Origin of the sequence: Ectorhizobium quercum, from assembly GCF_026552795.1 — a bacterium.
In the GTDB taxonomy this organism is placed as follows: Bacteria; Pseudomonadota; Alphaproteobacteria; order Rhizobiales; family Rhizobiaceae; genus Ectorhizobium; species Ectorhizobium quercum.
Genome location: NZ_JANFPI010000003.1, coordinates 513,221 through 569,586 on the forward strand (window position 1 = coordinate 513,221; position 56,366 = coordinate 569,586).

At 62.8% G+C, this 56,366-nt stretch carries 52 protein-coding genes, 1 tRNA gene and 1 pseudogene (2 of these 54 running past the window's edge); 32 read left to right on the top strand and 22 right to left on the bottom strand.

The window, feature by feature from the left end:
* The 14 genes from NOF55_RS10955 to lpxB form a co-directional block, all read left to right on the top strand.
* Window positions 1-174: the 3' portion of a cell envelope integrity EipB family protein gene (locus NOF55_RS10955; RefSeq protein WP_306411403.1), read on the top strand. The gene continues 663 nt to the left of window position 1, outside the view; the window shows 174 of its 837 coding nt (coding positions 664-837); the start codon falls outside the window, past its left edge; it ends in the stop codon at window positions 172-174.
* Window positions 175-361: 187 nt separating this feature from the next.
* On the top strand, window positions 362-1,129 hold the full coding sequence (gene rpsB / locus NOF55_RS10960) for a 30S ribosomal protein S2 (RefSeq protein ID WP_306411404.1): 768 nt from the start codon (window positions 362-364) through the stop codon (window positions 1,127-1,129).
* Between the two features lie 257 nt (window positions 1,130-1,386).
* A complete protein-coding gene (gene tsf, locus NOF55_RS10965; RefSeq protein WP_306411405.1) occupies window positions 1,387-2,313 on the top strand; it encodes a translation elongation factor Ts in 927 nt (308 codons plus the stop codon).
* A gap of 162 nt (window positions 2,314-2,475) precedes the next feature.
* Window positions 2,476-3,198, top strand: coding sequence for a UMP kinase (gene pyrH / locus NOF55_RS10970; RefSeq protein ID WP_306411406.1), 723 nt, complete (start codon window positions 2,476-2,478; stop codon window positions 3,196-3,198).
* A gap of 48 nt (window positions 3,199-3,246) precedes the next feature.
* Window positions 3,247-3,807, top strand: coding sequence for a ribosome recycling factor (gene frr, locus NOF55_RS10975; RefSeq protein ID WP_306411407.1), 561 nt, complete (start codon window positions 3,247-3,249; stop codon window positions 3,805-3,807).
* 186 nt (window positions 3,808-3,993) lie between these two features.
* Complete coding sequence (locus tag NOF55_RS10980; RefSeq protein ID WP_306411408.1) at window positions 3,994-4,737, top strand: isoprenyl transferase; 744 nt, start codon at window positions 3,994-3,996, stop codon at window positions 4,735-4,737.
* Entirely contained in the window at window positions 4,737-5,564 is an 828-nt protein-coding gene (locus NOF55_RS10985) for a phosphatidate cytidylyltransferase (RefSeq protein WP_306411409.1), read from the top strand. The genes NOF55_RS10980 and NOF55_RS10985 overlap by 1 nt, the downstream gene beginning before the upstream one ends.
* Window positions 5,565-5,598: 34 nt before the next feature.
* On the top strand, window positions 5,599-6,720 hold the full coding sequence (gene rseP, locus NOF55_RS10990) for an RIP metalloprotease RseP (RefSeq protein WP_306411410.1): 1,122 nt from the start codon (window positions 5,599-5,601) through the stop codon (window positions 6,718-6,720).
* 198 nt (window positions 6,721-6,918) lie between these two features.
* Complete coding sequence (gene bamA, locus NOF55_RS10995) at window positions 6,919-9,297, top strand: outer membrane protein assembly factor BamA (RefSeq protein ID WP_306411411.1); 2,379 nt, start codon at window positions 6,919-6,921, stop codon at window positions 9,295-9,297.
* 50 nt (window positions 9,298-9,347) lie between these two features.
* The gene (lpxD, locus tag NOF55_RS11000) at window positions 9,348-10,412 is read left to right on the top strand and encodes a UDP-3-O-(3-hydroxymyristoyl)glucosamine N-acyltransferase (RefSeq protein WP_306411412.1); all 1,065 of its coding nucleotides are present in this window, start codon (window positions 9,348-9,350) and stop codon (window positions 10,410-10,412) included.
* Window positions 10,405-10,869 (top strand): 3-hydroxyacyl-ACP dehydratase FabZ, encoded by a 465-nt coding sequence (fabZ, locus tag NOF55_RS11005; RefSeq protein WP_306411413.1) that lies wholly within the window; start codon window positions 10,405-10,407, stop codon window positions 10,867-10,869. The genes lpxD and fabZ overlap by 8 nt, the downstream gene beginning before the upstream one ends.
* Entirely contained in the window at window positions 10,866-11,681 is an 816-nt protein-coding gene (lpxA, locus tag NOF55_RS11010) for an acyl-ACP--UDP-N-acetylglucosamine O-acyltransferase (protein ID WP_306411414.1), read from the top strand. Before fabZ ends, lpxA begins: the two co-directional genes overlap by 4 nt.
* A gap of 1 nt (window position 11,682) precedes the next feature.
* The gene (locus tag NOF55_RS11015) at window positions 11,683-12,561 is read left to right on the top strand and encodes an LpxI family protein (RefSeq protein ID WP_306411415.1); all 879 of its coding nucleotides are present in this window, start codon (window positions 11,683-11,685) and stop codon (window positions 12,559-12,561) included.
* Window positions 12,558-13,730: a lipid-A-disaccharide synthase gene (gene lpxB / locus NOF55_RS11020; RefSeq protein ID WP_306411416.1), complete on the top strand. Its 1,173-nt coding sequence runs from the start codon at window positions 12,558-12,560 to the stop codon at window positions 13,728-13,730. The genes NOF55_RS11015 and lpxB overlap by 4 nt, the downstream gene beginning before the upstream one ends.
* Before the next feature lie 58 nt (window positions 13,731-13,788).
* Here the strand turns inward: lpxB and hspQ are convergent, their stop codons facing one another.
* The 4 genes from hspQ to NOF55_RS11040 form a co-directional block, all read right to left on the bottom strand.
* Window positions 13,789-14,118 carry a heat shock protein HspQ gene (hspQ, locus tag NOF55_RS11025; RefSeq protein WP_306411417.1) on the bottom strand — a complete coding sequence of 110 codons (330 nt, stop codon included), beginning with the start codon at window positions 14,116-14,118 and terminating at the stop codon, window positions 13,789-13,791.
* A gap of 83 nt (window positions 14,119-14,201) precedes the next feature.
* Window positions 14,202-15,134 carry a DMT family transporter gene (locus tag NOF55_RS11030; protein WP_306411418.1) on the bottom strand — a complete coding sequence of 311 codons (933 nt, stop codon included), beginning with the start codon at window positions 15,132-15,134 and terminating at the stop codon, window positions 14,202-14,204.
* Between the two features lie 123 nt (window positions 15,135-15,257).
* Entirely contained in the window at window positions 15,258-16,667 is a 1,410-nt protein-coding gene (gene glnA, locus NOF55_RS11035; RefSeq protein WP_306411419.1) for a type I glutamate--ammonia ligase, read from the bottom strand.
* Between the two features lie 72 nt (window positions 16,668-16,739).
* A complete protein-coding gene (locus tag NOF55_RS11040) occupies window positions 16,740-17,078 on the bottom strand; it encodes a P-II family nitrogen regulator (RefSeq protein ID WP_239997598.1) in 339 nt (112 codons plus the stop codon).
* Between the two features lie 343 nt (window positions 17,079-17,421).
* On the opposite strand from NOF55_RS11040, the gene NOF55_RS11045 reads away from it, so the two are divergent.
* Entirely contained in the window at window positions 17,422-18,897 is a 1,476-nt protein-coding gene (locus NOF55_RS11045; protein ID WP_306411420.1) for an NAD(P)H-hydrate dehydratase, read from the top strand.
* A gap of 23 nt (window positions 18,898-18,920) precedes the next feature.
* On the opposite strand, the gene NOF55_RS11050 is transcribed toward NOF55_RS11045, so the two are convergent.
* Both NOF55_RS11050 and uvrA read right to left on the bottom strand, forming a co-directional pair.
* Window positions 18,921-19,724, bottom strand: coding sequence for a DUF72 domain-containing protein (locus NOF55_RS11050; protein WP_306411421.1), 804 nt, complete (start codon window positions 19,722-19,724; stop codon window positions 18,921-18,923).
* A gap of 38 nt (window positions 19,725-19,762) precedes the next feature.
* On the bottom strand, window positions 19,763-22,684 hold the full coding sequence (gene uvrA / locus NOF55_RS11055) for an excinuclease ABC subunit UvrA (RefSeq protein WP_306411422.1): 2,922 nt from the start codon (window positions 22,682-22,684) through the stop codon (window positions 19,763-19,765).
* A gap of 292 nt (window positions 22,685-22,976) precedes the next feature.
* Between uvrA and NOF55_RS11060 the strand changes: the two genes are divergently transcribed.
* Together NOF55_RS11060 and NOF55_RS11065 are read left to right on the top strand one after the other, a co-directional pair.
* Entirely contained in the window at window positions 22,977-23,504 is a 528-nt protein-coding gene (locus NOF55_RS11060; RefSeq protein WP_306411423.1) for a single-stranded DNA-binding protein, read from the top strand.
* A gap of 45 nt (window positions 23,505-23,549) precedes the next feature.
* A complete protein-coding gene (locus NOF55_RS11065; protein WP_306411424.1) occupies window positions 23,550-23,780 on the top strand; it encodes a hypothetical protein in 231 nt (76 codons plus the stop codon).
* On the opposite strand, the gene NOF55_RS11070 is transcribed toward NOF55_RS11065, so the two are convergent.
* Window positions 23,770-24,399: a MarC family protein gene (locus tag NOF55_RS11070; protein ID WP_306411425.1), complete on the bottom strand. Its 630-nt coding sequence runs from the start codon at window positions 24,397-24,399 to the stop codon at window positions 23,770-23,772. The two genes, NOF55_RS11065 and NOF55_RS11070, sit on opposite strands and share 11 nt — an antisense overlap.
* A gap of 194 nt (window positions 24,400-24,593) precedes the next feature.
* On the opposite strand from NOF55_RS11070, the gene gyrA reads away from it, so the two are divergent.
* The gene (gyrA, locus tag NOF55_RS11075) at window positions 24,594-27,374 is read left to right on the top strand and encodes a DNA gyrase subunit A (RefSeq protein ID WP_306411426.1); all 2,781 of its coding nucleotides are present in this window, start codon (window positions 24,594-24,596) and stop codon (window positions 27,372-27,374) included.
* Between the two features lie 346 nt (window positions 27,375-27,720).
* On the opposite strand, the gene NOF55_RS11080 is transcribed toward gyrA, so the two are convergent.
* The 3 genes from NOF55_RS11080 to NOF55_RS11090 all read right to left on the bottom strand — a co-directional run bounded on the left by NOF55_RS11080 (window position 27,721) and on the right by NOF55_RS11090 (window position 28,337).
* Window positions 27,721-27,855 carry a hypothetical protein gene (locus NOF55_RS11080; protein ID WP_306411427.1) on the bottom strand — a complete coding sequence of 45 codons (135 nt, stop codon included), beginning with the start codon at window positions 27,853-27,855 and terminating at the stop codon, window positions 27,721-27,723.
* 47 nt (window positions 27,856-27,902) lie between these two features.
* Window positions 27,903-28,049, bottom strand: a complete 147-nt coding sequence (locus NOF55_RS11085; protein WP_306411428.1) for a hypothetical protein — start codon at window positions 28,047-28,049, stop codon at window positions 27,903-27,905.
* Window positions 28,050-28,178: 129 nt separating this feature from the next.
* Window positions 28,179-28,337 (bottom strand): hypothetical protein, encoded by a 159-nt coding sequence (locus tag NOF55_RS11090; RefSeq protein WP_306411429.1) that lies wholly within the window; start codon window positions 28,335-28,337, stop codon window positions 28,179-28,181.
* Window positions 28,338-28,539: 202 nt separating this feature from the next.
* On the opposite strand from NOF55_RS11090, the gene coaD reads away from it, so the two are divergent.
* The 6 genes from coaD to NOF55_RS11120 all read left to right on the top strand — a co-directional run bounded on the left by coaD (window position 28,540) and on the right by NOF55_RS11120 (window position 33,838).
* Window positions 28,540-29,034, top strand: a complete 495-nt coding sequence (coaD, locus tag NOF55_RS11095; protein ID WP_306411687.1) for a pantetheine-phosphate adenylyltransferase — start codon at window positions 28,540-28,542, stop codon at window positions 29,032-29,034.
* Window positions 29,035-29,059: 25 nt separating this feature from the next.
* Window positions 29,060-29,623: a peptidylprolyl isomerase gene (locus tag NOF55_RS11100; protein ID WP_306411430.1), complete on the top strand. Its 564-nt coding sequence runs from the start codon at window positions 29,060-29,062 to the stop codon at window positions 29,621-29,623.
* A 73-nt stretch (window positions 29,624-29,696) separates the two neighbouring features.
* On the top strand, window positions 29,697-30,206 hold the full coding sequence (locus NOF55_RS11105; protein WP_306411431.1) for a peptidylprolyl isomerase: 510 nt from the start codon (window positions 29,697-29,699) through the stop codon (window positions 30,204-30,206).
* Window positions 30,207-30,278: 72 nt separating this feature from the next.
* The gene (gene queA, locus NOF55_RS11110) at window positions 30,279-31,352 is read left to right on the top strand and encodes a tRNA preQ1(34) S-adenosylmethionine ribosyltransferase-isomerase QueA (RefSeq protein WP_306411432.1); all 1,074 of its coding nucleotides are present in this window, start codon (window positions 30,279-30,281) and stop codon (window positions 31,350-31,352) included.
* Complete coding sequence (gene tgt, locus NOF55_RS11115) at window positions 31,353-32,483, top strand: tRNA guanosine(34) transglycosylase Tgt (RefSeq protein WP_306411433.1); 1,131 nt, start codon at window positions 31,353-31,355, stop codon at window positions 32,481-32,483. It abuts the gene before it with no gap.
* A gap of 209 nt (window positions 32,484-32,692) precedes the next feature.
* The gene (locus NOF55_RS11120; protein WP_306411434.1) at window positions 32,693-33,838 is read left to right on the top strand and encodes an MFS transporter; all 1,146 of its coding nucleotides are present in this window, start codon (window positions 32,693-32,695) and stop codon (window positions 33,836-33,838) included.
* On the opposite strand, the gene NOF55_RS11125 is transcribed toward NOF55_RS11120, so the two are convergent.
* Entirely contained in the window at window positions 33,835-35,046 is a 1,212-nt protein-coding gene (locus NOF55_RS11125) for a TIGR03862 family flavoprotein (RefSeq protein ID WP_306411435.1), read from the bottom strand. The two genes, NOF55_RS11120 and NOF55_RS11125, sit on opposite strands and share 4 nt — an antisense overlap.
* A 422-nt stretch (window positions 35,047-35,468) precedes the next feature.
* Between NOF55_RS11125 and NOF55_RS11130 the strand changes: the two genes are divergently transcribed.
* Complete coding sequence (locus tag NOF55_RS11130; protein ID WP_306411436.1) at window positions 35,469-35,612, top strand: hypothetical protein; 144 nt, start codon at window positions 35,469-35,471, stop codon at window positions 35,610-35,612.
* Window positions 35,613-35,781: 169 nt separating this feature from the next.
* Window positions 35,782-36,234, top strand: a complete 453-nt coding sequence (locus NOF55_RS11135) for an RrF2 family transcriptional regulator (protein WP_306411437.1) — start codon at window positions 35,782-35,784, stop codon at window positions 36,232-36,234.
* A gap of 252 nt (window positions 36,235-36,486) precedes the next feature.
* On the opposite strand, the gene NOF55_RS11140 is transcribed toward NOF55_RS11135, so the two are convergent.
* The 7 genes and pseudogenes from NOF55_RS11140 to NOF55_RS11170 form a co-directional block, all read right to left on the bottom strand.
* Window positions 36,487-37,326 (bottom strand): MBL fold metallo-hydrolase, encoded by an 840-nt coding sequence (locus tag NOF55_RS11140; protein ID WP_306411438.1) that lies wholly within the window; start codon window positions 37,324-37,326, stop codon window positions 36,487-36,489.
* Complete coding sequence (locus NOF55_RS11145; protein ID WP_306411439.1) at window positions 37,323-38,111, bottom strand: TatD family hydrolase; 789 nt, start codon at window positions 38,109-38,111, stop codon at window positions 37,323-37,325. Before NOF55_RS11145 ends, NOF55_RS11140 begins: the two co-directional genes overlap by 4 nt.
* A gap of 11 nt (window positions 38,112-38,122) precedes the next feature.
* Window positions 38,123-39,682: pseudogene (gene metG, locus NOF55_RS11150) on the bottom strand (methionine--tRNA ligase); the annotation flags it as partial.
* A gap of 93 nt (window positions 39,683-39,775) precedes the next feature.
* Entirely contained in the window at window positions 39,776-40,804 is a 1,029-nt protein-coding gene (locus NOF55_RS11155) for a DNA polymerase III subunit delta' (protein WP_306411441.1), read from the bottom strand.
* A complete protein-coding gene (gene tmk, locus NOF55_RS11160; protein ID WP_306411442.1) occupies window positions 40,801-41,490 on the bottom strand; it encodes a dTMP kinase in 690 nt (229 codons plus the stop codon). Before tmk ends, NOF55_RS11155 begins: the two co-directional genes overlap by 4 nt.
* An 85-nt stretch (window positions 41,491-41,575) precedes the next feature.
* Window positions 41,576-42,742 carry a D-alanyl-D-alanine carboxypeptidase family protein gene (locus NOF55_RS11165; RefSeq protein WP_306411443.1) on the bottom strand — a complete coding sequence of 389 codons (1,167 nt, stop codon included), beginning with the start codon at window positions 42,740-42,742 and terminating at the stop codon, window positions 41,576-41,578.
* 31 nt (window positions 42,743-42,773) lie between these two features.
* Window positions 42,774-43,751 carry a septal ring lytic transglycosylase RlpA family protein gene (locus NOF55_RS11170; protein WP_370868974.1) on the bottom strand — a complete coding sequence of 326 codons (978 nt, stop codon included), beginning with the start codon at window positions 43,749-43,751 and terminating at the stop codon, window positions 42,774-42,776.
* A gap of 364 nt (window positions 43,752-44,115) precedes the next feature.
* Here NOF55_RS11170 and NOF55_RS11175 point away from each other — a divergent pair.
* Window positions 44,116-44,205: transfer RNA gene (locus NOF55_RS11175), tRNA-Ser, on the top strand.
* A gap of 213 nt (window positions 44,206-44,418) precedes the next feature.
* Window positions 44,419-45,420, top strand: a complete 1,002-nt coding sequence (locus NOF55_RS11180) for a BsuBI/PstI family type II restriction endonuclease (RefSeq protein ID WP_306411445.1) — start codon at window positions 44,419-44,421, stop codon at window positions 45,418-45,420.
* A gap of 2 nt (window positions 45,421-45,422) precedes the next feature.
* On the opposite strand, the gene NOF55_RS11185 is transcribed toward NOF55_RS11180, so the two are convergent.
* From NOF55_RS11185 to NOF55_RS11195, 3 genes are all read right to left on the bottom strand, one after another.
* The gene (locus NOF55_RS11185; protein WP_306411446.1) at window positions 45,423-46,964 is read right to left on the bottom strand and encodes an Eco57I restriction-modification methylase domain-containing protein; all 1,542 of its coding nucleotides are present in this window, start codon (window positions 46,962-46,964) and stop codon (window positions 45,423-45,425) included.
* A 180-nt stretch (window positions 46,965-47,144) separates the two neighbouring features.
* Complete coding sequence (locus NOF55_RS11190) at window positions 47,145-47,537, bottom strand: hypothetical protein (RefSeq protein WP_306411447.1); 393 nt, start codon at window positions 47,535-47,537, stop codon at window positions 47,145-47,147.
* Between the two features lie 613 nt (window positions 47,538-48,150).
* On the bottom strand, window positions 48,151-49,374 hold the full coding sequence (locus NOF55_RS11195) for a tyrosine-type recombinase/integrase (RefSeq protein ID WP_306411688.1): 1,224 nt from the start codon (window positions 49,372-49,374) through the stop codon (window positions 48,151-48,153).
* Between the two features lie 452 nt (window positions 49,375-49,826).
* Between NOF55_RS11195 and NOF55_RS11200 the strand changes: the two genes are divergently transcribed.
* The 3 genes from NOF55_RS11200 (at window position 49,827) to NOF55_RS11210 (ending at window position 52,700) form a co-directional block, all read left to right on the top strand.
* Window positions 49,827-50,372: a hypothetical protein gene (locus NOF55_RS11200; RefSeq protein WP_306411448.1), complete on the top strand. Its 546-nt coding sequence runs from the start codon at window positions 49,827-49,829 to the stop codon at window positions 50,370-50,372.
* A gap of 253 nt (window positions 50,373-50,625) precedes the next feature.
* A complete protein-coding gene (locus NOF55_RS11205) occupies window positions 50,626-52,137 on the top strand; it encodes a sugar porter family MFS transporter (protein WP_306411449.1) in 1,512 nt (503 codons plus the stop codon).
* 224 nt (window positions 52,138-52,361) lie between these two features.
* Complete coding sequence (locus NOF55_RS11210; protein WP_306411450.1) at window positions 52,362-52,700, top strand: PilZ domain-containing protein; 339 nt, start codon at window positions 52,362-52,364, stop codon at window positions 52,698-52,700.
* A gap of 22 nt (window positions 52,701-52,722) precedes the next feature.
* Here the strand turns inward: NOF55_RS11210 and cckA are convergent, their stop codons facing one another.
* Window positions 52,723-55,356, bottom strand: coding sequence for a cell cycle histidine kinase CckA (cckA, locus tag NOF55_RS11215; protein ID WP_306411451.1), 2,634 nt, complete (start codon window positions 55,354-55,356; stop codon window positions 52,723-52,725).
* A gap of 310 nt (window positions 55,357-55,666) precedes the next feature.
* Here cckA and NOF55_RS11220 point away from each other — a divergent pair, with 310 nt between their 5' ends.
* Window positions 55,667-56,366, top strand: the 5' portion of a protein-coding gene (locus NOF55_RS11220; RefSeq protein ID WP_306411452.1) for a flagellar biosynthetic protein FliO. 209 nt of this gene lie beyond the right edge of the window; the window shows 700 of its 909 coding nt (coding positions 1-700); it begins with the start codon at window positions 55,667-55,669; its stop codon lies beyond the right edge, outside the window.

Here is a 56,366-nt window from a genome sequence, read left to right on the forward strand (position 1 = left end):
AACGAGGCCCCCGAAGGCGACGCCGAGCCGACCTACCGGCTGTCGTTCAAGCTTTACGACAACGGGGTCAGCCGCGACCTGGTGATGGACTACGGCGACTTCGCCCTGACGGGAAAGCTGGCGAAACTCGATCTCCTGCCGGAAGAGGCTTGCGAGCCGCCCGAAACGCCCTGATCGCCGCTGCCGGGCGCTTTTCCCGTCATTTCCCCTTGCTTTTGCGGGAAATGGCCTGTATGGGCACCACCATTCCACACGCAGGGTTTGGGATGAGCCGGGAGAAATCCGGTCCGTTCCGCCGGTGGCACCGTAAATCCGGTGCTGATTGCCTTGCGGGGGTTCAACCGGAAAAGGAGTAAAAGGCATGGCATTGCCCGATTTCAGCTTGCGCCAGCTTCTCGAAGCAGGCGTTCACTTCGGCCACCAGACGCATCGCTGGAACCCGAAGATGAAGCCGTACATCTTCGGCGACCGTAACAACATTCACATCATCGACCTGGCGCAGACGGTTCCGCTGTTCTCGCGCGCGCTTCAGCAGGTGTCCGACACCGTTGCCCGCGGCGGTCGCGTGCTGTTCGTCGGCACGAAGCGTCAGGCTTCCGAGATCATCGCCGACGCCGCCAAGCGTTCGGCCCAGTATTACGTCAACTCCCGCTGGCTCGGCGGCATGCTGACGAACTGGAAGACGATCTCGAACTCGATCCAGCGCCTGCGCAAGCTCGACGAAATTCTCGCCAGCGAAGCCCAGGGCTTCACCAAGAAGGAGCGCCTGAACCTCGAGCGCGAACGCGAGAAGCTCGACAAGGCTCTCGGCGGTATCCGCGACATGGGCGGCGTTCCGGACCTGATCTTCATCATCGACACCAACAAGGAGAAGATCGCCATCGAGGAAGCCAAGCGTCTCGGCATCCCGGTTGTCGCGATCATCGACTCGAACTGCGATCCGGACCCGATCGACTTCCCGATCCCGGGCAATGACGACGCCTCGCGCGCCATCGCTCTCTACTGCGATCTGATCGCCCGCGCCGCCATTGACGGCATTGCCCGCCAGCAGGGCGCCGCAGGCCGCGACATCGGCGCGTCCGAGGAGGTTCCGGTCGAGCCGGCCCTCGAAGGCGAAGCCGGCGCCTGAGAATGAGGTCGATGCGGCCCGAACCGGGCCGCATAACCCGTTCACCTGTTCGACGGGCCGCCGGATACCGCATGAGGGCCGGCGGCCCTTCGCTTTTCAAGTCCCCGCCCGGCCGCAGCCGCGGCCCCGGCGTTTCGTGATGAGCCATTCATCACGCTGTTACACTTGAAGGTACATTCCGTTCCCGGATCGAGGGCGCGGCGCTTGTTTTGCAAAGCCCGACGCTGCGCCGGATCGACAACACGAGAGGCAAGAAAATGGCAGAAATCACTGCTGCACTGGTTAAGGAACTGCGCGAAAAGAGCGGCGCGGGCATGATGGACTGCAAGAAGGCGCTGGCCGAAACGGACGGCGACATCGAAGCCGCCATCGACTGGCTGCGCGCCAAGGGGATTGCCAAGGCCGACAAGAAGTCCGGCCGCACCGCTGCCGAAGGCCTGATCGGCGTCGCCAGCAACGGCACCAAGGCGGTCGTCGTCGAGATCAACTCCGAAACCGACTTCGTGGCCCGCAACGACGCCTTCCAGAGCCTCGTGCGCGGCGTGGCCGACGTCGCCCTGTCGACGGACGGTTCCGTCGATGCCGTGGCCGCGGCCATCTACCCGGAGACCGGCAAATCCGTCGCCGACTCGATCAAGGACGCCATCGCCACGATCGGTGAAAACATGAACCTTCGCCGCGCCGCCGCCCTGTCGGTCGAAGACGGCGTGGTCGCGACCTACGTCCACAATGCCGCCGCCGACCGTCTCGGCAAGCTCGGCGTTCTGGTTGCGCTGAAGTCGACGGGCAACAAGGACGTTCTCAACGCCATCGGCCGCCAGGTCGCCATGCACGTTGCCGCGACCGCTCCGCTCGCCGTTCGTCCCGAAGACGTCGATCCGGCTGTCGCCGAGCGCGAACGTGCCGTGTTCGTCGAGCAGTCCCGCGCTTCCGGCAAGCCGGACAACATCATCGAGAAGATGGTCGAAGGCCGCATGCGCAAGTTCTTCGAGGAAGTCGCGCTTCTGTCGCAGGCTTTCGTCATCAATCCCGACCTGACGGTCGCTGCTGCGATCAAGGAAGCCGAGAAGGAAGCCGGCGCTCCGATCGAGGTGACGGGCATCGCCCGCCTGCTGCTCGGCGAAGGCGTGGAAAAGGAAGAGACGGACTTCGCCGCCGAAGTGGCTGCCGCCGCCAAGGGTTGATCCTTCCGGCTTCGACGTGTTTTCGGGAGCGCCGCGAAGCGGCTGTGCCTGCGGAAATACGGTGAACCGGGAGTGCGAACCGTTGAAAAATGAAGGGCATCGCGTGACAACGCGGTGCCCTTCGTGTATCCGGCTTTCAAACCGCGAAAAGGGGATTCCGACATGACCGCTCAGCCCATCTACAAGCGCGTTCTGCTCAAGGCTTCCGGCGAAGCTCTCATGGGCAGTCAAGGTTTCGGTATCGATGTGGCCGTGGCGGACAGGATCGCCGGCGATATCGCCGCAGCCCGCGCGATGGGCGTCGAAGTGGGCGTTGTGGTCGGCGGCGGCAACATCTTCCGCGGGGTGGCCGTCGCTTCGAAGGGCGGCGACCGCGTGACCGGCGACCACATGGGCATGCTGGCCACCGTGATCAACGCGCTGGCGCTGGCGACCTCGCTGCGCAAGCTGAATGTCGATACGGTGGTGCTGTCGGCAATCGCCATGCCGGAAATCTGCGAAAGCTTCTCGCAGCGCGCCACGCTCTATCACCTTTCGCTCGGCCGTGTCGTGATCTTTGCCGGCGGAACCGGCAATCCGTTCTTCACCACCGATTCCGCCGCAGCGCTTCGCGCCGCCGAAATGGGCGCGGAAGCCATTTTCAAGGGCACGCAGGTCGACGGCATCTACTCCGCCGACCCGAAGAAGGTGCCCGATGCGACCCGTTTCGAACGGTTGACGCACAGCGAGGTGCTGGACAAGGGCCTTGCGGTGATGGATGTCGCCGCCGTGGCGCTGGCGCGCGAGAACGCCATCCCGATCATCGTCTTCTCCATCCATGAAAAGGGCGGCTTCCAGGAAATCCTGACGGGAGCCGGGCGCAAGACGATCGTGACCGACAATTGAAGGCGGACACTCAAAACCGCCGGCTGACATTTTCGACGGAGTGATATCATGAGCGATGCAACCGATCTCAATGAACTGAAACGCCGCATGGACGGCGGCATCAATGCCTTCAAGAGCGATATAGCCTCGTTGCGCACCGGCCGTGCCTCCGCCAACATTCTCGATCCGGTCACGGTTGACGCCTATGGTTCCCGCGTGCCGCTCAACCAGGTCGCCAACATCACCGTTCCCGAGCCGCGCATGCTGTCGATTTCCGTCTGGGACCGCGCGATGGTCCAGGCCGTCGATCGTGCGATTCGCGAATCCAACCTCGGTCTCAATCCGATCATGGACGGACAGACGCTGCGCATTCCGCTTCCGGAACTCAACGAGGAGCGCCGCCGCTCGCTCGTGAAGGTCGCCCACGATTATGCGGAAAAGAGCAAGATCGCCGTCCGCAACGTTCGCCGCGACGGCATGGAAGGCCTGAAGAAGGCCGAGAAGGACGGCGATCTGGGGCAGGACGAAAGCCGCAGCCTGTCCGAAAGGGTCCAGAAGATGACCGACGAGACGATCACCGAGATCGACCGGTTGCTGGCCGCCAAGGAAAAGGAAATCATGCAGGTCTGACCGGCGGGCGAAGATTGCCGGGACGGACGGCCGACGGCCGTTCGCGAATCCTTGCCGGGCAATTTGTCGAATGCGGATTGTCCGGAGCTGAAAGAACAGGTGGCGGCGTGGCCGAGAGTCGGCTAGCTTTTCGTTTTGGATCGTGTGTCCACGCTGGGCGCATCCGATATCTACGCTGGAAGAATCATGGCACAACCAGAACGGTCGTTGTTACCCAAGCACGTCGCCATCATCATGGACGGAAACGGCCGCTGGGCACAGTCCCACGGCCTGACGCGCACGGCTGGTCATCGCAAGGGCATGGAAGTGGTGCGCGAGATCGTGCGCGCCGCTTACGAAGCCGGCATCGGCTATCTGACGCTGTTTGCCTTTTCCTCCGAAAACTGGCGCCGGCCGGAATCCGAGGTCAGCGACCTTCTCGGCCTTCTCAAGCTGTTCATCCGCCGCGATCTTGCCGACCTGCATCGTGACAATGTGCGCATCCGCGTGATCGGCGAGCGTCGAAACCTGCGTGGCGACATTCTTCCGCTGCTGATCGAGGCCGAGGAAACGACGCGCGACAATACCGGCCTGACGCTCGTCATCGCATTCAATTACGGTTCGCGCGACGAGCTGGCGAGGGCCATGTCGAGCCTCGCGCGCGACGTGGCGGAAGGACGGCTGCGGCCCGAGGATATCACGCCTTCGCTGATCGACGCGCGCCTCGATACGGCAGGGATCCCCGATCCGGACCTGATCCTGCGCACGAGCGGCGAGGAGCGGCTGTCCAACTTCCTGCTGTGGCAGGCCGCCTATTCCGAACTGATCTTCGTTCCGGAGAACTGGCCGGACTTCAACCGGGACATGTTCTATGGCGCGCTTGAGAAATTTGCCGCGCGCGAGCGTCGCTTCGGCGGCCTTTCCGCGCAGCAGGCGGCCGTGGGCTCCTGATGTCGCAAGAACTCAGGCTTCGCATCCTTTCCGGCATCGTGATGGCGATCGTCGTCCTGTCGGCCACCTGGGTCGGCGGCTTCGCGTTCCGTCTGCTGGCGGCGGCAATCGCGCTACTGGTCTATTACGAGTGGTCGACGATCACGCGCTTCGCGCCCGCGGACCGGATCGGCGGCTGGATCGCGGTGGCGATCATTGCCGGTGCGGTGCTTCTGGATCGCATCGGTCTTGGTGTGGCGCTGCTTGCGGCCTTCACGCTTGCCGGCATGTTTCGGACCGCACTTTCAGCAGGCAGTCAGGGCTGGCTGCCCGGCGGCATTCTCTATGCCGGGCTCACGGGATTGTCGCTGGCCGCCATCCGTGGCGACGACGCGGCCGGCCTTGCGGCGATGCTCTTCGTGTTCGCGCTGGTCTGGGCGACCGATATTCTGGCATATTTCGTCGGACGGGCTATCGGCGGGCCGAAGCTGGCGCCGAGGATCTCTCCCGGCAAAACATGGTCGGGCGCCGTCGGCGGTACGATATCGGCTGTGATCGCCGGTTGTGCGGTCGCCTTGTTACTGACCGATGCGTCCCCCATATGGATCGTTCCGGCGGCATTCATACTGTCTGTCGCCAGCCAGGCGGGCGATCTGTTCGAATCCTTCATCAAGCGCCGTTTTGGCGTCAAGGATTCGAGCCGTCTCATTCCGGGACATGGCGGCGTCATGGACCGCGTGGACGGGCTGGTCGTCGCCTGCTTCGCCGCGTTCGTGCTGATGGCAGCCCGCGCGCTGATGGCTGGCGGTTCCTTCGATATGAACGGCGGCATGTTGCTCGGGTTGTGAGGCCCGTGTCCGGCATAACGATAAGGAGACTGGAATGGCGATCATCGGTTTGATTACGGGCTATATTGTTCCGTTCCTGTTCGTTCTGACATTGCTCGTTTTCGTTCACGAAATGGGCCATTACCTCGTCGGGCGCTGGTGCGGCATACGCTCGACGGCGTTTTCCATCGGTTTCGGGCCGGAGCTTTTTGGCTTTACCGACAAGCACGGCACGCGCTGGAAGCTGTCCGCGATCCCGCTCGGAGGCTATGTGAAATTCTGGGGCGACGAGGATGCCGCGAGCCGTCCGGGACAGAACGCTCTCGAAGGGCTGAGCGAAGAGGAGAAGGCGCAGACGCTTGCCGGCGCCAAGCTCTGGAAACGAGCCGCAACCGTCGCCGCCGGCCCCATCGCCAATTTCCTGCTCGCCATCCTGATCTTTGCCGCACTTTTCGCGCTTTACGGCAAGCCGGTTTCCGATCCGGTGGTCGCCGAGGTCAGGCCCGGCTCCGCCGCGGAGGAGGCCGGCGTCAGGCCGGGCGACGTTCTGGTCGCGCTCGACGATACCGTTGTCGAGACCTTCGACGACGTGCGCCGCTATGTCAGCATCCGTCCCGGCACTCAAATTGTCGTGACCATTCGCCGCGACGGCGCGACGCAGGAACTGCCGATGGTCCCCCGGGCGACCGTGATCGACGATCCGTTCGGCAACAAGGTCGAGGTGGGGCTGATCGGCATCGTGACAACCCAGGAATCCGGCAATTTCCGCGTCGAGACGATGGGAATCGGCCAGGCCCTGACGGAGGGCGTGCGCGAGACCGGGAATATCGTCACGGGCACCTTCCACTATATCGGCAACCTGATTACCGGCAAGATGAAGCCGGATCAGCTCGGCGGGCCGGTGAGGGTGGCGCAGGCGTCCGGCCAGATGGCGACGCTCGGCATTGCCGCCGTCATACAGCTTGCCGCTGTTTTGTCGGTCTCCATCGGCCTTCTCAATCTGATGCCCGTGCCGGTACTGGACGGCGGTCATCTCGTTTTCTATGCCATCGAGGCCATAAGGGGACGCCCGCTGGGGCCGAATGCACAGGAAATCGCTTTCCGTATCGGCCTTGCGATGGTGCTGTCCCTCATGGTTTTCGCGACGTGGAACGATATCGCCGCACTGATTGGTTGAGGAGGCGGCTTGCGCCCAGGGTAAGCTTCTGTTTACCCTAATCGAAAATTCGGCGTGGCGATTGAGCCACGCTCGGCTTGGAAGTAAATGGAAATTAACGTTGCCGCTTGCTTGTAGAGTAAAAGCGGTTAAAACGGCTCACGTAGCTGGAGTCGGTTTGTGTTCGCTCCGGAACGGCGAAAAAAGGTAAGAAGTGAAATGAAGACTGGTTCAAGATTTTTGAACGCTGTATCGGCAGTTGCAGTCTCTGCTGGTGTCGCTGCTTCGGGTGCTGGTGTTTCGGTGCTTGTGTCTGCAAGTGCTGCTCACGCAGCCGTCGTCAATCGTATCGACGTCCGGGGTGCCGAGCGCGTTGGCGCGGAAGCTGTCCGCGCGAATCTGACGATCCAGCCCGGTCGTTCCTTCTCGAACGCCGACATCGACGAGTCGGTGAAGCGCCTCTACGCAACCGGCTATTTCTCCGATGTGCGGATCTCGGTTTCGGGCGGCTCCCTTGTCGTCAGCGTCAGCGAGAACCAGCTCGTCAATCAGGTCGTCTTCAACGGCAACCGCAAGATCAAGGACGAAAGGCTCCAGGCCGTCGTCCAGACGCAGGCGCTGTCGCCCTACAGCCAGAATCAGATCGATGCGGACATCCAGCGCATCAAGGAAGCCTATGCGGCGATCGGGCGTAGCGACATTCAGGTGACGACGGAAACGTTCACGGTTGCCGATGGCCGCGTGAACCTCGCCTTCGTCGTCGATGAAGGCGACCGCACCAAGATCGGCAAGATCGAATTCGTCGGCAACGACGCCTACAGCGACGGTCGCCTCGCATCGGTGATCGTGACCAAGAAGTCGAACTTCCTGTCCTTCCTGACGCGTAAGGACGTTTACAGCGAAGCCAAGCTGCGCGCCGACGAAGAGGCGCTGCGCGAGTTCTATTTCAATCATGGCTATCCGGATTTCCGCATCGTTTCGACGGATGCCGTCTTCGATGAAAGCAAGAACGAATACACGTTGACCTATACGGTCGAGGAAGGCCCCCGCTACGCATTCGGCGCGGTCGAGGTCGAGTCGACCGTCAGCGGTGTCGATGCGAACGAACTGCAACGCTTCGTCGAAACCCGTGAGGGCTCGACCTATAACGCACGTGACGTTCAAAAGACGATGGAAGCGATTTCGACACGCGTTGCTGCGGAAGGCTATCCCTTCGCCCGCGTGACGCCGCGCGGCAACCGCGACTTTGGCAGCAACACGATCGGTGTTTCCTATGTCGTTGACCAGGGCGAGCGCGCCTATGTCGAGCGCATCGAGATTCGCGGCAACACCCGCACGCGCGATTATGTCATTCGCCGCGAGTTCGATCTGGCCGAGGGCGATGCCTTCAACCAGACGATGATCGCGCGCGCCAAGCGCCGTCTCGAGGCGCTCGGCTATTTCGAAACCGTCAACATCTCCACCTCGCAGGGCAGCGCCCCGGATCGCGTCGTCATCATCGTGGACGTGAAGGATCAGTCGACCGGTTCGTTCGGCATCGGTGCGGGCTATTCGGCCGGCAGCGACAGCATCCTGCTGGAAGCCTCCGTCGAGGAACGCAACTTCCTTGGTCGCGGTCAGTATATCCGCCTCGCCGCGGGCGGCGGCACGGATGATGCCCGCAGCTTCAACATCTCGTTCACCGAGCCCTATTTCCTCGGCTACCGTCTAGCCGCGGGCTTCGACCTGTTCCGTTCGTCGACGTCCAGCGAGGACTTCTACGATTACGAGGAAACCGGCGGCACGCTGCGCGTGACGGCTCCGATCACCGAAGACCTGTCGACGACCTTCAGCTACACCTACAAGCAGATGTCCTATGATGGCGCAGGTGCCTGGAACCAGGATGCCAATGGTATCGTTGCCGGCGAGCCAGGGTTCAATTCGGACAGGGCCAACCTTTCTGCACCGTACCGCGATGTCATCGGCAAGGATTGGGTCCAGTCCTCGGTTGCCCACCGGCTGAACTACAATACGCTCGACAGCCAGACGGAGCCGCGTGAAGGGATTCAGGCGCAGTTCACGCAGGAATTCGCCGGTCTCGGCGGCGATTCGGATTTCTACAAGATTTCCGCCAAGGCCCGCGCCTTCTACACCCTGTCCGACGAAGCCGATCTCGTCGGCTCGATCACCGTCCAGGCTGGTCATGTCATGCCGACGAGCGGCGATCTCAAGGTCTTCGATCAGTTCATGATCGGCGGCAGGCAGATCCGTGGTTTCGAGAATTCAGGTATCGGTCCGCGCATGGTGAACGGCGACGCCATCGGCGGCACCACCTACTTCGCGGCTTCCGCCGAAGCCTCGTTCCCGATGCCGGGCATCCCGCAGGACTTCGGTCTGCGCGGTGCGTTCTTCGCCGATGCGGGTACGCTCTTCGGCAATGACGTGGATACCCGCGGCGAGAACTATTATGGCGGAACGCATCTGCGCGCCTCCGTCGGCGTGGGTATCGGCTGGGCATCGCCCTTCGGCCCGCTTCGTGTCGATTATGCGATCCCGGTCATGAAGGAAGACTACGACAAGACGCAGCATTTCCGCTTCAGCATCGCCAACCAGTTCTGATTTCCCGATAATCCAGAACTGTGTTTCGTATTCGTTCTGGAGCCTTGCTGATGACGCATAACGCATTCTATCCACCCCATGAAGGCATAGCCCTTTCGACGCTGGCCGAAACGCTTGGGGTGGAACTGACCGACACGTCCTACGGAAATGTTCTCGTGCATTCGATTGCGCCGGTGGCGCGGGCGAAGGCCGGGGACATTTGCTATATCTCCTCCCGCAAGAACAGGCAGGATCTCGAAACCTGCCAGGCATCGGCGATCATCTGCACCTCGGCCTTTCGCGCTCTGGTTCCGGACGGCGTTGCCATTCTTCTGACGCCCGATCCCCAGAAAGCCTTTGCCGAAGCGGGCGCGCTCCTGCATCCGACGGCAATGCGGCCTGCGGCGATCATATCCGGTCCCGAAGGCGTCCATCCCTCGGCATTCGTGGACCCGGACGCCAGGCTTGAGGACGGGGTGGTCGTCGAGCCGCTGGCCGTTATCGGCGCGGGCGCGGAGATCGGCAGCGGCAGCCGCATCGGGGCCGGCGCCGTCATCGGCGCTCATGTCAAGATCGGCCGCAACTGTTCGATTGCCGCCGGGGCGAGCGTGCTGTCCGCCTATCTCGGCAACAATGTCATCATCCATAATGGCGCGCGCATCGGCCAAGACGGTTTCGGTTATGCCCCGGGTCCGCGCGGCATGCTGAAGCTGGTACAGATCGGCCGCGTCATCATTCAGGACAATGTCGAGATCGGCGCGAACACGACCATCGACCGTGGCGCAATGGACGACACCGTGATCGGGGAGGGCACCAAGATCGACAATCAGGTGCAGATCGGTCACAACGTCCATATCGGCCGCCATTGCGGAATCGTCAGCAAGGTCGGCATTGCCGGCAGCACGCGGATCGGCAACGGCGTGATGATCGGCGGGGCGGCGGGGATCAACGGTCATATCACCATCGGCGACGGTGTGCAGATCGCCGCGATGAGCGGTGTCATTGCAAGCATCCCGGCCGGTCAGGTCTATGGCGGCGTGCCGGCACGCCCCATGAAGGAGGTATTGCGCGACTGGGCGGAATTGATGGCCCGCGCTGAAGGACGCTCCGCGAAGAAAGGAGAGCCGAATGGCTGAAGAGACGAAAGCGACGCTGGAAACGGCCGATATTCTGGAAATCATGAAGCTGCTGCCGCATCGCTATCCGTTCCTCCTGGTGGACCGGATCATCGAGATCGACGGCGACAATTCGGCGATCGGCATCAAGAACGTGACGGCCAACGAGCCGCAGTTCATGGGGCATTTTCCCGGCGCCCCCATCATGCCCGGCGTTCTGCTGATCGAAGGCATGGCGCAGACGGCGGGCGCCATCTGCGCGCGTGTCAGCGGGCATAGCGGCAATCTCGTCTACTTCATGACCATCGACAATGCCCGCTTCCGCAAGCCGGTCGTGCCGGGGGATCGCGTCGAATTCCACGTTACGAAAATCCGTCAGCGGGGCAACATCTGGAAGTTCCATTGCGATGCCAAGGTCGATAGCACCCTTGTCGCGGAAGCCGATTACAGCGCCATGATCCGTAAGGGTGAAGAATGAGTTCTTTTCCCGCCTCCGCGCGCATCCATCCGTTCGCCGTGGTTGAGGACGGCGCCGTTCTCGGCGAAAACGTCGTCATCGGCCCCTTTTGCCACGTCGGCCCGAAGGTGGTTCTCAAGGATGGCGTCCAGCTTCTCAACAATGCGTCCGTCAGCGGCAGAACGGTCGTCGGCGAAGGCACGGTCATCTTTCCTATGGCGGTGATCGGCGGCCCGCCGCAGGCCATTCGCCATGACGGATCGGAAACGACGCTGGAGGTCGGCGCGCGTTGCACGATCCGCGAAGGCGTCACGATGAATACCGGCAGTTCCGACGGCGGCGGCAAGACCATCGTCGGCAGCGACAACCTGTTTCTGGCGAATTCGCATGTGGCGCACGATTGCATTCTCGGCAACGGCATCATCCTGTCGAACAACGTCATGCTCGCCGGCCATGTGCATGTCGACGACCACGCCATTCTGGGCGGCGGCTCGGCCGTCCACCAGTTCAGCCGTATCGGCCGCCACGCTTTTGTCGGCGGCATGTCGGGTGCGCCGAACGATGTCATCCCCTATGGCATGGTGCATGGCAATCCGGGCTATCTCGACGGCCTGAACATCGTCGGCATGACCCGTTCCGGCATTTCGCGCGAGACGATCCATCGGGTACGGCGCGCCTACAAGCAGATTTTCGAAGCCGAGGGCGCTGTCCGCGCCAATGCGGCGGCCATCCGCGAAGACTATGCCGATTGCCCGGAAGTGATCGAGATCATCGATTTCATCGCCACCGAAAGCGAGCGTGCGATCTGCGCGCCCTACAGGGGGAAGAACTGAGGTGTCCGGAGGCGCCGGTTTTCGGGAAGGGCGCCTGGCAATCATCGCCGGCGGCGGCAGGCTGCCGCATGATATCGCAGAAGCGGCGCGCGGCGCGGGCGAAGACCCGTTCATTGTCCTGCTGTCCGGCGAGGCCGACCGGGACTGGTCCGGTTTCGAGCATGCCACGGTTTCGGTCGGCGACATAGCGGCCGTTTCCGCGCTTCTGCGCGGGAAGAACCTCAAGCGCGTCGTTCTGTCCGGCAGCGTGAAACGGCGCCCGGAGTGGCGGCATCTACGCCCGACCCTCTCCAGCGTCGTCAAGCTTCCGTCGATCGTGCGGACGCTGTTTTCCGGCGGGGACGACACGGTCCTGCGCATGGTCATCGATCTTCTCGAAGGCGAGGGGTGCCGGATCGTTGGCGCGCAGGAGATTGTCCCGAACCTGCTGGCAACCTTGGGGCCCCTCGGTCGGCATGCGCCGTCAGGCGAGGATCTGCGCGATATCGCAGCCGGTGTCGCTGCCGCCGATGTCCTGGGCGCACTCGATATCGGGCAGGGCGCCGTGGCCGTCGGAGGCAGGGTCGTCGCCGTGGAGGGCGCCGAAGGCACGGATAGCATGCTGCTGCGCGTTGCGGGATTGCGCGCCGAGGGCCGCATTTCGAAGCGGCGACGGGGCGTGCTCGTCAAGCTCTGCAAGCCGCAGCAGGATGTGCGCGCGGATCTGCCCACGATCGGCCGTTCCACCGTTGAAAACGCCGGTCACGCCGGACTGGCGGGCATCGCCGTGGAAGCCGGCCGCTCGCTGGTTCTTGAGCGCGACGCGCTGGTGAAGGCAGCCGATGAGGCCGGACTGTTCGTTATCGGCATCGAGCGCGCCGTGCGAAAGGACGCGACATGACGGCCCGACCCTTGAAAATCGCGGTCGTCGCGGGCGAGGTTTCCGGCGACCTTCTCGGCGGCGATCTGATCGCCGCTCTCAGGCGGCAGTATGACGGGCCTGTCGAACTTGTCGGCGTGGGCGGCGAGGCGCTGACGGGCGAAGGCCTCGTTTCGCTGTTCGATTATTCGGAACTGTCGATCATGGGGTTCACGCAGGTCATCGCCCGCCTGCCGCGCATGATTTCACTGATCCGGAAAACGGCGGACGCGATCATCGCGGCGAGACCGGATGTCCTGCTGATCATCGACAGCCCGGATTTCACCCACCGCGTGGCGAAGCGGGTCCGCAAGGCGCTGCCCGATCTTCCGGTCGTGAAATATGTATGCCCAAGCGTCTGGGCCTGGAAAGAATACCGCGCCCGGGCGATGCTGTCCTATGTCGATCATGTGCTGGCCGTTCTGCCGTTCGAGCCCGAGGTCATGAAGCGGCTCGGCGGTCCGCCGACGACCTTCATAGGCCATCGTCTTGCAAGCGATCCGTCGCTGTTGCGTGCGCGCACGGCACGCGCGGCGCGCGGCGCGGTTCCTGTCGGCTCCACGCGCACGATCATGCTGCTGCCCGGCTCGCGCGGCTTCGAGATCGGAAAACTGCTTCCCCTGATGGGCGAGGCCGTGATGGAACTCGTCGCGCGTAACGGCGATCTGCGCTTTGTGCTGCCGACCGTTGCACGGCGGGAGGCCCTGGTGCGCGAAATCGTCGCCAACTGGCCGGTCAGGCCCGAGGTAGTGGTCGGAGACGAAGGAAAGTGGCGTGCGTTTGCCGAGGCGGACGCCGCCGTGGCGGCCTCCGGCACGGTCGTTCTCGAACTGGCTCTGGCCGGGGTGCCGAGCATTTCCGTCTACAAGACCGACTGGATCGTGAAGATGCTGGCCTCACGCATCAAGATCTGGACGGCGGCGCTTCCCAATCTGATCGCGGATTATCCCGTGGTGCCCGAATATATCGACCATACGCTTCGCCCCGGCAGCGTGACACGCTGGATGGAACGACTTTCGGTGGAAAGCCTGCAACGCAAAGCGATGCTGGAAGGCTTCGAGCGCGTGCAGCAAAGGCTGACACCCGAGGTGCCGGCGGGCGAGGCGGGAGCCGGTATCGTGCTCGATCTCTTGAAGTCCCGCGGCTTCTGAAACGAAACGGCCCTCCCGTGGCGGAAGGGCCGTTTCTTTTAATCAAGGTCAGGTACTGTCAGTTGGCGAAACCCGCTTTCGGCTGAAAGCCTCCCGCCGGCCTCGGATCGAAGAAGCGGGCGACATTCGGATTGCGCAAGGGCAGGCCGCTATCGTCGCTTTCCAGATTCTGTTCCGAAACGTAGGCGACATATTCCGACTCGTCGTTTTCCGCGAGCAGGTGATAGAAGGGCTGGTCCTTGTCGGGCCGGACTTCGGCGGGGATGGCATTCCACCATTCTTCCGAGTTGGCGAATTCCGGATCCACATCGAACACCACACCCCGGAACGGGAAGAGCTTGTGGCGAACCACCTCTCCGATATTAAACTTGGCTGTGCGTTGTTTCATGGTGCGAACATCCTTTCACAGTCAGATTTGGGTATGCCGGGCCACCGCATCAAGGGGCAGGCGCTGAATTCGTTACATAATTGTCACACGCGTTTCCGGCGCCGCCAAAGCGCGTTCGGCGCAGTGGCGAGAATGACGCCGCCCGTGACGAGCAGGATTCCGCTCATGTGATAGGATTCGAACGTCTCGCCGAGGAACAGGACGGCCATGACGACGGAGACCGGCGGCATCATGTAGAGCGTCACGCCCGCGGTCGCCGGCCCGAAGACGCGAACCGTGTGCTGGAAGCAGTAGAAGGCGGCAAGGGAGGCGAAAAGAATGATGCCGCCGATTTTGAGCCAGTCCCTCGTCGAATCGGGCAGGGGCGCGTTCATGAAAAGCTCGACGGCGGCGAAGGGCGCGAGAACGAGCGCACCGGACAAGGCGATCACCCCGAACAGCGAAACGGGCGGCATGGCGGCAACAGCGGGTTTGCGCAACAGCAGCGAATAGATCGCGAAGGATATCGCCGCGCCGAGAATGCCGAAATCGCCCAGATTGAACTGGAGATGAAGAAGTGCCTGCGGATCTCCCTTCAGCACGATGACGACGACGCCGAAGAAGGCCACCACCATCCCCAACCCTTCGCGAAGGGTTATGCCGCGCCCCTGAAACCACCATTGGAACAGAATGATGAAGAGCGACGATGTCGTGTAGATCAGCGTAGCGTTCGAGGCTGTGGTTTCGGTCAGCGCCCAGTAGACGAAGCCGCCGCATATGCCCATGCCGAGAAAACCGAGCACGAGCCACAGGAGCGTGTTTTCGCGCATAAAGGCGAGGCACACCTTGCGGTTGGCATAGAGCACGGGCAGCAGGATGAGCGTTGAACCGGCCCAGCGGATGAAGGCGGTGATGAACGGCCCGATATCGCCGACGACGCCGCGGCCGAAGATGAGGTTGGTGGAAAAGAAGAACGGCACGAGCAGGAAGACGGCCCAGTCGGCGGAACGGGGAGACGGCTGCGGGAGCGGAGGCATACGGGCACCGGAAGGGAAAGGGTCGGACCGCGACAATGCGCCGGAAAAGGAAAACCGGCAAACAGGGTTGCCGGTTTTCCAAGGGAAAGCGATCCCGGACGGTCCGGGATCGCGGATATCCGATCAGACGGAGTAGTACATGTCGAACTCGACCGGATGCGGCGTCGTTTCGTACCGCAGCGTTTCGGCCATCTTGAGTTCGATGAACGCGTCGATCTGGTCGTCGTCGAACACACCGCCGGCCGTGAGGAACTTGCGGTCCCGGTCGAGGTTTTCGAGGGCTTCGCGCAGGGACCCGGAAACCGTCGGGATCTTCCTCAGTTCCTTCGGGGGCAGGTCGTACAGATCCTTGTCCATAGCCTTGCCGGGATGGATCTTGTTCTTGATGCCGTCGAGGCCGGCCATCAGCATGGCCGCAAAGCCGAGATACGGGTTGGCGGCCGGATCGGGGAAGCGGACTTCGACGCGCTTCGCCTTCGGGTTGGAGCCGAACGGAATGCGGCACGAAGCCGAACGGTTGCGGGCGGAATAAGCCAGCAGAACCGGAGCCTCGTAGCCCGGGACCAGGCGCTTGTAGGAGTTGGTCGTCGGGTTGGTGAAGGCGTTGATGGCCTTGGCGTGCTTGATGATGCCGCCGATGTAGTACAGGCAGGTTTCCGACAGGCCGGCATATTCGTCACCGGCGAAGGTCGGCTTGCCGTCCTTCCAGATGGACTGGTGGACGTGCATGCCCGAGCCGTTGTCGCCGAAAACCGGCTTCGGCATGAAGGTCGCCGTCTTGCCATAGGCATTGGCGACCTGATGTACGACGTACTTGTAGATCTGGATCTTGTCGGCGTTGCGGACCAGCGTGTCGAATTTCACGCCCAGTTCGTGCTGCGCCGAAGCCACTTCGTGGTGGTGCTTTTCGACGACCACGCCCATTTCGGCGAGAACGGTCAGCATCTCGGAGCGCATGTCCTGGAGGCTGTCGACCGGCGGAACCGGGAAGTAGCCGCCCTTCGTGCGCGGACGGTGGCCGAGGTTGCCCGTCTCGTAGTCGGTGTCGTCGTTGGACGGCAGTTCGGTCGAATCGAGCCTGAAGCCGGTATTGTACGGGTCGGACTTGTACTGGACGTCGTCGAACACGAAGAATTCCGGTTCCGGGCCGACGAAAACGGTGTCGCCGATGCCGGAGGCCTTCAGGTAGGCCTCGGCCTTCTTGGCCGTGCCGCGGGGGTCGCGGTTATAGGCTTCGCCGGAGATCGGATCGAGAATGTCGCAGACGACGACCATCGTCGACTGGGCGAAGAACGGGTCCATGTGCGCCGTCGCCGCATCGGGCATCAGGACCATGTCGGATTCGTTGATGGCTTTCCAGCCGGCGATCGAGGAACCGTCGAACATGACGCCGTCGGCGAACATATCCTCGTCGACGGAGCTGACGTCCATCGTCACATGCTGCAACTTGCCCTTCGGGTCGGTGAAGCGCAGGTCGACGAACTTGACGTCGTTGTCCTTGATCTGTTTCAGAATGTCATTTGCGGTCGTCATAAACTTTTCCCTTGAGTGAGATGACGATTATCGGCTTGCAACGGCGCGCGGAACGGCGCCATGCGGATGAAGTCAGATGGCGTCCACGCCCGTCTCGCCGGTGCGGATTCGGATGACCTCTTCCACGTTGGAGACGAAAATCTTGCCGTCGCCGATGCGGCCTGTCTGTGCGGCGTTGCGGATGGCGTCGATGACGGCATCGACGTTTTCGTCGGCGAGCACGACCTCGACCTTGACCTTCGGCAGGAAATCGACGACGTACTCCGCGCCCCGATATAGCTCGGTGTGCCCCTTTTGGCGGCCAAAGCCCTTCGCCTCAGTAACCGTGATGCCCTGGAGGCCGACTTCCTGAAGGGCTTCCTTCACTTCGTCCAGCTTGAAGGGCTTGATGATCGCTTCGATCTTTTTCATGAGGAAATTTCTCTCCGCTTCTCCCATTTGAGCGGATTCTGGCCCGCTTGGCCTTATTTGATGCACATGCCGTGCCAATTCGGCTCGTAAATGCGGAAAATGCACCGTCAATTTGACGCAGAGAGCAAAATCCCATCCTTTTTGCGGTAATTCGCCGGATTTTGGCATAGTATCGGACGGGCGCTTCGGTTGCCATCGCGCGGATGGACAGAAACGCCGAAAATTTCGCCCACTTTGCAGGGGTGTTGATGAATTTAAAATAGGCAAATGATGAAAATATAATCAATATGGGTTATTTGCTGGTCGCTCTGTCTCGCTTACACCGTGTCGGATGAAGAAAATCATGATCAAAAAACAGGCCATACCTATTCTTTCCCCGCAGGCGATGGCGGCGGTGGATCTGGCTGCCGCACGATCCGGCATAGACAGTTATGGCCTGATGGTCCGCGCGGGGCACGCGGTTGCCGCCGCGGCGCTGAAGCGCTTTCCGCCGGCCCTGCGCTTCGTCGTGCTCGCCGGACCGGGCAACAATGGCGGCGACGCTTATGTGGCGGCGAAGGCTCTTGCCGGCAGCGGCATTGAAACGATCCTCCATCATTTCGGGCGACAGGATGCATTGAAAGGCGATGCTGCCCGCGCCTTTCGCGATTGCCCCGTGCCGGGAAGGCCGCTTGAGGACTACGCGCCCCGGGCCGGCGATGTCGTGATTGACGGACTGTTCGGCGCCGGGCTGGACAGGCCTGTGCCGGAACCTGTCGCCGCCGTGATCGCCCGCGTCGGGGATTGTGCCGTTCCGGTCGTGGCCGCCGACCTGCCGAGCGGCGTGTGCGGCCGAACTGGACGAATTCTCGGCGCGGCGTTCGAGGCTGCGCATACCGTCACCTTCATGACGCCGAAGCCCGGCCACCTGCTTTTGCCCGGAAGGGCGCTCTGCGGAACGCTGGAGGTTTTCGACATCGGCATTCCCGGGCGCCTGATCGAAGCGGGGGCGGAGAATATCCACGAGAATGGACCGGCGCTTTGGGGCGACCTTTTGCCGTCGCTCGATCTGGCCAGCTATAAATTCCGGCGCGGCCACCTTTGCGTCTTTTCCGGCGGCGCTTCGGCAACCGGGGCTGCGCGCCTATCGGCCGGCGCGGCTCTGAGGGCAGGGGCGGGCCTCGTGACCATCGCCGCCCCCGAAGCGTCCCTGGCGGCAAATGCCGCCCATCTGACGGCCGTGATGCTCCGCCAAGTCGACGACGTCGCGGAACTGCGCGCATGGATCGACGATCCTCGCCTGAGCGCCTTCGTGCTCGGCCCGGGCTTCGGCGTCGGTGAAAAGGCCCGCGATTTCGTCCTGGCCTTGCGCGAACGCCGCCTCGTTCTGGATGCGGACGGTATCACCTCCTTCGCCGATGCGCCCGATCTTCTTTTCGACGCGTTCGCCGAAGGTGATGCGCACCTCATTCTGACCCCTCATGAAGGAGAGTTCGCCCGGCTTTTTCCCGATATCGCGGTGGCGGAGCAACTGGGCAAGGTCGAAAAGGCGAGGCACGCCGCCGCCCGCGCCCACGCCGTCGTCATCTACAAGGGAGCGGACACGGTCATCGCAGCGCCCGACGGACGCGTCGCCATTAATACCAACGCGCCGCCCTTCCTGGCGACCGCCGGCTCGGGTGACGTGCTTGCCGGTATCGCCGGCGCGTTTCTGGCGCAGGGAATGCCCGCCTTCGAAGCAGCAGCAGCAGCCGTATGGGTGCATGGCGAAGCGGGCCGGACGGCGGGCCGCGGCCTGACGGCGGAGGATCTTCTGCCGGCGATAAGCCTGCCGGTCTGAAAAACCGCTGATCCGGCGGGTGTTTAGTCGACGCGCCGTTGCAGGGCCTGCGCGCCGTTCGGCGCATTCACCTTGCCGGAGGTGATGAAGAAGGCATAGACATCGCGCGGCCGGACCTCCGGCTTGTGCGCGGGGTCGATATGCGGCAGGTCGGCGGGCTCGCCGCCGCCGGCCCACCTCTTCAGGTGGCCGGCCCATCGGTCCAGCGTCTCGGGCGCATAGCAGGTCTCGATATCGTCCGAACCCTTTTGCAGCCGCGCATAGACGAAATCGCCGGTCACATCGGCGATCTCCGGATAATCCGCATGTTCCGCATAAACGACGGCAACGCGGTGCTTGCGGGCGAGGGCGGCGAATTCCGGCACGAGGAACGAGGGATGGCGCACCTCGACGGCATGGCGCAGCGCAAGCCCGTCGCGCATTTGCGGCAGGAGCGACAGAAACGCGTCGAAATCCTCCGGTTCGAACTTTTTCGTCGGCATGAATTGCCACAGGATGGGACCGAGATGATCGCCCAGCTCGGTCAGGCCCTGCCCGAGAAAGCGCTCGACCGATTCTCCGGCCTCGGCCAGAACCTTCTTGTTGGTGGCGAAGCGGCTTGCCTTCAGCGAAAAGACGAACCCTTCCGGCACTTCGGATGCCCATTTGGCGAAGGTTTCGGGCTTCTGCGATCCGTAATAGGTGCCGTTGACCTCGATCACCTTCAAGGCGCGGCTGGCGAATTCGAGCTGCCGCTTCTTCGGCAGGCCGGCCGGGTAGAAATGTCCCTCCCACGGATCGAAGGTCCAGCCGCCGATGCCGACACGGATGATTCCGGATGAACTCATTGTCGCCGTTCTCCCTGACAGTCTGGCGCCGGTCGCCCTTATTCGGCAGCGGCCTCGCGCTTCGGCGGATGCCGTTCCAGCAGTTCCTTGAGGAAATGGCCGGTATAGGAACGCGGTTCGGCGGCAACGGTCTCCGGCGTGCCGGTCGCGACGACCTGACCGCCGCCATCGCCGCCTTCCGGACCGATGTCGATGATCCAGTCCGCGGTCTTGATGACTTCGAGATTGTGCTCGATGACCACGACCGAATTGCCCTGGTTGACCAGCTCGTGCAGCATTTCGAGAAGCTTGGCGACGTCGTGGAAATGCAGGCCTGTCGTCGGCTCGTCGAGAATGTAGAGCGTGCGGCCCGTCGAGCGCTTCGACAGTTCCTTGGCGAGCTTGACGCGCTGCGCCTCGCCGCCCGAAAGCGTGTTCGCCTGCTGGCCGACCTTGATATAGCCGAGGCCGACATCCTGAAGCGCTTGCAGCTTGTCGCGCACGGCGGGCACGGCGGCGAAGAACTCGACGCCTTCCTCGACCGTCATGTCGAGCACGTCGGCGATGGACTTGCCCTTGAAGGTGACGTCCAGCGTTTCGCGATTGTAGCGCTTGCCGTGGCAGACGTCGCAGGTGACGTAGACATCCGGCAGGAAGTGCATCTCGATCTTGATGACGCCGTCGCCCTGGCAGGCCTCGCAGCGGCCGCCCTTGACGTTGAAAGAGAAGCGCCCCGGCTGATAGCCGCGCGCCTTGGATTCCGGCAGGCCGGAGAACCAGTCGCGGATCGGGGTGAAGGCGCCGGTATAGGTCGCCGGATTGGAGCGCGGCGTGCGGCCGATGGGCGACTGGTCGATGTCGATCACCTTGTCGATATGTTCGAAGCCGTCGATGCGGTCGTGCTCCGCCGGAATTTCACGCGCGCCCATGACGCGCCGCGCCGCCGATTTATAGAGGGTCTCGATGAGAAAGGTCGACTTGCCGCCGCCCGACACGCCCGTCACCGCGGTGAAGAGGCCGAGCGGAACCGCCGCGGTGATATTCCTGAGGTTATTGCCGCGCGCGCCGACGACCTTCAGTTCCTTGCCCTTTTTCGGCTTGCGGCGTTCGGCGGGAACCGGCACGCCCATCTCGCCGGAGAGATACTTGCCGGTGAGCGAATTCGGGTTTGCCTTCACCTCCGCCGGCGTTCCCGAGGCGACGACACGGCCGCCGTGAACACCCGCCGCCGGACCGATGTCGACCACGTAATCGGCGGTCAGGATGGCATCCTCGTCATGCTCCACGACGATCACCGTGTTGCCGATGTCGCGCAGATGCTTCAGCGTTTCGAGCAGGCGGGCATTGTCGCGCTGGTGCAGGCCGATGGAAGGCTCGTCCAGCACGTAGAGAACGCCCGTCAGACCCGAACCGATCTGCGAGGCGAGGCGGATGCGCTGGCTTTCGCCGCCCGACAAGGTGCCGGAATTGCGCGACAGCGACAGATATTCGAGGCCGACATCGTTGAGGAAGCGCAGGCGCTCGCGGATTTCCTTGAGGATGCGGGCCGCGATCTCGTTCTGCTTGGCCGTCAGCTTACCGGGCAGGATCTCGAACCAGTCGCGCGCCTCGCGGATCGACATTTTGGTCACTTCGCCGATATGAAGGCCGTTGACCTTCACGGCCAGCGCTTCCGGCTTGAGGCGGAAACCGTTGCAGGCCGGGCAGGGCGCCGACGACATGAAGCGCTCGATTTCCTCGCGCGCCCACGCGCTGTCCGTTTCCTTCCAGCGACGCTCGAGGTTCGGCACGATCCCTTCGAAATCCTTGACCGTCTTGTACGAGCGCGCGCCGTCGGCATAGTGGAACTCGATCTTTTCCTTCGTGCCGTTGAGGATCGCATCCTGCGCCTCCGCCGAAAGTGCCGACCAGCGGCTCGTCAGCTTGAATCCGTAGACCTTTCCCAGCGCTTCCAGCGTCTGGTTGTAATAGGGCGACGTCGATTTGGCCCAGGGGGCGATCGCGCCGTCCTTGAGTGTCCGTTCCGGTTCCGGCACGATCAGGGCCGGGTCGATCTTCTGCTGGCTGCCGAGACCGTCGCAGGTCGGGCAGGCGCCGGAAGGATTGTTGAACGAAAACAGGCGCGGCTCGATCTCGGGAATGGTGAAGCCGGAGACCGGGCAGGCGAATTTCTCCGAAAACAGCACCCGCTCATGCGTCTCGTTGAGCGACTTGTTGGCGCTGCCGCCGGCGGCCGTCTCGTCGGCGGGAAGCGGCTTGTCGGCGAATTCGGCAATCGCCAGCCCGTCGGCCAGCCTCACGCAGGTTTCCAGGCTGTCCGCCAGCCGCGCGCCGATATCGGCCCTGACGACGACACGGTCCACCACCACGTCGATATCATGCTTGTATTTCTTGTCGAGCGTCGGCGCATCGGCGATCTCGTAGAACTGGCCGTCCACCTTGACGCGCTGGAACCCCTTCTTCATCAGGTCGGCGAGTTCCTTCCTGTACTCGCCCTTCCGCCCGCGCACGATCGGTGCCAGGATATAAAGGCGGGTGCCTTCCTCCAGCGCCAGAACACGGTCCACCATCTGGCTCACCGTCTGGCTTTCGATGGGAAGGCCGGTGGCCGGAGAGTAGGGAACGCCGGCGCGGGCGAAGAGAAGACGCATGTAGTCGTAGATCTCGGTCACGGTGCCGACCGTCGAGCGCGGGTTCCTGGAGGTGGTCTTCTGCTCGATGGAGATGGCCGGCGACAGACCTTCGATCTGGTCCACGTCCGGCTTCTGCATCATTTCGAGGAACTGGCGGGCGTAAGCCGAAAGGCTTTCGACATAGCGGCGCTGGCCTTCCGCATAGATCGTGTCGAAGGCAAGGGAGGACTTGCCGGAACCCGACAGTCCCGTCATCACGATCAGCTTGTTGCGGGGGAGATCGAGGTCGATGCCCTTGAGATTGTGTTCGCGTGCGCCGCGAATGGAAATCGTCTTCAGTTCACTCATCGCTCAATTCACCCGGCCGAGTTGGATCGCCCTTATTTAGTCATTGGTGGCCCGCTGTCGAGGCTCTCGCAATCGCTTTTCGATTCGCTTGACAGGATCATACCGAATTAGTAGAACAAAAAAAGAACAAATTCGCTGTGGATGACCGGGAAAGCAGGGATACCGGTTCCGCGCGATGGTTTAAGGTGGCGATGGATTTATGGCCGCTCGATGCGGCCTTCGGTTTATTGCGGCCTGCTCGCGGGCGTCCGGTGGGGCGTTCGGCAAGCGGCTGCGGGAAAGGTTCAGGACTATGGCAGGCAGCGTCAACAAGGTCATTCTGATCGGCAACGTCGGGGCGGACCCGGAAATCCGCCGCACGCAGGACGGTCGCCCGATCGCCAACCTGCGCATCGCCACCTCGGAGAGCTGGCGCGACCGCAACAGCGGCGAGCGCCGCGAGAAGACGGAATGGCACAATGTCGTCGTCTTCAACGAAGGCCTGTGCAAGGTCATCGAGCAATATGTGAAGAAGGGCGCGAAGCTCTATATCGAGGGTGCGCTCCAGACCCGCAAGTGGCAGGATCAGAGCGGCAACGACCGCTATTCGACCGAAGTCGTCCTGCAAGGCTTCAATTCCACGCTGACCATGCTCGACGGTCGCGGCGAGGGCGGTGGCCGCGGCGGCGATTTCGGTGGCGGATCCTCCGGCGGTTATGACGATTACGGCAGTGGCGGCGGCAGCGGTCGTTCCGCACCGCAGCGCGGCGGCGCGCCAAGCGGCGGGCAGGGCGGCGGCGCAAGCTTCCCCCGCGACATGGACGACGACATTCCGTTCTGATGGTTACGGAATAGCGCAACGGGGAAAAGCCGGGAACGTTTCGGAATGGCTCCTTTTCTCATCCTGAAGCTCGTGGCTTTTCTTACGTTTCTGGTGGCATTCGATGCGCTTCGCGCCGTGGCCCGACCCGGCGCGTACAAGGGCTTTACCCTGCGGGAGCAATTGTGGCTCCTGTGGCATGTCGATCACGAAGGGCGGCAAGCCTATCTGAAATTCGTGATCGCGACGGTCGTCTATTTCGGGATTCCGCTCGGTCCTGACGGCTTTAGCCGGTGAATGCCGATTTCACCCCGTCGACGACGAACTGGACGGAAAGTGCTGCAAGAAGCACGCCGAGCAGGCGGGTGAGGATGGCTCGTCCCGTCACGCCCAGGAAGCGGTCCAGCCGCTCGGCGACGACGAGAACCGCATACATCAGCGCCAGGCAGAAGGCGATGACGAGGATGAGCTGCGTCCGCCCCCAGGCGCCCGGCATCGAGCCGGCAAGCAGGATGGTCGCCGAGATCGCGCCCGGGCCGGCGATCAGCGGCAGCGCCAGCGGGAAGACGGCGATATTGTGGAGATGGTCGCGGGTGATGGCGGCCTCAGAGGTCTTTTCCTTCCGCTCCTGACGCTTCTCGAAAATCATCTCGAAGGAAATCCAGAACAGCAGCAGGCCGCCGGCGATGCGGAAGGCGCCCATCGAGATGCCGAGCAGGCTGAGGATGCCGGAACCGGTCAGCGCGAAGAGGGCGAGGATGAAGAAGGCGATCAGCGAGCCGCGCAAGGCGACCTGCTTGCGCTGGAGGCGTGTCATTCCCTGCGTGAGGCCGAGGAAGATCGGCGCGAGGCCCGGCGGGTCGATGGTGACGAGCAATGTCGTCAGGGCATTGATCAGCGTGTCTGTGCCGGGCAATTGCGCCTCCGTTGGGCTTTTCGGAGGCGATGTTAGGCGACAGACCGCGCCGTGAGAAGCCGGTGCGGGAAAATCGTTCGACAAGGCGTCCGCAAACGCGCAAAACCTGTTCACAACGGGCCGCCAAATTGGCGCCGCCTCATTCTTTCGGCTATAAAAAAGCCAGTGATTCTAGATAGAGATCGTGATCCGTCTTGACTGAACAAACGACATCCGGCGGCGGAAAGTTTCCGCCAGGCATCGAACCCGTTTCCATCATCGAGGAAATGCAGCGCTCCTATCTCGATTACGCCATGAGCGTGATCGTGTCGCGCGCGCTTCCCGATGTGCGCGACGGCCTCAAGCCCGTCCATCGCCGTATTCTGTACGGCATGGCTGAACTCGGCGTGGACTGGAACAAGAAATATGTGAAATGCGCCCGCGTCACCGGCCACGTCATGGGTAACTACCACCCGCACGGCGACGCGGCGATCTACGATGCGCTGGCGCGCCTGGCGCAGGACTGGTCGCTCCGCCTGCCGCTGATTGACGGCCAGGGCAATTTCGGCTCCGTCGACGGCGATCCGCCGGCGGCCCAGCGTTACACCGAGTGCCGGCTTCAGAAAGTCACGCACACGATGCTCGACGATCTGGAAAAGGACACCGTCGACTTCCGCGACAATTACGACGGCGCCGCGCAGGAGCCGTCCGTCGTTCCGGCCAAGTTCCCGAACCTTCTCGTCAACGGTTCCGGCGGCATCGCCGTGGGCATGGCCACCAACATCCCGCCGCACAATCTCGTCGAGGTGATCGACGGCTGCATCGCGCTGATCGACAATCCGGCGATCGAACTGCCGGAGCTGATGCAGATCATTCCGGGACCGGATTTCCCGACCGGCGCGCTGGTGCTCGGCCGTTCCGGCATCCGTTCGGCCTACGAGACGGGCCGCGGTTCGGTCATCATGCGCGGCCGTGCCCGCATCGAGCCGATGCGCGGCGACCGCGAGCAGATCATCGTCACCGAAATTCCCTATCAGGTGAACAAGGCGACGATGATCGAGAAGATCGCCGAACTGGTGCGGGAAAAGCGCATCGAGGGCATTTCCGACCTGCGCGACGAATCCGACCGCGACGGCTACCGCGTCGTCGTCGAACTGAAGCGCGATGCCAATGCCGACGTCATCCTGAACCAGCTTTATCGCTATACGCCGCTGCAAACCTCGTTCGGCTGCAACATGGTGGCGCTGAACGGCGGCAAGCCGGAGCAGATGAACCTGCTCGACATGCTCCGGGCCTTCGTGGCCTTCCGCGAGGAAGTCGTCAGCCGCCGCACCAAGTACCTGCTGCGCAAGGCGCGCGAACGCGCCCATGTGCTGGTCGGCCTCGCCATCGCCGTCGCCAATATCGACGAGGTCATCCGCGTGATCCGCCAGGCGCCGGACCCGGGCTCCGCGCGCGAGGAACTGATGTCGCGCCGCTGGCCGGCGGCCGACGTGGAATCGCTGATCCTGCTGATCGACGATCCGCGCCACAGGATCAACGAGGACGGTACCTACAATCTTTCGGAAGAGCAGGCGCGCGCCATTCTGGAACTGCGCCTTGCCCGCCTGACGGCGCTCGGGCGCGATGAAATCGGCGACGAACTGAACAAGATCGGCGAGGAAATCAAGGATTACCTCGACATCCTGTCGTCGCGCCTGCGCGTCCAGACCATCGTGAAGGACGAGATGCGCGCCGTGCGCGACGAGTTCGGCACGCCGCGCCGCACGGAGATCATCGACGGTGGTCCGGATATGGACGACGAGGATCTGATCGCCCGCGAGGACATGGTCGTCACCGTCTCGCATGCCGGTTACATCAAGCGCGTGCCGCTCGCCACCTACCGCGCCCAGCGCCGCGGCGGCAAGGGTCGCTCCGGCATGGCGATGAAGAACGAGGATTTCGCGACGCGCCTGTTCGTGGCCAACACGCACACGCCGGTGCTGTTCTTCTCCTCGCGCGGCATCGTCTACAAGGAAAAGGTCTGGCGCCTGCCCATCGGTACGCCGCAGTCGCGCGGCAAGGCGCTCATCAACCAGCTCCCGCTGGCGCCGGGCGAACGCATCACCACGATCATGCCGCTGCCGGAAGACGAGGCAAGCTGGGAAGGTCTCGACGTGATGTTCTCCACGACGCGCGGCACCGTGCGCCGCAACAAGCTGAGCGATTTCGTCCAGGTGAACCGCAACGGCAAGATCGCCATGAAGCTTGAGGAGGAGGGCGATGAAATCCTCTCTGTCGAGACCTGCACCGAGCATGACGACGTTCTCCTGACGACGGCGCTCGGCCAGGCGATCCGCTTCCCGGTGGATGAGGTGCGTGTCTTCGCGGGCCGCAATTCCATCGGTGTGCGCGGCATCTCGCTGGCCGCGGGCGACCGGCTGATCTCGATGACCATTATTGGCCATGTCGATGCCGAGCCGTGGGAGCGGGCGGCCTATCTCAAGCGCGCGGCCAACGAACGCCGTGCGAGCGGCTCGGACGAGGAAGAGATTGCGCTGGTCGGCGAGGAAGTCGTCGAGGGCGGCGAGCTTTCCGATGAGCGCTATCAGGAACTCAAGGCCCGGGAGGAGTTCGTTCTCACCGTCTCGGTCAAGGGCTTCGGCAAGCGTTCGTCGTCCTACGACTTCCGCACTTCGGGGCGTGGCGGCAAGGGCATCCGCGCCACCGATACGTCGAAAACGGCGGAAATCGGCGAACTTGTCGCAGCCTTCCCCGTGGAGGACGCCGACCAGATCATGCTGGTTTCGGATGGTGGCCAGCTCATTCGCGTGCCGGTGGCCGGTATCCGTATCGCCAGCCGCGCGACCAAGGGTGTGACCATCTTCTCCACCGCCGCCGATGAAAAGGTCGTGTCGGTCGAGCGCATCAGCGAGCCGGAAGGCGAAGAAGAAGACGTTGAAGCCGGTGACGGCGATGCCGTAACCGAAGCGTCCGCCGGAGAAGACGACGTCTGATATGCATAATGCAATCGGCCGGCAATAAAAGCCGGCCCTGCTCCCCGATCCCAAAAGGCGGACCGTTTTTCGGTCCGCTTTTTTGTTGGACGCCTCGCTGCTCCGTGACAGGGGAGGCGTCCTCACAAGGGCCCGGTGGGTGGTTGGGTCAGGTCTGACGAAAGAAGAGAGCAGGCACTTTGTCGGCCGTTCTGATGCGGACCGAATTCTTCGCCCGCCTTTTTTTCACGTCTCGTGCCGTTCGTTACCCGGGAAGACGGACAACAAAAAACCGGATGGCAGGGGACCATCCGGTTTCATTGTAATCGGCAGGCTGGAGGCGCCCTGCCGGACGTAAGTCTGGAAATCAGAACACCTTGGAGCGGCGATTCAATTCGTCCATCTCTTTCGCTTCCTGGTGAAGCGCAGCGATGCTGGAGATGATGGAACCGACGAACATCACGGAGATGAGGGCGGTCAACAGGGTCAAAGTGGTAAACATGGCCTTTCCCTTTCTGCGTTGCTCCGCTTCAGGGATACAGGGCCAGTTTACTGCTGGCTGACGTATCCCATCTGGGTATAATCGTAATACCGCGCGGTGGTTACGGGAGGCTTGGTGGCGGCGACGCCATCAGCCTTGCTGTTGCTGTCGTAGAGGACGGCGGTCGCCGTCAGCATGCCGGTCACAACCGTCATCCAGACGAAGTTGATTACGGTAATTGCATTCGGTGCGCTCAAATTGCCCCTCGAGGACATCTTCAGTTCCTTTCCGATAAGCTAACGCGAAAACCGGATAATCGGTTCCCGTACATCTTGTTTTTCGTTTTACAGGATGCCGGCTGAAGCATCCTTGAATGGTGCGTTCATCTGGCGTTCATATTTTGCCTCGAGTTCCGCATCCCAGACGTTGCCGTCGAACAGGAAAAGCAGGAAATCGACAGCAAGGGCGACGAGAATCGTAATGAAAACAAGAATGATCAGCATCGTTGCTCCGGTTTCCGGCTTCGTTGGCCCGCAGGCCCTGTTCACGAAAGGCAATAAACCGCATCCCGTCTGAAACGGTCTTGAACGGGCCGTTCATCTTTCATTCAAGGACGCGGCCAAGGAAACGGCTTGCGGCGCGGACGCGCTTTCGCTTGCGGTTCCCGGCCTTCCGTGACAAAAGGCGGAAAACGGTTTGGAAGCGATGACGACAGCCTTTTATCCCGGTTCCTTCGACCCGATGACCAACGGCCATCTGGATATTCTCGTCCAGGCGCTGAACGTGGCATCGCGGGTGATCGTCGCGATCGGCGTTCATCCGGGCAAGGCGCCGATGTTCAGCTTCGAGGAACGGGCCGCACTCGTCCGGCAGTCGCTGGGCGAGGTGCTGCCGGATCGCCTCGGCGATGTGGACGTGGTGTCGTTCGGCAATCTTCTGGTCCACGCCGCGCGCGATCACGGCGCAGATCTCATAATCCGGGGCCTGCGCAATGGCACGGACCTCGATTACGAGATGCAGATGGCGGGCATGAACCACAGGCTTGCTCCCGGCCTCCAGACCGTGTTTTTGCCGGCGGTGACGGCTTCACAGCCTATTACCGCCACATTGGTACGTCAGATCGCGTCGATGGGCGGCGATGTCAGCGCCTTCGTTCCGAAGGCCGTGCGCGACGCTCTCAAAAAGAAACTCGGCCGGTGAGAACCGGTCATTCACGGAGATACTGATGAAGCTTCTCGGTTTCGCTCTCGCCGGAGCGCTTTCGCTTTCCGCCTTTTCGGCCGCCTTTGCCGCCGACGACTTCCTGACGATCCAGCTCAAGGACGGTCCGGTGGTCGTCGAGCTTCTGCCGGATGTCGCGCCGAAGCATGTCGAGCGCCTGAAGGAACTCGCGGCCTCCGGGCAGTACGACAACGTAGCCTTCCATCGCGTCATCGAAGGCTTCATGGCCCAGACGGGCGATGTCGAGCATGCGAACCTCGACAGGAACTACGATGCCAGCCGCGCGGGCATGGGCGGTTCCGACAAGCCGGATCTTCCGGCCGAATTCTCCAGCGTTCCCTTCGAGCGCGGCACCGTGGGCATGGCCCGCTCGCAGAACCCGGATTCGGCCAATTCGCAATTCTTCATCATGTTCGACGAGGGCAGCTTCCTGAACGGCCAGTACACGGTCGTCGGCAAGGTCGTTTCCGGCATGGAAGCCGTCGACAAGATCAAGCGCGGCGCTCCGGGCAGCGGTTCCGTCACCAATCCCGACCGTATGATCAAGGTCACGGTGGGCAAACCCTGATTCCATCCGGCGGGGTTTGCGAAAACCCCGCCACACGCTGTCGAAACATCAAAAGCCAAGGAGAGGACTGGCCATGACCGAGATCAAGGACCCGGAAAACACCATCATCATGGAAACGACCAAGGGCAAGGTCGTCATCGCACTTCTGCCGCAGGTGGCCCCCGGCCATGTCGAGCGCGTCAAGGAGTTGACGCGCGAAAAGGCCTATGACGGCGTCGTGTTCCATCGCGTCATCGAGGACTTCATGGCCCAGACCGGCGACGTTCGTTACGGCAAGCAGGGCGGCGCGGATTTCAATCCCTCGCGCGCCGGCATGGGCGGCTCCGAAAAGCCCGACCTGAAGGCCGAATTTTCCGCCACGCCGCATATTCGCGGCACCTGCTCAATGGCCCGTTCGGCCAATCCGAACTCGGCCAACTCGCAGTTCTTCATCTGCTTCACCGATGCGCCCTGGCTGAACAAGCAGTACAGCGTCTGGGGCCAGGTCACGGAAGGCATGGAGGTCATCGACCAGATCAAGCGCGGCGAGCCGGTGCGCGATCCCGATTCCATCGTTTCCATGCGCGTCGCCGCCGACGCCTGAACGGACCCGATTTCGGCCCGCCCTTTGCTGAAAGGCGAAGGGCGGGTTTGCCATGTCTGAAAGACGCCGCAAATGCGTGTAGACCTCTTCGATTTCGATCTGCCCGATGAAAACATCGCGCTCAGGCCCGCAAGCCCGCGCGACAGCGCCCGCCTGCTGGTCGTGAACCCTGAAGGCACGCCTGAACTGGCCGACCGCCGCGTATCCGATCTGCCGTCCTTCCTGAAGGCGGGCGATGCGCTGGTCTTCAACGACACGCGGGTCATTCCGGCGCAGTTCGAAGGGGTGCGGCTGCGTCCCGGCGCGCAGGAAACGCCGGTTTCCGCCACGCTTCACATGCGCGCCGCGGCCAATGTCTGGCACGCCTTCGCAAAACCCGGCAAGCGCATCAAGCCTGGCGACCGTATCCGCTTCGCCTCCGCCGATGGTGCCGCGCATGTCGAGGCGACGGTGACGGAAAAGCGCGAAGCGGGCGAGGTCGTGCTGGCCTTCGACCTTTCCGGGCCCGACCTCGACATCGCGATTGCCACCGTCGGCCATATCCCGCTGCCGCCCTATATCGCCGCGAAGCGCCCGGAAGACGAGCGCGACCGGACCGACTACCAGACGATCTATGCCCGCGAGAACGGCGCGGTGGCCGCCCCGACCGCAGGGCTCCACTTCACGCCGGACCTGTTCGCCGCCCTCGACGCCGCCGGGATAGAGCGGCATTTCGTGACGCTTCACGTCGGGGCAGGGACGTTCCTGCCGGTCAAGGCCGACGATACCGACGACCATCACATGCACCACGAAATAGGCCACGTGAGCGCGGAAACGGCCGCCGCCCTGAACGCGGTGCGGGCGAGGGGCGGGCGCATCGTTTCCGTCGGTACCACCTCCCTGCGCCTTCTCGAAAGCGCCACGAGCGGCGAAGGCATCATCCGGCCGTGGAGCGGCTCGACGGACATCTTCATCACGCCCGGATACAGGTTTCGGGCCGTGAATATGCTGATGACCAATTTCCATCTGCCGAAATCGACGCTTTTCATGCTGGTTTCGGCGTTTTCCGGCCTGGAAACGATGCGGCGCGCCTATGCCCACGCGATCTCCACCGGATACCGTTTCTATTCCTATGGCGATTCCAGCCTGCTGACCCGGAAGACCTGAATGAGCGAGAATTTCACCTTCACCCTGAAAGCGACGAGCGGAAAGGCGCGTCTCGGCGAAATCACCATGCCGCGCGGCACGATCCGCACGCCCGCTTTCATGCCGGTCGGCACGGTCGGCTCCGTCAAGGCCATGTATCTGGATCAGGTGAGGGAAGGCGGGGCCGATATCATTCTCGGCAATACCTACCACCTGATGCTGCGCCCGGGGGCGGAACGGGTCGCCCGCCTCGGCGGCCTGCACGAGCTGATCCGCTGGCCGTATCCGATCCTGACGGATTCCGGCGGCTTCCAGGTCATGTCGCTTTCCGGGCTTCGCAAGCTCGACGAGCAGGGCGTCACTTTCAAGAGCCATATCGACGGCTCGCTGCATCACATGTCGCCGGAGCGCTCCATCGAGATCCAGGGATTGCTCGACAGCGATATCCAGATGCAGCTCGACGAATGCGTCGCCCTGCCGGCCGAGGAAAAGGAAATCGAGCGCGCGATGGAAATGTCGCTGCGCTGGGCCGAACGCTGCCGCGTCGCCTTCGGTGAACAGCCGGGCAAGGCCATGTTCGGCATCGTGCAGGGGGGAGACAGCCAGGCACTGCGCATCCGCTCTGCCGAGGGGCTGAAGCAGCTCGACCTCAAGGGCTATGCCGTCGGCGGACTTGCGGTCGGCGAGCCTCAGAATGTGATGCTGGAGATGCTCGACATAACGCTGCCGGTATTGCCGAGCGAAAAGCCGCGTTACCTGATGGGCGTCGGCACGCCCGACGATATCCTGAAATCCGTGGCCCGCGGTATAGACATGTTCGATTGCGTCATGCCCACCCGCTCCGGCCGCCACGGGCTTGCCTTCACCCGACGCGGCAAGGTCAATATCCGCAATGCGCGCCATGCCGAGGACATGCGGCCTCTGGACGAGGAATCGTCCTGCCCGGCAGCGCGCGACTATTCCCGCGCCTATCTGCACCACCTCGTCCGCTCCAACGAGGCGCTGGGCGGCATGCTCCTGTCGTGGAACAACCTGTCCTACTATCAGGACCTGATGCAGGGCATCCGCAAGGCCATCGCCGAGGACCGCTTCGCCGATTTCCAGGCCGAAACCCTCGCGGCCTGGGAAAAGGGCGACATCGACGCACCCTGAGCGCCTGTCCGAAAAAAGTCACATCCGTGCGTGGATGTGCTTTCGTGCGGCATAGACCGATTCAAAGCGCTTGCGGAGGCGCTGAAGACGTGTAAATGAAGCGTCGGAGCAGTTCCCGCAACCATGTTCGGCGTTCCGCGGTCGAACTGCTCCCTCTGCCCCGACCGTATCTCGCGACATTCCCTCCCGTCTCGTCTTCGGAGCCGTTCATGGCTGCGCTCGCGCCCTCCGCCTTGCTGTTCTTCTGCAATTCCATCCTTTTCATCTCCCTGTTCACCCGCATGCCGGCCATCCAGGCAGGGCTGGGAATCGACAAGGCCATTCTGGGGCTGACGCTTCTCGGCATGCCCGTCGGCACCTTCCTGGCCCTGCCTGTGGCCGGCCGGATCGTGGAATGGCTGACACCGCGCGGTGCGGCGGCGCTGATGCTGGCCCTGCTGGCCTTCATCGAGCCGCTGTTTCCGATCATGCCGCTTCACGGCTTCGCCGCCTGTTTCGTCGCCTTCGCCTTCCTGCGCACGATCCTCGACGTTTCCGCCAACATGATCGTCAGCCAGACCGAACGCGTGACAGGTCGGCATGTCATGGCCCGCAGCCACGGCTTCTGGTCCGTCGGCCTGCTGGTCGGTTCCGTGCTCTCGGGCTGGCTGGCAGGTTTCGGTTTTACCCCGGCGGTGCATCTCGGCTTCGTCGGCGCGGCCATTTTCGCCGCTGCGGGCGTCGTTCTGCTCATAGCGCCCCGGCCGGACGACGCGGCGCGGTCCGTTTCGGCGCGCCGCCGCAGCATCGTCGTTCTCCCCAGCCGTGCGATCCTGTTGATCTGCGTGATGATCTTCGGCATGGCGATTTCCGAAGGCGCCATCTACGACTGGGGCATGTTCCTGATCCGCGAACGCATCGCGCCGGACCCGACCGTCGCCGGCCTGCTCTACGCCTGCTTCACCATCGGCATGGGCGGAACGCGCCTGGTGGGCGACCATCTGCGCGGTCGGTTTTCGGCGCCGGCCATCGTTCGTGGATCGGCGCTGGCGGCGGCTCTCGGGATCGCCTGGCTGGTTCACGCCGGCAGCTATGCGGGCGCCGCCGTCGCCCTCGTCCTGACCGGGTGCGGGATGGCACTGATCACACCGCTGGCCTTCTCCACCGCACTGGCTCTTCCCGGGCGCTCGCAGGCCGACAATCTGACGGCGCTTGCCATGTGCATGCTGATCGCGACGCTGGGCGTGCCGCCGCTTCTCGGGATGGTGGGGGAACATGCGGGCATCCAATGGGCATTTCTGATCCTTCTGCCCTTTATCGTGCTCACATTTGCGATGGCGCCCGTGGTTGCCGGACGGTCGATCAGGTTGAGCTAACGCCCAAGCCATGCTTCGATGCCACGAGCTGCGGCCCGGCCCGTGGCGAGGCAGGCCGTCAGGAGATAGCCGCCGGTCGGAGCCTCCCAATCGAGCATTTCGCCCGCTGCGAACGTGCCGGGCAGGGCCTTGAGCATGTATCGCTCGTCGATTGAATCGAGGGTGATGCCGCCCGCCGACGAAATGGCTTCGGCGATCGGGCGAGGGCGCTCCAGCGAAAGGGGAAGGGCCTTCAGAAGGGCGGCCAGCGTGTCCGGGGGCAGGGTTGCTGCATCGGGAACACATTCGCGCACCAGCGCCGCCTTCACACCCTGAAGACCGGTCCCCTTGCGCAGCCGGTTAGAAAAGCTCGCCTTTCGGTCCTGGCGCGCCATGTCGCGCGCGATGCGGCCGGCGGCACGGTTTGGAAGAAGATCGAGCGTCAGCACAGCCTCTTGTGCGGCATCGATCCGGTCGCGCAGGCTGGCGGCATGCGCATAGACAAGGCTGCCTTCGACGCCGTGTCGGGTGATGACGAACTCGCCCTGAATCTCTCCGGCGTCCGACGTCGCGCTGACGGACTTGACGGGCTCTCCCGCGAACCGGTCCCTGAAACCGTCGCTCCAGCGTCGTTCGAACCCGCAATTGGCCGGACGGAAGGGCACAACGCCCACGCCGTGCCTGGCGATCGCATGCACCCACGCGGCATCCGAACCGAGCCTCGGCCAGCTTGCACCGCCGAACGCCAGCAGAAACGCGTCAGCCCGGACATGAATGAGACCGGCGGGCGTTTCGACAATTGCTTGATGGTCGCGGAAGCCCGTGAAGCGGTGCCGCGTCAGAATAGTCACGCCGCTGGCTTCGAGCCGCGCCCGCCACGCCCGCAGCAGGGGCGACGCTTTCATGACGACGGGAAAAACCCGGCCCGACGTGCCGACGAAGGTCTCGCTCCCGAGCGCCTGTGCCCAGGCCCGCACGGCGTGGGGCCCAAAAGCGTCGAGCGCGGGCCGCAGAAAGCCGCTCGCCGCGCCGAAGCGTCCGGCGAAAGCCGAGAAATCTTCCGAATGCGTGATGTTGAGCCCGGATTTCCCGGCCAGCAGGAATTTCCGGCCGATTGTCGGCATCGCCTCATGGACCGTGACGGCGAAGCGCCCGGTTGCGCCGAGCACTTCGGCAGCGGCAAGACCGGCAGGACCGCCGCCCAGTATGGCTACCGTCTTCGTGGTCATGGGCGCTCCGGGGTTGATTCTCGAACCCCTGTTCTGGCCGATCGCACCGCCAATGCCAAGCGGGCAGGGAAGGGAACATAATCGGCGCCGGGGACGTTGTTGCCCCGATGCGGGTCCGGGAGAGATTCGCTTTGCTGCCTGTCCCGCGAAATTAGAATAGTGATTTTATCGAAAATATTGACTGAAAAGGGTCTGGAGACGAGAATACGATTGTGGCGATGTGAAGGCTGAAGGTATCAGCCGCAACGAAGGAGGGACTTGAACCATGATTGGCGGTTTCAGCATGCTTTCGTTCGATCTTTTCGGCCTTTTCCGCGGCCCGGCTGAGCCGGACGCCGTAAAGGAGCAGGACAGGGAGACCGCCGCGAAAGGCGGAATCTTCTTCTTCGGCATGTTTCCGGTTTTATAAGGAGGAGAGTGAGATGGCACTTGCTTTTCAAAGGGGAACCGAAACCGTAGGCCGGACGCGTCGCATATCCATGCGCGATGCCTTGCATGGGGTCCTGCCGTGGGTAGCGGTCATCGCGTCGTTCCTGTTCGTGGCGGCGGTGATTGCCGGACTCTGAAGAACATCCCAATTCCTGTCAGACGGAAGTTACTCTGGAAAATCGGCATGGAATCAAACGTATTCCGTGCAAGCTGTGCATTGCATCCGGTGTGTCAGTCCGGTAGGAGGAGATGACATGCCCGCATATCTTGCGACGTGCTGACGATATTCCGAGAGTTGACTTGCCGATGCTGACGAAGAAGGGAAAATACGGCCTGAAGGCGATGGCCGATCTGGCGCAACTTGCGCCGGGCGAGACTGCGTTCGTGAGCGAGATCGCTGCTCGCAACAATATTCCCAAGAAATTTCTCGACACGATTCTGCTGGAACTGCGCAACGGCGGCATGCTGCGCTCGAAGAAGGGTCCGGGCGGCGGCTATGCCTTGTCGAAGCCGGCGTCGGAAATCTATGTCGGCCAGATCGTCCGCACGCTCGACGGTCCGCTTGCGCCGATTCGCTGCGCCAGCCGCACGGCCTTCGAGGCGTGCGAGGATTGCGCCGACCCCGAGAGCTGTCGCGTGCGCAACTCGATGTCGCAGGTGCGCGACGCCATCGCCAATGTCCTCGACAAGATGACGCTCGATCAGTTCCTGTCTTGCGGCAACGACGAGCCGGCCGACGCCAATATCGAGCGGGCCTGAAAACCGCCGGCTCATCCCGCAAGGGCGGGGCGATGCAATGCCGGCCGAACTTTGCGGCAACGATCCCGATACCCAGACCGGCAGTTCACCAGGGGGCAAATCCTACGACATTCATCAAGATCGATATGGGAGCAGGTCCGTTGTTGAGCCCACCCCGACTACAGATCATCATTGCATAACATAGATTATGGAACTTAAGAGGGGCGAGTTCCTGCGGTCGGCCTGTCTTTGTCCCCGCCATTCAGTCTCACTTTATTCGACATTATTGAGTTCGACTGTCACAGCCAGACCGTCATAGGCCGGTTCGACATGCGGCGGCGTTTCGCCCATGACCGTCTCATAGTCCAGCGGTGTGTGCATATGCGTCAGCACCGCACGCTGAGGCGCCAGCCGCTCGATCCATTCGAGTGCCTGCTCGAGCGAGAGATGGCTTGGATGGCGTTTGTATTGCAACGCATCGATGATCAGCAGATCGAGGCCGCCGAGCTTTGAAACGGTCTCCGCCGGAAAATCCGATACGTCGCTGCAATAGGCCACGTCACCGATGCGGAAGCCCAGCGAATGAATGTCGCCATGTTCCTGTTGCAACGGCAGAAACGATATCGGCCCGCCGGCGCCCTCGATACGGATCATGCTGTCCGGCGTCTCGATGATTTCAGGCCGTACGACCGGTGGATAGCTGCTGCCCGGCGGCGTTTCGAGACAATAGCCGAAGCCCTGGCGAATGCGCGCCATCGTGAAGGCGTCGGCATGTATGGGGATACGGTTTTTCTGCATGATGAAATAGCCGCGCAGATCGTCCAGCCCGTGAAGATGATCGGCATGGGCGTGAGTATAGACGACGGCATCTATGTGCCGGACGCTGGCCTCGATCATCTGTTCGCGAAAATCCGGTCCCGTATCGATAACGACGGTTGTCGTGCCGCCGTCGGGCGCGGTCTGCTCCACCAGCAGCGCGGCGCGCCGGCGACGGTTTTTCGGGTTGGCCGGGTCGCAGGCTCCCCAGTCGCCGATGATGCGCGGCACCCCCGGAGAAGATCCGCAGCCAAGGATCGTGAACCGGCGCTGCCATGTCTTCGGCGCAGGCGTCATGCGGTGACTTTCGGCATTTTCGAGAAGATCCGGAGCGCGTTTTCCGTCGTGATCCGGGCTATCTCTTCGTAGGAAACGCCTTTTACTTCGGCCAGAACCTCGGCCGTGTTCACCACGTAGGACGGCTCGTTGCGTTTGCCGCGCCAGCGTTTGGGCGCGAGATAAGGCGCATCCGTCTCGACGAGAAGCCGGTCGAGCGGCACGGTCGCGGCGATCTCGCGCAACTCGGTCGATTTCGGGAATGTCAGGATTCCCGAGAAGGATACATAGCCGCCAAGCGCGACGCCGCTATCGGCCAGCGCCTGTCCAGCCGAAAAGCAATGGAGGATGAAAGGGAAGGCGCCCTTCCCCGTTTCTTCCCGCAGAATGGCTGCCATATCCTTGTCGGCGGCCCGGCTGTGGATGACCAGCGGAAGCTGCGTGCGCCGGGCGGCCTCGATGTGGCGCAGAAGCCCGGTCTTCTGGTCTTCCGGCTTCTGCGTGTCGTAGAAGTAGTCGAGGCCGGCCTCGCCGATCGCCACGATCTTTTCGTGCGATTGCGCCAGCGCCACGAGGTCGTCGGCTGTGATGTCGAGTTCCTCGTTTGCATTGTTCGGATGCGTGCCGACGGAACAGAAGATGTTCGGATATTTTTCCGTGATCGCAAGCAGGGTATCGAGCTTGCGGACACGCGTCGAGATCGTCACCATCTGGCCAACGCCGGCCTCTAAGGCGCGTTGCACGATCGCGTCGCGCTCCGCCTCGAAGTCGGCGAAATCCAGATGGCAATGGGTATCGATCAGCATCGGGCCGGTCCTTACGCTTCCGGCGCGACGTAGCGCGGGAAGACCGGCTGCGGCGCCTGAAGCGGCGTGCCGGGCACGAGACGCCCGCCCTCGCCCAGAGCGGCGAAATCCCGCTTGTCGTCAGGCACGGCAACCAGGTCCAGCAGCTTTCCGGCGCTGTCCGGCATGATCGGCTGGAGCAATATAGCGATCTGGCGCACCACTTCGGCAGTCACGTAGAGGACCGTGCCCATGCGGACCGGATCGGTCTTCTTCAGCGCCCACGGCTCCTGACCGGCGAAATAACGGTCGGTTTCGGAGACGACCGCAATGATGGCGGCCACGGCCTTGTGGATCTGCTGGCTGCTCATTTCCTCGCGGCACACGTCCAGAAGACCGTCGACGGAGGCGAGCATCGCCTTGTCGGCATCCGTGAATTCACCGGGTGCGGGGATCTGTCCGTCGCAATTCTTGACGATCATCGACAGCGAGCGGCTGGCAAGGTTGCCAATGCCGTTGGCGAGGTCCGCATTGATCCGGGTCGCGATCCCCTCCTCGCTGTAGGAGCCGTCCTGGCCGAAGGATACTTCGCGCAGGAAGAAATAGCGCACCTGGTCGACCCCGAAATGGTTCACCAGATTGACCGGATCGACGACGTTGCCGACCGATTTCGACATCTTCTCGCCCTTGTTGAGCAGGAAGCCGTGGGCGAAGACGCGCCGGGGCAGCGGCAGGCCGGCGCTCATCAGGAAGGCCGGCCAGTAGACGGCGTGGAAGCGGATGATGTCCTTGCCGATGATATGGACGTCCGCCGGCCAGAATTTCGCCCGCGGGCCGTTCGGGTCCTCCACATAGCCGGTGGCGGTGATGTAGTTGGTCAGCGCGTCGACCCACACATACATGACGTGGGCCGGATCGTCCGGAACCGGGATACCCCAGTCGAAGGTGGTGCGGGACACCGACAGGTCCTTGAGGCCCGACTTGACGAAGGAAAGGATCTCGTTGCGGCGCTCGGCGGGGCCGATGAATTCCGGTTCGTCCTCATAGAGTTTCAGGAGGCGGTCCTGATAGGCGGAGAGGCGGAAGAAATAGCTCTCCTCCTCCACCCATTCGACTGGCGTACCCTGCGGCCCGTAGCGTATGCCGTCGTCGCGCAACTCGGTTTCGCCTTCCTGGTAGAAGGCTTCGTCGCGCACGGAATACCAACCGGAATAGCTGCCCTTGTAGATATCGCCATTGGCCGCCATGCGGCGCCAGACCTCCTGGACCGTCCTGTGGTGACGCTCCTCGGTCGTGCGGATGAAATCGTCGTTCGAGATGTTGAGAAGCTTCGCCATCGCCTCGAAGGCGTCGGAATTACGCCTGGCGAGTTCCTGCGGTGTTATTCCTTCGGCGCGGGCCGTCTGCTGCATCTTCTGGCCGTGTTCGTCCGTTCCCGTCAGGAAGAAAACCGGACGCCCGTCGAGCCGCTGGAAGCGCGCGATGGCATCGGTCGCGATCTTTTCATACGCATGGCCGATATGGGGCCTGCCGTTGGGATAATCGATCGCGGTGGTGATGTAGAACGGAGACTTGTCTGTCATGGTCGGCTTTGATCCGCTGAATTTTTCAACATGCCGCTCTTACTCCAACTGGGCGGCAAGCGAAACAGCAAGTTTGCCCGAAATGCCGATTCGGGGCTCGTCTCAGCCGAGCGCCTTCACGTCTTCGAGCAGCGAGATGATCGTCTGCTTGCGGTCGAGATTGTAGGCCTGGGCGAGACGAAGCCGCTCCTGAACGTCGGATGCCAGACGCGCATGCCGTTCGGCCGCATCGAGATCGCCGGACAGCGCCGAAGACCGGGCCCGCATCATCACCGTATTTTCCAGATGACCGGTGAAGAAGCCGTGCAGCACGTCGCTGTCCTTGGCCGACAGGACATCGGCCAGCTTGTGCATGGCCTTGCGTGCCGCCGGCCCCGAGGCATCCAGAACGCCCGACAGCGCCTCCGCGATGTCCATGCCGCCGTAATTGACGAGCTTGATCGCCTCCGACACGCTGCCGCCCGCTTTGGCCAGTACGGCATCGGCGTTCGGGCCGGGATCGAGGCGAAGAGCGGACAACGCCTTGCGCAGGTCCTCGTCCGCCAGAGCCTCCAGCCGCAGCGGCAGGCACCGGGACCGGATGGTGGGAAGCAGGCGGCCGGGAGCGTGGCTGAGCACGAGGAACATGGCCCGCTTCGGCGGCTCCTCCAGGATTTTCAGAATGGCGTTCGCCGCGTTCCGGTTCAGATCGTCGGCCGGATCGATGATGACGATGCGCCAGTTGCCCGTTCCCGATGTCTGGGCGAAGAAGTGCCCGGCCTTGCGAACCTCGTCCACGGTGATCGCGGCCTTCACCCGGCCGGTCTTCTCGTCCACCGGCCGCGTCAGATGCAGGAGATTGTGCGAGGCTCCCGCCGCGATCTGCCGGCTGACCGCCGATTGCGGATCCGGATCCGCGAGCCGGTCCGGCGCGTCCGCCGGATCGGGATGGCTCAGCACATGGTTGGCGAAACGAAAGGCGAGCGTCGCCTTGCCGATGCCCTGCGGCCCTTCGATGAGAATCGCATGGTGCCCCTTGCCCGAGCGGTAGGATTGGGCAAGGAAGTCTTCCGCCGCCGCATGGCCGAACAATCGCGTGGTCTCGGACGGATGGACGGCGCCGTCGAGAACATCGTGCCGCTCGCCGCTCATGTCGCGCCTTCCGTTTCGCCGCCTGCCGGCGCGATCGCAGCAAGGAGCGGCGTGACTGCCGCCATGACGTCCCGCGCTATTGCCGCCTCGTCGCGCCCGGCATCGATCACGCGACAGCGCTCCGGTTCCCGGCGGGCGATCTCCAGAAAGGCCTGCCGGCGCGCCTCGTGAACGGCGATGGTTTCCTTTTCGAAGCGGTCGGGCTCGTCGCCGGTCCCCTGCCCTTGCGCCCGGGCCTTCGCCCGCGCCAGACCCGCGGCGGCCGGAATGTCCAGAATGATGGTGATGTCGGGGGCGGTATTCTCGATGGCGATGCGTTCGAGACGATCCAGAAAAACCGGCTCCAGATCTCCCGGGCCACCCTGATAGACCCGTGAGGAATCCATGAAGCGGTCGCACAGAACGATGGCGCCGTTTTCCAGCGCCGGACGGATGACGTCCCGGACATGGTCGTTGCGGGCGGCGGCGAACAGCATGGCTTCAAGCCCGGTTCCGAACCGCTCCGCCTCCCCCGACAGGAGGATGTGGCGCACGGCTTCGGCGCCGGCCGAGCCGCCCGGCTCACGCGTTACAAGAACGTCGAATCCCCGGCGGATCAGCTTGTCCGCCAGATGGCGGATCTGCGTCGATTTGCCGGCGCCCTCGCCGCCCTCGAAACTGATGAACAAACCTCTGGAATCCGGCAAAACGCTTTCCTGTCGGGTTGGGAATCTTCACGCGGAAAGACCGCTCGCCCTTCATAGAACAACGGGGACGGCAATGAAACAGGCCTCACCGCCAGAAAAAAACAAGCGCCCACAAAGCCGCCCCTGCGCGGCTTGCCAGCGACCCCTGTTCCACGGATTCCGCAGTATAGACCGGCGCTTCCTGAAGGACCGTCTCGCCGACCTTCACTTTCAGTAGGCCGATTTCCCGGCCCTTTTCGACAGGCGCGCGGATCGGGCCGCGATATTCGATTTCCGCCGACAGACGGCCGGTTTCCGCTGTCGGTGCATAGACATGGATGTCGCCCAGCGGCGCTAGCGCCACCTTCGCGGCATCGCCGCCATAGACCTCGGCCTCGCCGGCGATGTCGCCGGCGGCATAGGCGCGCATGGAGACGAACCCGTCGAACCCCCAGTCGATCAGCCTTGATGCCTCCTCCAGCCGTTCCCGTTCACTGGCAAGGCCGCTCATGGCGAGAAACAGCCGGGTTTCACCGCGCATGGCTGTCGCAACGAGGCCGAAGCCGGCGCCGTCCGCATAACCGGCTGCGAACCCGTCGACGCCGGCCACCGAACCGAACAGCGGGTTCTTGTTGCGCTGGCGGATGCGGTTCCATTCGAAATCGACCTGCCCATAGAGCGCGAAAAAGTCCGGATAGGAGGATTGAATGCGCTGTGCGAGGGTCAGGGCATCCCTGACCGTCATGCGGTTTTCGGCCGAAGGCAAGCCGGTGGCGTTGCCGAAGCGCGAACCGCTCAGTCCCAACACTGCGGCGCGTTCGTTCATCCGCTGCGCGAAGGCGTCTTCCGTGTCGGACAAGCCCTCCGCCAGAACGATGCAGGCATCGTTCGCATTCTGCACGATCGCCCCGGTCAGGAGGTTGAGAACGGAAATATTCGTCCCCAGGGCCGCAAACATCGTCGTGGTGCGCGACGGGGCGCCGCCGCTGCGCCAGGCATGTTCGCTGACGCGAAAGGTCGTGTCCGGCTGGATCTCCCCGCGCGTCAGGGCGTCGGCGACGGTCTCGACCGTCATCAGCTTGGCCAGCGAACCCGGCGCGAAGGGCTCGTCCGGGTTGCGGGAAAGAAGCACGGTTCCCGTTGCGGCTTCCACCATCAGAATACGCGGTGCCTTGACGTCGGTCAGCAATGCGGCGTTTTGCGCCGCGCCCGGGGTGGCAGGCGAGACCGACAGGCCCCAGACCAGAACGAAAAGCGCTTGCCGGTTCTTCATGCAAGCTCCCTTGAGACGGGACGACCCGGCTTTACGGATTGACCGGCATGGCCCCTTGTGTCCAAACCAGAGCGACGCCCGGCCTGCTCGCCGGCTGCGCCGCCGACACCGTCTGGGGCACCATCTGCATGACCGGAGCCGCGGCGTCCGCGGTCGTCGCCATGCCCGCATGAGGACGCGGCACCGGCAGCGGGCCGGCGGACGGAAGCACCGCGAAGGTTCCTGCGGCTTCGGTCTCGGCAGCAGACGTGGAGGCCGACATCATCGCGAAGGCCGAAGGCCGTGCCCCGTTGCTCGGTGTCGGGCCGGACAGGCTGGTCTGCAACGAGCCGGAGGTGGCGAAGGACCGGGCGCGACCCGACGCGGACGAGCCCGCGCTGTCGTTCGACGCCACCATGACGCCGGTGGCGATCTGCCCGTCCGGTGCGACCGACGGCAGGCGGTCGCCCTTGCGCACGTAGGAGGCCATCAGGAACGGCATGTCGTGACCGTCAAGCGGCGCCTGGCCCATATACTGGACATTGACGCGTCCGGTGCCGGCGCGCTTGAAGTCGAGCAGTTCGGCGGCCTTGTTGGAAACGTCGATGATCCGGCCCTGATGGAAAGGGCCGCGATCGTTCACGCGAACGACGACCGAGGAACCGGTATCGACATTGGTGACGCGCGCATAGCTCGGCAGCGGAAAGGTCGGATGGGCGGCGGAAAGATGCTGCTGGTCGTAGACTTCGCCATTGGCGGTGAGGCGGCCGTGAAACGCCGAGCCGTACCAGGATGCGAGGCCCGTCTTGTTGTAGCCGGGATCTTCCTTGGGCACATAGGTCTTGCCCTTCACGGCGTATGGCTTGCCGACCATGTAGCGGCCGCCGCCCTTCGGCACCTTCGCGCCATCGGCGACGCGCGGGCTGGCCTTGACGCCATAATCCTTCTCGGAAAAATATTCCTTGGAGCGCGTCTGCTTCTTGGTCTCGGCCTTCTGCGTGGTGGCGCAGGATGCCATGCTCAGACACATCACCGGCAATATGATCCACGAAATGCCCTGTGCCAGTTTACGTCCAGCCTCGATCTTGGTCATACTGCCCCACATCTGCTACTAGCCGGCTTGAAAAACGCGATAATGCGACCGGCTCGCCACTCCTGCATGTCCCCTTGGCAGGGTACTACCATCTCCTCTTTCAGTAGCACAAGATGGCAAAATTGGGAGTCGCGAGTCGAGATCGTTAAAATTCAATACATTATGGTTAACGATTGGTTAAAATAGTGCGCGTGGCCCGTTCGCCGGGCAATCGTTCCGCGGTCTTGCCCGCCATAAGTTCGGCGCCTTGCCGAATGTCCCCTTGCAAAATCGCTCCGGTTCACGTCATAAGGCGACGCGAGGATGGGTGGCCGAGCGGTTTAAGGCACCGGTCTTGAAAACCGGCGTAGGCGCGAGTCTACCGTGGGTTCGAATCCCACCCCATCCGCCAATTTTGCTGTATTTAGTGGGTTCTCCGCATGGTTTTCAGGATGAACCCGCCTAAAAACCCGCCTTCCCGAAAGTGATGGGATGCGACGGAAAACGATGTTGTGAGACGACAACGAGCCGCCCTTGAGGCGGCTTTTTGTTGTCTATCATGGACGCATTTCCCATTGGCTCATACCATGCACACTGAATCAACTGTGTGGGGGCGTGAGACGGGATGGCGTTGCATGATGATGTAGCAAGGTTGCGCGAGGCGCGAACACAAAACGGAGGGGCCGCGGTCCCGGCGGCGCTTCAAGGCGTCACGAAGGAGAAGATCAGGCAAGTTCTTGGGCGTCTCGATCTTGGCAACAACGCCGATCTTGTTGATGGTATCTTTGCGCTTCTCGATGACCAGACAGACAGTTGGTTCTCAAAGGCTACCGCCGGGACGAAGTTCAGTCACGGCGCGACTACCGCGCACCTCGCTTGCCATATCGGCATCCTTCAGCGTGGAAACGGAAAGCTGGACCGCGAGGGCCGGGACTACTGGATCAAGCCCCTTCGTGAGTTGGGCGGCATCGAGCCGATCCTGCTTCACGGCAGCGAGTTTATTCACGGGCATGTCGTAGCGAAGTCGCCCAACTCCTCATACCGGCTGGCCGAAGATTTCAAGGCGATCCTTCAAGCCCCGGACGATCAGTGGCCCGGGATGCTTGCCGGGTGGGCGCAACAGGATGCAGCGAGGCGGCGGCGTGAGTTTCAGGCCGCGATGGCTGAGGCGTCCCGGCAGTTGGTTGATACCGGGCACAGCGACTTGATCCAAGCCAGCATAGACCACTACGCGGCCCGCTTTCTGCCCGGATATGAGGTCATCTATGTCGATGACGGAGACGGCGACCGGATCACTGACGAAGATCGGGAAACGTTGGCCCGCGCGGGCATTGAACTGCGTCTCGGGGATGCGATGCCGGACGCGCTGCTGTGGAACCCGGAGACGGACCGGCTTTGGGTCATTGAGGCCGTGACCAGTGACGGCGAGGTGGACCTTCACAAGGTCAGTCAGCTTCGGACGCTCGCGGAGCGTTGCGGGAAGGCTGGCGTGGACTTCACCACGGCCTATCGCACATGGAAGGAAACCGCGGCCCGCCAAGGTGCCCAAGGGAACGTGGCGGTGGGCAGCTACATCTGGATTCAGGCCGATCCGGCCAAGCACTTCCGGGTCGAGTCCTTCGAGTAGCCCTACAGCAGGGCCTCTACAATCGCGTCGATCTTCTCTTGCTCCGGGAGGACCTTACCGAAGTGGCGGCCCGCCTCCTCAAGCTGCTTCACGGTCGGATAGTGGAGGTTGCGGAGGTCGGTAGCGTTGACCTGCGTGTGTCCGCTGAACTGGCGGAAATACTGGTCAACCGCTGTCGAGTTCAAGAACAGCGCGAGTCCCCGCGCGAGGTCGCCGGGGAGCCCTTCGCCGTTCAGGTGGAAGTAGTTGAGATGGTTCTCGAAGCCCACCACCTCCGCGTCGATGCGCACCGGGTCATACACGACAGCCACAAGCCGCCGCTTCTCCTCCTTTGAGGAAAACCGTTTGGTCAGAACATAGGTGCCGCACGGGACCATAAGCGCCGCCGTTTCGTCGTTCGATACAAGGGCGTTGGGCTTCTTCGCGCCAGGCTTCGGCCACGAGACATAGCCCCCGTTGAAATGGCACGGGTAGATCAACGGTACGCTGCCCGGTTCCGGGTCTTTGCGTAGAAAATCACGCGCGCGGAAGTCCACCACACGCCCGGTCGAGACGGTCACGCCCAAGTCGCGGAGCGTGCAAGGCAGTGCTTGAACTCTCAAAGCAAGGTCGCCATCCTCCGCGGACACGGCCAAGCGAATGAACACATGCGGATCGTTCGGCAGAACAACATCAGCAAATTGAACGTCACGCGCGCTCGCGTCGAGGTCCTGCGGGCTGTGGCTCAATGAGATGCGAACGGTTGCAGGTTGCGGCTCCGACTTGATGAGCTGATAGATGATGTTCTCTTGTAGAACTTCGTCATCCTTGAACGCTTGCTTCCGCGACTCATAGACGTGGATCTTTCGCAGCGCGGAGTGTTCCAGCATGAAGCGCCGGAACGGCTCGAAGTAGGACCCGTTGCAGAAGCTGCGCGGCGTGATCGCCACGAGTTGGCCGCCGGGCTTGAGCTGGTCGAGGGCGACAGCAACGAAAGCCGTGTAAAGGTTCGTTGTCTCGATGCCCATAGTGCTCAGGGCCTTGCGCGCCTTGGACCCGGTGTTGATCTTCGCGTAGGGCGGATTGAGGATGGCGCAATCGTATTGCTCGGCCTCGGAGTGCTCCGACAACAACGGTTCCGCGGAGTGCAAGATGTAGTCATCCGCGACAATGCGAGACGTGAAGGCAATTCCCGCCTCCTCGCATTCTTCGGCGCAAGCAATCAATGTCTCCGCGAGGTGTTGCCCAAGTAGCGGGTCAACCTCGAAGGTGGTCACGTCGATGGATCGAGGACGATCCTTTCGGCTGATAGCTTCCCGGACAAAAGCAGCGGTCAGCGAACCAACGCCCGCGCCCGCATCGAGTAAGCGAATGCTCTTGGGGAGGCGGTCGAACATCCCGGCCATGAACGAGGCGACTGGAGCGGGCGTCATGAACTGCCCGAGCTTGCTGCGCTGCTTCGGGTCGAGAGTCGGGGAGACTTCGCGGCGCGCCGTATCAGCTTGGATAAGTGCAGGAGCGATTCGCCGCGAAACTTCCACCAATTCCGTCAATTCATTCACCATTTCTCGTCATCTTGAGGCTTCACAGCCTTCGTTCGTCTTACCTCGTATTATCCCCGCGCTGCTTGGGAGCGGCTACCAAAACTTTTCCACTGGGGCGAGGCCACCCCCTCCCCACGCCCGGCCCTCAGTTCGGAGTAGGACGCCCATCCCATACCGGGCGTGGGAGGAGTTGAACAAGGGTCAGCCCCGAAGCCTTCTGCCGGCCCGCCTCGTGAGGGGCGAGGACAGGCGGTTGCGTGACGCTGGGCAGGCTTTCGGCTCCGGGGCTGATTCGTCAACAAGTTCGCGGGCCTTCTCCGTGCAGGACGTACATAGCCGGTTCCCCGCGTGCGCGCTCCAGAAGTCGCGGCCAGCAGCGATGCCATCCGCTGCGCCCCGGAGTGTGTCGAAGATCGCGCGGTCAAGGTACGGGCGGGGGTCGCGGGCGGCGCGGGTTTCGATGTTCTCGTCAGCGTATTCCGCGACCACGTCATGCCCAGCGGCGAGCGCCCACGCCCGGAGCGGCGCGAACTGGTCCTCAGTGACCGGGTCGGTGTCGAGTGCCCGGCGGGCGTACAGAATGAAGCGGGCCATGATCGAACTCCAAATCCAAATTGCTGTTTTCAATAGGGATTCTACCGACCGAATCACGGCAGATAAAGGTTTTTAGGCGGGTGTATAGGCGGGTTTATGCGCGCAATGTGCGGAGATTCCACGCTCTATGGAGACTTCGGCGGAGACGGCCTCCGCCTGCCGCTGCGGCGTGCGATCTTGTATGCGAAGCGGGCGCTGGTGGCCCATGACGCCGGGCGGCGGTGCGCGCGTGCCTCATGCCCAAGAGGGGCGGAACGATGCGGGCGGAACGACGGAACGATGCCGAAAAGCATCGTACCGGCAGCATCGTTCCGGCCTAAACCCCAGTCCCTTATGGCTTTTCTTCTCTTACGGAACGATAGAACGATAGAAAAGCTATAGGACAGGAAAACGAGTAGAGGGACCGGCTACGGCGCAGCGCCTCCCCTTGGGCAACCGCCGCCGTCTCCTGCAAGAGAGTAGCTTTTCCATCGTCCCGCGTTCCGCCCCCATCTAGACCCCAGCCGTTATTGGCTTTTCGGCGGAACGTTGGGCATCGTTCCGCATCGTCCCGGCCATCGTTCCGCGCCCATATCGCCAGCGGCGAGGTTGCCCCCGCCGCCGGTGTTCATCGTCAGAACGGATCAGGCGCGACCTCCGGCGGCTCACCGTCGCCGTTCCAGAAATACACGCGCTGCTTGCCTCCGCTCAGACGCACAGGCCCGGCGGAAGGCTCCCAGCCCAGCCGCTCCATCACCGACCGCACCCGGTGCGTGATAGCACCGGCCCGGTTCCGGCGATCCAGCCCAAGCACGCGGTACACCCGTTCATTGGTGACGTAGCGCCGTCCTTCATGCTCGCCTTCGGCCTTGATGCTTTCCAGCATTTCGCGGAAGATGACCGCGGCCAGCGTCATATCCGACAACTCGCCGCCGCGCGGCGCGAAGAAAACAAGGTTGCTATCCTCCAAGCGCGGAAGGGCCTTCAACAACGTGACGGCCTCACCAGTCAGCGGCACGCGATGCTCCTTGCCCATCTTCATGCGCTCCGCCGGGATCGTCCATTCTTTGGCTTCGAGGTCGATTTCATCCCACGTCGCGCCGCGGACCTCGCCGGAGCGGGCAGCAGTCAAGATGGTGAACTCCAACGCCCGCGCGCCGTTGCCCTCCATCTTGCGCAGGCGCTTCATGAACTTGCCGACTTCGGCAAAGGGCAACGCCGCATGGTTGCCGTTCTTGGCTACCTTCGTGGGCTCCGGCAGCATCGTGTCCAGGTAGCCCTTCCAGCGCGCAGGGTTCGTGCCGCTGCGGTACTTGCGGACGGTTGCCCAGTCCAAGACGGCCTCAAGGCGGCCACGCACGCGGGAGGCGGTTTCCGTTTTCACCTTCCAGATCGGTTCGAGCACTTCCAAGACATGCGGCGTGTCGATGTCGCGGACTTGTAGCTTGCCGATGAAGGGGAAAGCGTAGGTTTCCAGCGTGTTGTTCCACTGCTGGGCGTGCTTCGCGTTCTTCCACTCGGGAGATTTCGCGGCGATGTATTGCTGGGCGGCTTCCTCGAAGGTGATTTCAGTCGCCCGGCTCGCCAGTAGGGCGGAGCGTGCGGCCTTGCGCTCGGCCACCGGGTCGATGCCTTGGATGATCTTCTCCCGGACCTCGCGTGCCTTGTCCCGGGCCTGCTGTAGCGTCACCGCCGGATAGCCGCCCAAGCCGACCTCGCTGCGGCGCTGCTTGCCATCCGCGGTCGTGCCGACCGTGACCCGTAACAGCCAAGTTTTTCCTCCGCCAGGAAGGACCTGAAGATGAAGCCCGGGGACGCCTCCAACGGCGTACATTCCCGTCTGTGAGAGGCGTTTCACCTCCAACGCTGACATTTCTTTCGCTACTCGTGGCATAATCTCACCCGCCTATAAACCCGCCTAAAGATACGCGATCTTACGCGATTAGTCGAGACCAGACGAGACGACTGAACTTGCCAAAGTCTTGTAGATACGCGGGTTTCCTGCCAGAATCGAGACCAAGCGAGAGGACGCGAGACCCTACGATGGGGGACACCCCATCCGCCATCGGCCACCAGTCGCGCGATATTGCCGCCGTATCGCTAGGAAGCGCGATCGAAACGCGCCATTCTCCGCTCCAGCCTATATCTTTGGTCAGGGTTCCAAACGGATTCAGCGCGATACCATCGGCTTTTCGCCCATTGCAGTCATTGGCAAAGACGGTCACAACTGATCGCGTATTTCTTTTGCTTTCGACGTGATCGTCCCATTTTCACTGGCAGGACTGCATGGACGCGTACGGCCACCTTCGGATGCTTGTCAGCCTGATCATAGGGCTTGCGATCACCCGCACGCTTTCCGGTCTGTCGCGCCGCCTTCAGGAGCCACAGAAAACCGACCGCACGCCTTCCCAGATTGTCTGGTCGCTGGTGCTTCTGCTCGGCACCGTCCACTTCTGGTGGTGGGAATTCGCGCTGCGTCTTATCGACCAGTGGAATTTCTGGATCTACATATTTATCCTCCTATACGCATCGCTGTTCTTCCTGATGTCCACCCTGCTTTATCCCGATCACATTCAGGATCATGCTGAACGAGAAGGCTTTTTCATCCGCCGCAGGCATGCGTTCTTCGCGCTGTTCGCGTTGTCCTTCGTCTTCGATATCGCGGATACCCTGATCAAGGGAGCGGAGCATCTGGAGTCCCTCGGGGGCTGGTATCTCGTCCGTACCTTTGCCGGAATTGTGATAGCGCTCGTGGCCATGCGAATGGAGAACAGCAGGGCCCTGATGTGGCTCGGCCTGGTCTGGCTGACCTGTAGCGTAATATGGATCACCATGCTGTACAGCGACCTGATCTGACCGCCGCTCGTTTCCATCGGGCACTCCTCGCGGCGCGCGCATCGGGATCGGAAAATCGCACGCCTTCCATAGCCTCCCGAGAACGGAACGGGGCTCACTGCGGCCAGCGGGTTGACCCTCTGATGACGTGTCGTTACCCTTGCGCCGTTAAATCAAAGCGCCGGTCAGGAATTCCCGACACACTATTATGCGGACATGCGGTCGCCTCACCCAGAGGATTGATCGCATATCGCGGGATTTCGGCAAGCACATCGTGCTTTCGTGGCGTTACATCATCTCTCAGGGAGCCAACCAAACGCTTGAACGAGCGACAGAAGGGCATTCAGATACTCGTATGAAGATTTCCGATACAGCGAAAGAAGCTGAAATTAGTCCACCATTTCCTTCCAAAACCAAAAGCGATGAATATCGTTTCGTACTGCTCATCACGGCAGTCGCCACGATGGGTTCGCTTGCATTCGGATATGACACCGGAGTCATAGCAGGCGCTCTGCCCTTTATGACGCTGACGCCGGCGGAAGGCGGGCTCGGACTGAACCCCGTCACCGAGGGACTCGTCACATCGGCGCTGATTTTCGGCGCGGCAGTCGGATCGTTGATCTCGGGACAGCTTTCGGATCGCTATGGCCGACGCAGTGCCCTTCTCGTCCTGGCATTCATCTTCTTCTTCGGGGCGCTCGGCACGGCATGGGCCCCGAATATCCCCGTGATGGTGGTGATGCGTTTCGTTCTGGGGCTGGGGGTCGGCGGCGCCTCCGCGGTGGTTCCGGTCTTCATTGCCGAAATGGCCCCGGCCAACAGGCGCGCCAGGCTTGTCACCCGCACCGAGATGATGATCGTCACGGGACAGCTTCTGGCCTATGTCGCCAGCGCAACTCTTGCGATCACCATCAACAACCCGGAGGTCTGGCGCATCATGCTCGCCGTGGCGGCGGTCCCGGCGGCTCTGCTGTGGATCGGAATGCTGGTCGTGCCGGAATCGCCGCGCTGGCTTGCACTGCACAACCGCGAGGATGAAGCCCGCAAGATCCTGAGCCGTATTCGCCAGGATGAAGAGGCGCGTGAGCGCGAGCTTGCCGCTATGGTCGAAGTAACCCCGGATGGCGAGCCCGCGGGATGGTCACATCTGAAGGAACCGTGGATTCGCAACCTTCTCCTGATCGGGATCGGCCTGGGATTCGTGATCCAGTTCACCGGCGTCAACGCCTTTATGTATTTCACGCCGATCATCCTGCAATCCACCGGTCTCGGCACCGAGGCCGCGCTCACCGCCACCATCGCAAACGGCGTGGTGTCGGTCGTCGCAACCGCGATGGGCATCTGGCTCATCACGCGCCATCCGCGGCGCCTGATGCTGATGGTGGGCCTGACGGGGGTCATCGCGGCGCAACTGGCCATCGGGCTTGTCCTGGAACTCATGCCGGTCGGCCCCGCGCGGAGCTATCTCGCGCTGCTGTCGATCCTTGTCTTCCTGTTCTTCCATCAGGGCATGATCGCCACCGTCTACTGGCTGATGATGTCGGAACTCTTCCCGCAGCGCGTGCGCGGACTGGTCGCCGGGCTTTCGGTCGCCGTGCAGTGGCTGTTCAATGCGAGCGTGGCATTTTTCTTTCCGGTCATGCTGCACCTGTTCGGTCCGGGAACCTTCTTCCTGTTCGCGGGAATCAACGTGCTGTCCCTGATCTTCGTGATCCGGATCGTGCCGGAGACCCGCGGCCGGTCGCTGGAAAAGCTGGAACAACACCTCGAGGAACGCCTCAGCTGAGGCCTTCCGATGCGAGGGCTGTGAAGAGGAGAAAGGGCGGACGCAGTTCGCCCTTTCGTCGTTTTCGGTCCGCCATTCGCAATCCCTCCCCGTACCGCCTTCGTTCGGCTGGCCCGCGATTCACGCCCGGATGGAGCCGTGGCGCTTTAATTGAAGCGAAAGAAAGCGGGTATATACGCGTATAGAAACACGACAAGTTGCATTGACGATATGGGGTAGAGCATATGCAGCAAAATCCGAACCTTCAGACACGCAAGGCCGAGCGCAGCAAAACGAGGATTTACGGCGTCGTCCGCTACTACAATCAGGCCGCGAAGGGGCGCGTGGTCGATCTTTCGGCCACGGGCATGGCGCTCGAGTTGCAGGAACCGTTCGCCGCGGCGGCCGGCAGCCGTATCCGCATCGAAAGCGAAGATCTCGGTTTTCTGGAAGGAACCGTCGTCTGGAATCGCGGCGGCCGCCTCGGCGTCAAGCTTCAGCTTTCGACCAACGCGCTCGCCAAGATCTCATCCTATTTCCGCTTCTTCCACGAGGAACCGAAATCGACGTTCCTGCCGGGCTGAGCACTGGAGCGAGGCAACGGGCTCAACCGTTTCCGTCAAGCATTTCACGCACGGCGACGGCCAGTTGCTTGAGCGAGAAGGGCTTGGGCAGGAAACCGAATTTGGCGTCGGCCGGCAGGTTCCGGGCGAAGGCGTCTTCGGCATAGCCGGACACGAAGATGAATTTCAGGTCCGGGTAGCGCTTGCGCAGTTCCGTCAGCAGCGTCGGACCGTCCATTTCCGGCATCACGACGTCGGAAACGACGACATCCACCTTGCCGTCCAGCTCGTCCATGATCTCCAGCGCCTCGACGCCCGAACCGGCCTCGTGAACCGTGTAGCCGCGGGTTTCCAGCATGCGCTTTCCGCCGCGGCGCACCGCTTCCTCGTCCTCCACGAGAAGAACGACGGCCGAATTGCCGGTGAGATCCTGCGGCTCCTGGGCGGCCTGGCCGAGAACGCGCGACGTCTCTCCCCTGTCCTGCCCGTCCGAGGACACGTTCACCGCGCTCGGAGGCGCATGTTCCGGCACCGGCTCGGCGACATGACGTGGCAGGAAGATGCGGAAGGTCGTTCCCTTGCCCACTTCCGATTCCGGGTGAATGTAGCCGCCCGACTGCTTGACGATGCCGTAAACCATCGCAAGGCCCAGCCCCGTGCCCTTTCCGACTTCCTTCGTGGTGAAGAAAGGTTCGAAGATCTTGTCCATGATCTCGGGCGGAATGCCTGTGCCGGTATCGGACACTTCCACCAGCACGAAATCCTCGTGCGGAAGCTCCGCATAGCTGAAGGCCGCCGCCTCGCGCGCCGTCACATTGCGCGTGCGCAGCGTAATCACGCCGCCTTCCGGCATGGCATCGCGCGCATTGACGCAGAGATTGATCAGAACCTGCTCGAATTGCGAAAGGTCGGTCTTCACCGGCCAGAGATCGCGGCCGTAATCGACGTCCAGCTTGACGTTTGTGCCGGAAATCAGCCGCGCGACCAGCATGCGCAGATCGCCGACCACATCGGTCAGGTTGAGAACGACCGGCCGCATCGTCTGCTTGCGCGAGAAGGCGAGAAGCTGCCGCACCAGCACCGCGGCGCGGTTTGCATTCCGCTTGATCTCCATGAGATCGGCGAAGCTGGCGTCCGATGGACGGGCCTGCAACAGGAGATGGTCCGACGACAGGAGGATCGCCGTCAGGACGTTGTTGAAGTCGTGCGCGATTCCGCCGGCCAGCGTGCCGACCGCGTTCATCTTCTGCGTCTGCGCCATACGGCTTTCGAGCGCCTTCTGCTCCGTCACCTCGACGGCATAGACGATGGCCGCCTCCTCCGGCGCCTCGTCGCTCTGGTCGACCACGGCATTGACGTAATATCGGAAATGGCGGCTTTCATCGGCCGGATGGCGGCAGTCGAAGGGCGGAATGTCGCTCTGGCGGTCGAGGGCGGCGGCGAGCGCCGTTTCCATCTGCTGGCGGTCGGTTTCGGCAATCAGCCGTTCGAGGCGCACGCCGTTCTCGATGTCGTCGCGCGAGACGACGCCGGAAAACAGTTTCAGGAACGGGGCATTCGTCTTCACGATCCGGCCGTCGCCGGTCACGGAGGCAATCGCCATCGGCGTATTGTTGAAGAAACGGGTGAACCGCATCGCTGCGGCGGAATCCTGATCCCCCCCTTCGCCGTCGGCGCGGCGCGAAAGAACGACGGTCCGGCTTTCGCCGGGCGCGCCGTCGCGGGTCGCGCTGACACGATGCACGAGCCGCACCGGCACGCTCTGGCCGTTCGAGCGGCGGAAATCGAGATCGAGCACCTCCGTGCGCCGGGCGCCTGGCTCGGCCTGCACCGACTGGATCAGCGCCATGCCCTCGCCGGCCACGAAATCGGCGATGGAAAGCGAGCCGGGCGTGAATTTCGTCAGGTCGATCGCCAGCCATTCGGCAAGCGTGGCATTGAGATAGAAGACCTCGCCCTTGCGGCCGGCAGAGAAGAAGCCGACCGGCGCGTGGTCGAGATAGTCGATGGCGTTCTGAAGCTCCTTGAAGAAGCGCTCCTGCTCCTCGCGCTCCGGGGTTATGTCCGTGATCTGCCAGACCTGAAGCGGCTTGCCCTTGCCCCCGGCGCCCGAAAGCGCCCGCGCCTTGAGGCGATACCAGTGCGCACCCGCGCCCGCATGCTCCGCCGGGCTGAGCGCTTTCATCAGCCGGAATTCCTCGTGGCCCTCCCGCCCCTCCCGCAGGCCGTTCGTCAGCCGGTAGAGCACTTCCGTCGCCTCGCGGTTGCGCGACAGCAGCGCCTCGAGCGACCGCACCTCGGTCGCCTTGCGCGCGCCCGTGAGCTTGCCGTAGGCGGCGTTGGCGAAGACGATCCGCCCCGCCTGATCGGTGATGATGATGCCGTCCGGGTGGGAGGCGATGAAGCGCCGCGACAGTTCGTCTGGCTCCGAACCCGGCATAACCTGGACGAAGCCGATGATCGACGACACCAGAAAGAAGATACCGACCATCGCCAGAATGCCGAGGACGCCCAGCACCAGCTCGTTGTCGAGATGATCGCGGAAAATGATGAAGGCCGCTGCGGCACCTGCAAGCACGAGGGCGAGCACCAGTATTCTGACGATCGTGCCGGCAGTGCGTCCGCCCTGGTCCAAGAGCGGCGCTTCATCGTTCCCGGCCTGCCGCATACCCGTCATCGAACCCCCGTCTCCGCCGGCATCATTTGAAACCGACGCCTGACCACCGGATGATTCCCGTTCCGGAATCACGCCCGGGACGATCTGGAATCACCCTCTTCGCACTATGTTTAGCAATTTGCCGCACTTGCCAATAGCAGGCGCACCCCACAAAGACGGCTGCTATTCACAGGCAATTGCCGCCGCCATGCAGCCATTGCTTGCCTCAGGGTGGTTTTGCGGGCACCCCGGGGGCATAAACGGGCGATACGCCTTGCCTTGAAAGGTAAAAAGTCGTTTCCTGCCCACGACTGGATAAAGGAGCATCGCGATGATCGCAGAGATGATGGCCGAATATGGAGGCCGCCTTCTGGTTGCCATTGCCGGCGTGGGTCTGGGCTTCATCGCCTTGATCGCCGTGCTGAAATTCCTTCGCCAGCGCAACGGTCCCTCGCCTTTCGTGCGCGGCGGCAAGGCCCGCGTGCCGCGCCTGCAGGTCGTCGATGCGGCGGCCATTGACACCCGCCGCCGCCTCGTACTGGTTCGCCGCGACGACCGCGAACATCTGATCATGATCGGCGGGCCGGCCGATATCATCGTCGAAAGCAATATCGTAACGGCGGAGGCGCCCCAGGCCCGTGCGCCTTCCGCGCAGCTCGCCGCCCCCTTGTCCGCGGCCGATGGTTTCGGCGCGCCTGAAATCGCTGCTCCTGCCCCCCGTCCCGCACGCCCGCCCGAAGTTTCGACCGCAGCAGTCCCGCCCCCTTCCGCCGAAAAGACACCCGCTGCCCGGCCGGTGCGGCGGCCTCCTGAAACGCAGGAGCGTCCGCAGCCGGTGACGCCGCAGGCAGCCTATCTCGAGGCAAGCGACGATTTCACACCGTCGCAGCGCCCGGCAACGCCGCCCGCTTCCGCTGCTGCCGGGTCAACAAGCGGCGGCGATCCTGCCGCGCTGAAGGAAGCCGAGGAGCATCTGGAAGCGATGAAGCGGCGCATGCTTTCGCAGGAAGCGCCCCCGGTGCGTCCGCGCC

Excerpts from the sequence above, each read along its gene's own strand:
- rpsB (WP_306411404.1), top strand. The coding sequence starts at position 362 with ATGGCATTGCCCGATTTCAGCTTGCGCCAGCTTCTCGAAGCAGGCGTT.
- tsf (WP_306411405.1), top strand. The coding sequence starts at position 1,387 with ATGGCAGAAATCACTGCTGCACTGGTTAAGGAACTGCGCGAAAAGAGC.
- pyrH (WP_306411406.1), top strand. The coding sequence starts at position 2,476 with ATGACCGCTCAGCCCATCTACAAGCGCGTTCTGCTCAAGGCTTCCGGC.
- frr (WP_306411407.1), top strand. The coding sequence starts at position 3,247 with ATGAGCGATGCAACCGATCTCAATGAACTGAAACGCCGCATGGACGGC.
- NOF55_RS10980 (WP_306411408.1), top strand. The coding sequence starts at position 3,994 with ATGGCACAACCAGAACGGTCGTTGTTACCCAAGCACGTCGCCATCATC.
- NOF55_RS10985 (WP_306411409.1), top strand. The coding sequence starts at position 4,737 with ATGTCGCAAGAACTCAGGCTTCGCATCCTTTCCGGCATCGTGATGGCG.
- rseP (WP_306411410.1), top strand. The coding sequence starts at position 5,599 with ATGGCGATCATCGGTTTGATTACGGGCTATATTGTTCCGTTCCTGTTC.
- bamA (WP_306411411.1), top strand. The coding sequence starts at position 6,919 with ATGAAGACTGGTTCAAGATTTTTGAACGCTGTATCGGCAGTTGCAGTC.
- lpxD (WP_306411412.1), top strand. The coding sequence starts at position 9,348 with ATGACGCATAACGCATTCTATCCACCCCATGAAGGCATAGCCCTTTCG.
- fabZ (WP_306411413.1), top strand. The coding sequence starts at position 10,405 with ATGGCTGAAGAGACGAAAGCGACGCTGGAAACGGCCGATATTCTGGAA.
- lpxA (WP_306411414.1), top strand. The coding sequence starts at position 10,866 with ATGAGTTCTTTTCCCGCCTCCGCGCGCATCCATCCGTTCGCCGTGGTT.
- lpxB (WP_306411416.1), top strand. The coding sequence starts at position 12,558 with ATGACGGCCCGACCCTTGAAAATCGCGGTCGTCGCGGGCGAGGTTTCC.
- hspQ (WP_306411417.1), bottom strand. The coding sequence starts at position 14,118 with ATGAAACAACGCACAGCCAAGTTTAATATCGGAGAGGTGGTTCGCCAC.
- NOF55_RS11030 (WP_306411418.1), bottom strand. The coding sequence starts at position 15,134 with ATGCCTCCGCTCCCGCAGCCGTCTCCCCGTTCCGCCGACTGGGCCGTC.
- glnA (WP_306411419.1), bottom strand. The coding sequence starts at position 16,667 with ATGACGACCGCAAATGACATTCTGAAACAGATCAAGGACAACGACGTC.
- NOF55_RS11040 (WP_239997598.1), bottom strand. The coding sequence starts at position 17,078 with ATGAAAAAGATCGAAGCGATCATCAAGCCCTTCAAGCTGGACGAAGTG.
- NOF55_RS11045 (WP_306411420.1), top strand. The coding sequence starts at position 17,422 with ATGATCAAAAAACAGGCCATACCTATTCTTTCCCCGCAGGCGATGGCG.
- NOF55_RS11050 (WP_306411421.1), bottom strand. The coding sequence starts at position 19,724 with ATGAGTTCATCCGGAATCATCCGTGTCGGCATCGGCGGCTGGACCTTC.
- uvrA (WP_306411422.1), bottom strand. The coding sequence starts at position 22,684 with ATGAGTGAACTGAAGACGATTTCCATTCGCGGCGCACGCGAACACAAT.
- NOF55_RS11060 (WP_306411423.1), top strand. The coding sequence starts at position 22,977 with ATGGCAGGCAGCGTCAACAAGGTCATTCTGATCGGCAACGTCGGGGCG.
- NOF55_RS11065 (WP_306411424.1), top strand. The coding sequence starts at position 23,550 with ATGGCTCCTTTTCTCATCCTGAAGCTCGTGGCTTTTCTTACGTTTCTG.
- NOF55_RS11080 (WP_306411427.1), bottom strand. The coding sequence starts at position 27,855 with ATGTTTACCACTTTGACCCTGTTGACCGCCCTCATCTCCGTGATGTTC.
- NOF55_RS11085 (WP_306411428.1), bottom strand. The coding sequence starts at position 28,049 with ATGACGGTTGTGACCGGCATGCTGACGGCGACCGCCGTCCTCTACGAC.
- NOF55_RS11090 (WP_306411429.1), bottom strand. The coding sequence starts at position 28,337 with ATGCTGATCATTCTTGTTTTCATTACGATTCTCGTCGCCCTTGCTGTC.
- coaD (WP_306411687.1), top strand. The coding sequence starts at position 28,540 with ATGACGACAGCCTTTTATCCCGGTTCCTTCGACCCGATGACCAACGGC.
- NOF55_RS11100 (WP_306411430.1), top strand. The coding sequence starts at position 29,060 with ATGAAGCTTCTCGGTTTCGCTCTCGCCGGAGCGCTTTCGCTTTCCGCC.
- NOF55_RS11105 (WP_306411431.1), top strand. The coding sequence starts at position 29,697 with ATGACCGAGATCAAGGACCCGGAAAACACCATCATCATGGAAACGACC.
- queA (WP_306411432.1), top strand. The coding sequence starts at position 30,279 with ATGCGTGTAGACCTCTTCGATTTCGATCTGCCCGATGAAAACATCGCG.
- tgt (WP_306411433.1), top strand. The coding sequence starts at position 31,353 with ATGAGCGAGAATTTCACCTTCACCCTGAAAGCGACGAGCGGAAAGGCG.
- NOF55_RS11120 (WP_306411434.1), top strand. The coding sequence starts at position 32,693 with ATGGCTGCGCTCGCGCCCTCCGCCTTGCTGTTCTTCTGCAATTCCATC.
- NOF55_RS11125 (WP_306411435.1), bottom strand. The coding sequence starts at position 35,046 with ATGACCACGAAGACGGTAGCCATACTGGGCGGCGGTCCTGCCGGTCTT.
- NOF55_RS11130 (WP_306411436.1), top strand. The coding sequence starts at position 35,469 with ATGGCACTTGCTTTTCAAAGGGGAACCGAAACCGTAGGCCGGACGCGT.
- NOF55_RS11135 (WP_306411437.1), top strand. The coding sequence starts at position 35,782 with ATGCTGACGAAGAAGGGAAAATACGGCCTGAAGGCGATGGCCGATCTG.
- NOF55_RS11140 (WP_306411438.1), bottom strand. The coding sequence starts at position 37,326 with ATGACGCCTGCGCCGAAGACATGGCAGCGCCGGTTCACGATCCTTGGC.
- NOF55_RS11145 (WP_306411439.1), bottom strand. The coding sequence starts at position 38,111 with ATGCTGATCGATACCCATTGCCATCTGGATTTCGCCGACTTCGAGGCG.
- NOF55_RS11155 (WP_306411441.1), bottom strand. The coding sequence starts at position 40,804 with ATGAGCGGCGAGCGGCACGATGTTCTCGACGGCGCCGTCCATCCGTCC.
- NOF55_RS11165 (WP_306411443.1), bottom strand. The coding sequence starts at position 42,742 with ATGAAGAACCGGCAAGCGCTTTTCGTTCTGGTCTGGGGCCTGTCGGTC.
- NOF55_RS11170 (WP_370868974.1), bottom strand. The coding sequence starts at position 43,751 with ATGTGTCTGAGCATGGCATCCTGCGCCACCACGCAGAAGGCCGAGACC.
- NOF55_RS11180 (WP_306411445.1), top strand. The coding sequence starts at position 44,419 with ATGGCGTTGCATGATGATGTAGCAAGGTTGCGCGAGGCGCGAACACAA.
- NOF55_RS11185 (WP_306411446.1), bottom strand. The coding sequence starts at position 46,964 with ATGGTGAATGAATTGACGGAATTGGTGGAAGTTTCGCGGCGAATCGCT.
- NOF55_RS11190 (WP_306411447.1), bottom strand. The coding sequence starts at position 47,537 with ATGGCCCGCTTCATTCTGTACGCCCGCCGGGCACTCGACACCGACCCG.
- NOF55_RS11200 (WP_306411448.1), top strand. The coding sequence starts at position 49,827 with ATGCTTGTCAGCCTGATCATAGGGCTTGCGATCACCCGCACGCTTTCC.
- NOF55_RS11210 (WP_306411450.1), top strand. The coding sequence starts at position 52,362 with ATGCAGCAAAATCCGAACCTTCAGACACGCAAGGCCGAGCGCAGCAAA.
- cckA (WP_306411451.1), bottom strand. The coding sequence starts at position 55,356 with ATGACGGGTATGCGGCAGGCCGGGAACGATGAAGCGCCGCTCTTGGAC.